This is a genomic window from Chitinophaga sp. 30R24 (assembly GCF_049056765.1).
Taxonomy (GTDB): domain Bacteria; phylum Bacteroidota; class Bacteroidia; order Chitinophagales; family Chitinophagaceae; genus Chitinophaga.
Genome location: NZ_JBJGXX010000008.1, coordinates 1 through 57,671, shown reverse-complemented (window position 1 = coordinate 57,671; position 57,671 = coordinate 1). Strand labels below are relative to the sequence as shown.

Genomic DNA, 57,671 nt, shown 5'->3' with positions numbered 1-57,671 from the left:
GGGTAATGTTGCAGGCTGATAAAGCAGATCGTACCGATCCTTCTTCACTGAACGGGATAGAGGTGAAAAACAGTCTGGGAGAAATGATCCCGATCAGCACCCTTATCACCTTGAAACCAGTGCTGGGTCCGGAAACCTTAACAAGGTATAATCTGTATAATTCTATTCAGATGAATGCCAACCCTAATAAAGGCTATAGTACCGGAGACGCGATTAAAGCCGTGGAAGAAGTAGCGGCTCAAACACTGCCCATGGGCTATTCTTACGAGTTCTCAGGGGTTACCAGGGAAGAAATCATATCAGGTGGACAGTCTCTTTTTGTCTTCCTGTTGTCTTTACTGTTCGTATACTTCCTGTTGTCTGCACAGTATAACAGCTATATATTGCCGTTGGCAGTGCTCTTATCTATACCTACAGGAGTAATCGGGGTATTTGCTGCAATTGGCATTGCCGGTATAGAAAACAACATTTATGTACAGGTGGCCCTGATCATGCTGATCGGATTGTTGGCCAAGAATGCCATCCTGATTGTTGAATTTGCTGTGCAGCGAAGGCATGCCGGGCAAACGTTGTTATCATCAGCGCTGGAAGCTGCCCGCTCACGTTTACGTCCTATTATCATGACGTCTATCGCCTTTGTAGCGGGTATTATACCGATGATGCGGGCTACTGGTCCGTCTGCGGCAGGTAACCACTCTATCAGTATAGGCGCTGCCGGTGGTATGATCACTGGTGTACTGTTGGGCGTATTCATAATACCGGTATTGTACGTTGTATTCCAGTACCTGCATGAAAGGGTTTCTCCTAAAAAAGTAGAGGAAGCTCCTCATCATGAACTGGCAGCCGAACACATTTAAATTGAATAAAATGAACTATCATAAAATTAATATACTGGCTTTACTGTTGCTGTTGGTGGTGGCGTGTGCAGTACCAAAGCCAGCCACCGATACCACCTCTGCTGTACCCGCCACTTTCCGTGGTGATACTACTCCGGTAGACATGCAGCAGGAAAGCATAGCCGACCTTCCCTGGAAATCGTTTTTAACTAATCCAGAACTGGCGGCGCTGATAGATACCGCTTTAATAAAGAATAATGATCTGCAGATAGCCATTAAAGGCATTGAAGCGGCAGATGAATTATACAAAAAGGCTAAACAAGGTTATTTGCCTACGGTAGGATTTGGGGTAACAGCCAGTAACAGCCTTCCTTCAAAGAATAGCCTTAATGGCTTAACAGCAGATCAGTTCCTGCACACCAAAAGCCTGAATGATTATAATGCTTCCCTGGGTATTTCCTGGGAAGCAGATATCTGGGGAAAGGTGAAAAACAGGAAAGGGGAAGCCCTGGCTCAATACCTCAAAACACTGGAAGCCCGCAAGGGTATCCAGACTATACTGGTAGCAGCTATCGCCAATGGGTATTATAACCTGCTGATGTTAGACCAGCAACTATTGATTGCTAAAAAGAACCTGGCCCTCAACGATAGCACCCTGGAAATGGTGAGGTTGCAATATGCTTCTGCCCAGGTAACTTCTTTGGCAGTAGAGCAGCAGGAAGCGCAGCGGTTGGCTACTGCCCAATTGATCCCTAAACTGGAACAAGACGTTAGCGTGCAGGAAAATGCATTGAGCGTACTGATGGGCATACCGCCACAAGCGATTGGCAGATCAGGTAAACTGAACCATCTGGAATTGCCGGCTACGGTGGCAGCAGGCCTGCCAGCTGCTATGATGAGTCGCCGGCCGGATGTAAAAAGCAATGAGCTGGAATTACAGGCTGCCAGCGCCAGAATTGGCATTGCGCGGGCTAATATGTATCCTTCCCTCACTATTTCTGCCCAGGGAGGCATCGACGCTTTAAAGGCCAGTAATTGGTTTAATATACCTGCTTCCTTGTTTGGAATTGTAGCAGGTAGCCTAATGCAACCCATTGTACAGAAACGGGAGCTCAAAACCCAGTATAATGTGGCCGTTATACAAAGGGAGCAAGCAGTGCTTCGCTTCCGTCAGTCGATATTAACCGCTTCCCAGGAAGTGGCAGATGCCCTCGTGAAAATTGATAAACTGGATAAGCAGCAGGCAATTGCTGTTGTTCGTGTAGATAAATTGCAACAGGCAGCAACGAATGCTAATCTGCTGTTTGCTGCGGGTAAAGCCAACTATTTAGAGGTGATCACTGCACAGAGCAGGGAGTTATCAGGAGAATTGGAACTGGCAACAGTAAGAAGGGAACAGTTAAGCGCTGCCATAGACCTGTACCGGTCTTTAGGTGGAGGTTGGAAATAAGTGATCAGGCACTATGAACAATGAAAAGGGGGCGTTCGGCGTTGGCTGGACGTCCCTCTTTTTTAATTATAACCATGGAAATAGCTTTTGGGTTATTTATTTTTCCGGAGAGGTAATCGCGCCAAACAAGGTATTTTTTTTGCGTGTTAATGAAAGAAGGAATATGATCCCACAAAAAAATGTAGGTATGAAAGCGATGCTCCTGTTAACCGACTTTTCCGATGCCGCTTTCCGGGCGGCGGAATATGGTAGTAACCTGGCTGGATTTTTACACGTTGATAAGTTGATATTGTATCATACATACCGTACAATTGCGGAAGGTATAGAGTTTCCTGTGCCTTCACCTAAGGTAAGCGGGCAATTATATCTCGAAAATATGCAAGCTTTAGCGGCGATGCAAGACCAGTTGAGAATGGTGGTAGCGGGGGATATAAGTTATGAGCTATTGGCAGAAGATGCTTTTTTGCCGAAACGGATTAATCAGTTATGTAAAGAACAGGGGGTAGAAATTATTGTGATGGGCGTATCCGGAAAATCGAACAAGGACGGCTTGTTTATGGGAGCTAATACATCGCGGCTGCTGAAAGCGAGCAAATACCCGGTATTAATTGTGCCTAAAGATACGTATGTGAGCGGTAGTGTGAAGAGCGTTGTTTTTTCTACAGATTTCCAGGAACTGCCATCAGCAGCGGCAAACCAGCTTTGCCGTTTTCTGGACGCCGTGGAAGCAAGTGTGCATGTGGTGAATGTATCACCTGAAATTGCAGAGCAATATCTTACTAAAAATAAGGTGCATCTGGAATGGCTACGTCAATTACTTGAAAAATATCATCCAGACTTTCATTATATTGTTGGTAATGATGTAGTGAAAGGTATTTTAGATTTTTCCAGGGAACATCACGTATCGATGATGATAACAGTGCCGCGCCAACACGCTTTTTTATCTGCCATCTTTCATAAAAGTATCTCCAAAGAACTGGCATATAATACGCAACTGCCGTTATTGTCGCTACCTGCTAGATAGTGGAGTCTTTCTTTTTGGCCCGGCTTAAAAATTCGGGCGTTACACCAATAAATGCTGCAATTTGTTTCTGGGGTAGTACCTGTAAAGCTTCGGGATACCGGTCAATAAACTTTTTATAGCGCTCCAGCGCCGTAAGTACCACATTATCCAGCAGCCGGTCCTGCAGATTGATAAATGCTTTTTCTGCCAGTATACGGAAGAAACGTTCGAAGGTAACACCTATATGATATAGGGCTTCCCTGTCCTCTTTACTGATCACGATAACGTTTGAATCAATGATGGCCTGGATATAAAAATTTCCGGGTTCATTACTATAAAAGGGACGAAGGTCGCCAGCCCACCAACCTTTGGTAGAAAATCCCATGATATGCTCTATACCGCTTTTGTCTACCATATAGGTGCGTAGGCAGCCTTTATTTACGAAAAAAGTATTGGCATTGTGTACGCCTTCGTGTAACAAAAACTGTCCTTTTTTAACCGTTTTTAGCTGTGCAACGGCATGCAGTTTTTCGGTTTCTTCTTCCGTTAATGTTACAAACTTCCCGATAGCCTCTTCCAGTAAGGAAAAATCATCTCCCATATTATAACTTATTGAACAAATGTAATGGTTCCAGCTTTCTTAACCTAGGTTAAGACAATTTCATAACCCAGGTTATTGGCCACCCTGGTAGATCTGTTGACCTTTGTTTCACAAAATTAATCACTGATCAATTTAAAATAAAAGTTATGAAAGAAACTACTTTATTAACTCCGGACAATCACGTTTTATTATTGATAGATCATCAGTACCTGCAATTGCTGACCATCCGTTCGCATGAAGCCGCTACTGTTATTAATAACACGGTAGCGCTTGCGAAATCCGCTAAAATTTTCCATGTACCTGTGCTATTAACTACTGCTTTTGCAGAAAGACAGGAATTAGTAAAAGAGATCAGGGACATATATCCTGAACAAACGCCGATAGATAGAACAACGCTCAATTCCTGGGAAGATGAACGGGTAGTGGAATGGGTGAAAGGCACGGGTAAAAAAAAGCTGGTAATTGCCGGACTTTGGACAGAAGTTTGTTTACAAATGCCAGTGCTCTCTGCGCTGGCAGATGGCTATGAAGTGTACTTCGTTACAGACGCTTCCGGAGGAGCTACCTTAGAAGCGCATCAGATGGCAGTTCAACGTATGATACAAGCTGGCGGTATCCCTATTACTACCTGGTCTTATGTTAGTGAATTGCAACGCGACTGGAGCCGGGAAGAAACTGCGGGAGCAGTAACCAAGTTATTTGAAGAACATGGCGGAGGATTTGGCCAGGGACTTCGCTGGGAATGGCAGTTGCTCAACCTGAAAGAAGGTACCCGCTAAAAGTCAACGATAGATATAGTGGCTGTATCATCCAATAAACAGATATAGCTGTCTTTTAAAAAATAATAAATTAATTCATCATGTTATATCATTCCAATAATATATCCCTGTCAGATCAGGGGAAATTCAGAATATATTTTCATTTGCCAGGTTTTTCCATTCCAGGTCATACCGATCATGGATACGGCCCTTTGGCTACGGTGGCAGAGTCTTTTATGGACCCTGATACCTGGGTTAAACTACATCAGCATAAAAACGAAGAAATCATTTCATGGGTGCCGGAAGGTGTGATGCGGCATAACGATAAAACAGTAGGAGAGCTGATCACCGATAAAGATCATCTGATGATTATGAATGCAGGTAGTGGCTTCTGGCATGAAGAGAGAACACTGGCTACTGATCCGCCGTTACGTATGTTGCAGATTTTTGTGCGTCCTTACGCCCTGGATCTCAGTCCCGGTATACAGCACAAGCCATTGGCCCCTGGTAGGAACAATGAATGGAGAAATATTTTTGGACCTGTAGGTTCAGACTTTTATGTAAGGAACGATATACAAATGCACGATATCCGGTTAGATAAAGGAACTACCACACAGTTTCCTGCCAAACCAGGTTATGATACATTCTTTCTTGTATATACCGGTGCTATTAAGGTGAAAGATCAATTGTTCCGCATGCGTGGAAATGGTCTTATCGTGGATGAAACTGGAGTTCTACTGGAAGCGGTAGAAGATACGCTGTTAGTGGCTTTTTCCATTAACCCTAAAGCAGTGATCACGAAAGAAGGAACAATAGGACGTTAATCAAGAATACTTATTTGCATATGGACACAATCAGCATAAATGGTCCTTTGCTGGCGCCGGTAAAAGATGGCGCTCCTAAAGGACTGGTGATATTATTACATGGGTTTGGCGGTAATGGGGAACATATGATAGCCTTAGGGAAAAACTTACAGTCGTATTTTCCCGATCTGGTATTTGCTGCGCCTAATGGCCCTATTACTTTACAACCTTCTTCCCACGCATGGATCAGGCTTTCTATACCAATTACAGATCAGATGCTGCAAGACGGGGCTGTACAGGTAATGCCATCGTTGTTGGAATATATTCAACAACTGCAGCAAAAATTTCAGTTATCCAATAACCAGGTAGTATTATTGGGCTTCAGCCAGGGTGCTATCATGGCGCTCCAGGTGGGTGTATACAGTACTGCCGCTCCGGCTGGGGTGGTGGCGTTGGCCGGTTTTTTACCTGCGCTGGCTTTCAAAGAGAAAGTGATCTCAACACCGCCTGTATTTTTAATCAGTGGAGAAGAAGATACCAAGGTAACGCCACAAATGGTAACACAAACTGCTGTGGGATTACAGCAGGCAGGACTGGCCCCGCAACAGCACCTGGTGCCTGCCATGGGACATGCCATAGATCAACAAGCCTTTGCATTAGTGGTCAATATTTTGAAAAAGATACTGTATCAACTAGTATAGCCCTCGGAATCATTAATTTCTCTATTATAAGGATGTGATTGTTATAGGCATGGTTTACTGATGGGGCTGGCTACCAGAGCTGCAAACTGTTTGAATCAAGCAATTATCAGATTGAATAAGACAGCTAATGGCTCATTAAATCATTGTAACTTTGCGTATTCTTTTATAATAGAGAAATGATGGATAACAAGATACATACGGTAGAAGATTTTTACCGGGATAAATTAAATTGGATGCCAGACAATCTTAAAAGCGATCTGGGGCATTTTAATGTATTCCGGTTGAGTGATTTCATTCAGCATGGCGCTCAATGTACTTCCTATAGCCGTAAAGAATATTTTAAGATCAGCCTGGTATCTGGCCGTAATAAATATGAGTATGCAGATAAAACGATTATGATCGAAGATAATGCGCTCATGTTTTCTAATCCTAATATCCCTTATAACTGGGAAAGGTTAGACGACCAGCAGTCTGGTTATTTCTGCATATTCACAGAGGAATTTTTTCAGCATTTCGGCGCTAAAAAGTTGCACGAATACCCGGTGTTTAGGCCAGGTGGACAGCCTATCTATTTTTTATCAGCAGAACAGCAGAAAAAGGCGACAGACATCTTTCTGCGTATGTTCCAGGAAATAGAATCTGACTACGTGTATAAATACGATGTGTTGAGAACACTGGTATTTGAGCTTACACATGAAGCCATGAGGATGGAACCGGCCACTACTATTTATACGGCCAACAATGCGCATACGCGCATTTCATCTTTGTTTATGGAATTGCTGGAACGCCAGTTCCCGGTTACCTCTCCAATGCAGCGGATGAAGATCCGCATGCCGGTAGATTTTGCCACTCAGCTGGCTGTGCACGTGAATTCGCTTAACAGGGCGTTGAAGGAAACAACAGGTAAAACCACTTCACAATTGATTGCGCAGCGTATATTGCAGGAAGCAAGATCGCTGTTGAAACACACAGATTGGAGCATTTCCGAAATCTCCTGGAGCCTGGGATTTGAAGAGCTGCCACAGTTCATTCATTTCTTTAAAAGGAACGAACAGGTTACACCCGGCACTTTCCGGAGGTAGTGTTTGAATAAAGCAATAAATGGTTTGTTTTACATAACAACCATGGTTGCTTTCCTGATTATCTTTGCATCTCACGCAGAAAAAGGCAACTGCATACTTCTTTCAGCACGGAATTTTACAACAGATGAATTTTGATATAACCGTTGGCGTTAGTACGCCAGCGGATCGGGAGAACTTTTTTTATTAGTCAGTCGCCTTTTCTGCTTTTTCAACTTTTACATACACAGAGATAAAGCTGGTGCGTGCACCGGCCAGGCTTTGCCTTGCCTGTATCCTGCCACGGAATAAATATCTATACAAACAATTCAATTTTTATGCGCAACACGTTTTTTAAACAGCAACACTTATTACTGCTATTGGCAGGCTTTATAACCTTATTGGCTGCCTGCAGTACCGCTGCAACGGATAAGAAAACACCAGTGCCTGCAGCCGCTATACCAGGCATCCCGGTAGATGCCATTGTGCTTAAAGCACAGCACCTCACCGATCAGATGGAAATTTCCGGTACCCTGGCAGCCGTACAGGAAGTGAATATTATGAGTGAGTTAAGCCGTAAAGTAACGGCGGTATACGCCGTGGAAGGTAAACAGGTAAGCGCCGGTTCCTTACTCTTTACTTTAGACGACGCCGACCTGCAGGCACAGCTGGATCAATATCGGCAACAGGAAAAGCTGGCGAAGATCAACGAAGAACGCCTCCGGGACCTGATACAAAACCAGGCGGCCATTCAGCAAGACTACGACCAGGCGCTTACTACTTTAAGGGTATTGCAGGCCCAGATCAGGCAGTTGCAGGTAAATATCGCTAAAACACGCATTGTAGCGCCTTTCGGTGGAAGAATAGGTCTCGTGAATATACATCCCGGCGCACTGGTAACTCCCGGACAAACCCTCACTACCTTGGAAGATAAAAGCAGGGTAAAAATAGACTTCTATATCCCGGAAAAATATTCCAGCAGCTTCCGCTCCGGCGCACCGATCAGTTTTCATGTAGAATCTAACAACAAAACTTATGAAGGCGTCATCATCGCGGAAGAATCCAAACTGAACAATGATACCCGCACCTTACTGCTGAGGGCTATCAGCAATAACGCCGGTGGCGAACTGCTGCCTGGACAAAGTGCGCGGATATCTTTGCACCTCAATGAAGTGAATGATGCGCTGATGGCTCCAAGCCAGGTGCTGATCCCTTCTTCTGAAGGATACAGCGTTTTTGTGGCCAGGAATGGCAAGGCAGAAGTGGTACCTGTAAAAACAGGGGAACGCAATGCCAATACCATACATATCACCGATGGACTGCAAGCAGGGGATACCCTGATTGTTAGCAACCTGCTTCGTTTGTCGGCAGGTACAGCCCTGCATTTTACCGCTATTAATTAATAATCATGGCATCTATATCTAACGTAAGTATTTCACGCCCGGTATTGGCCGGCGTTATGTCGGTACTGCTGCTGATACTGGGTATCACGGGATATTTCTTTCTCGGTACCAGGGAGTATCCGGTAGTGGATTCACCGATTGTTACCATTACTACTGTATATCCTGGCGCGAGCTCAGATGTGATTGCTTCGCAGGTGACTAAACCACTGGAAGAGGCGATTGCGGAGGCTAACGGTATACGTACAATTAAATCTGTTTCGAGAGAACAGGTGAGTACCATTTCAGTAGAATTTAACCTGAATACAGACCTGGAAGCTGCGGCCAACGATGTGCGCGACAAAGTGTCTAAATCCAGAATGCAATTGCCTACCGACATCGAACCCCCTATCGTGGAAAAAGCTGGTCCGGCAGAAGCACTGGTGTTCCTGGTGGTGCAAAGCAAAACCAAGAGCCTGGAAGATATTACGGATTTCGTTAACACTAATATTAAAGAAAGATTACAGTCTATCCCCGGCGTGCGCATGGTGAACATTTACGTAGGCCGTAAACGCTCAATGCGGTTGCGTATGGACCCGGTAAAGATGAGCGCCTACGGACTTACCCCCGCAGACGTGCAGCAGGCTTTGGTAAAAGAGAATGTGGAGCTGCCTAGTGGAAGGATTGAAGGCCAGCAAACGGAAGTGTCGCTGCGCACAAAGGGAAGACTGGTAACAGAAGATGATTTCAATAACATGATCATCAGTCAGAAGAATGGTGCGGTGGTGCGTTTTAAAGATATTGGGGCAGCTGTAATGTCGTCCCGGAACGAACGTACTTCTATGATCATTTATAAAGGCGACCGTGCTGATTATAGTGTAGCCGCTAACGTTAGCCCGCAAAGAGGTGCTAACTCCCTGGCTATTGTAGATGAATTTAACAAGCGCTTTGAAGAGATTAAAAGAACAGCGCCTAAAGAATATGAAATAACCTTGGGAAAAGACTTTACCGTACCGGTACGTAATTCCCTCTCTGAAGTAGAAGAGGCCCTGATACTGGCTTTTGCCCTGGTGTCTCTCATTATTTTTATTTTCCTCCGCGACTGGAGAAGTACGCTGATCCCGCTGGTAGCGATCCCGGTGTCTATTATTTCCGCTTTCTTCATCATGTATGTGGCGGGTTATTCCATCAACGTACTTACGCTCCTCGGATTGGTATTAGCCATTGGGCTGGTGGTAGATGATGCGATTGTTGTATTGGAGAATATATATACTAAGGTGGAAGAGGGCATGTCGCCAAAAGAGGCTGCTATCAAAGGCTCCAATGAGATCGTATTTGCGGTAATATCCACTACCATTACCCTGGCTACTGTGTTCCTGCCTATCTTATTCCTGGGTGGAGTAACCGGTAAATTGTTCAGGGAATTTGCTGTAGTGGTATCTGGTGCGGTAATGGTATCCGCCTTTGTGGCGCTCACCTTATCGCCTATGATGAGTGCTTACCTGCTGAAACCACATAGTGGGCATAATTGGTTGTACCGTAAAACAGAGCCGCTGTTTGTGGCCTTTAATAATGCTTATGAACGCTCCCTAAGGGCTTTCCTGAAAGTTCGCTGGATGTCGTTTGTGTTATTGCTGCTGTCTTTTAGTATCTCTTTCTGGTTGTTGTCTAAACTGCCATCAGAGTTGGCTCCCCTGGAAGACAGATCCAGTATAGGCGTGGCTGTTATTGCGCCGGAGGGTACTTCCTTTGAAAGTATGGAAGCTACGATGAAAGAAATTGGTCAATATATTAAAGATTCTGTACCGGATCATATGGGTGATGTAACCTATGCCGTTACCGCCGGCGCCGTAGGAGATCTGGAACAACCGGTCAACACCGGTTTCCACTGGATCTTCCTGAAAAATCCGGCCAACCGTAAGAGCGGGTTATCACAGGCACAGATATACGATAAACTGGTGGCCGCCTCCGGCAGGTTCCGGAATGTACTGTTCATTCCTATACAGTTCCCTACTATCAGTACGGGAGAGAATACACAACCTGTACAGTATGTCATCCAGGCCCCGGGACTGCAGGAGCTTACTAAAGTGATGCCGCAGTTAATGGCCGAAGTATATAAAAGCAAAAAACTGGTCTTCTCTGATCCTGACTTCAAGGTTAACCGCCCGGAAGTAGGTATCAGCATAGACCGCGACCGTGCTGCCCAATTGGGAATTTCTGCGGAAGAGATAGGCCGCACGCTTCAACTGGCCCTCAGTGGCCGGCGGTATGGGTACTTTATTTACAACGACCGTCAATATGAGGTGATTGGTCAACTCAACAGAAAAGACCGTTCAGCGCCAACCGATCTGCGCGCTCTTAACATCCGCACTCCTGCAGGAGAGATGGTTTCCCTGGACAATCTGGTACAATTGACAGACGCTATTAGTCCTTCCGCAATTTACCGTTACGACCAGGCCTATAGCGCTACCATATCCGCTACCCCTGCACCGGGCGTTAGTTTGGGAGAGGCTATCGAAGAAATGAACCACATTACGGCGAAAGTATTGCCTAAGGATTTCAGAACCAATCTGGCCGGCCAAAGCCGCGATTACGCAGAAGGTAGTTCCAGCTTAACTTACGCATTCCTGTTTGCGATTCTCCTCATATACCTGGTATTGGCAGCGCAATTCGAAAGCCTGAGGGACCCGTTCATCATTTTGCTCACTGTGCCAATGGCCCTGGCAGGCGCTTTACTGAGCCTATGGTTCACCGGCAGCACATTGAACGTCTTTAGTGAAATAGGTATCATCATGCTCATCGGCCTGATCACAAAAAATGGTATCCTCATTGTAGAATTTGCCAACCATGCGAAAAAAGACGGTCTGAGCTCCTTGGATGCTGCCCGTGTTAGTGCCGTGTCTAGGTTCAGACCTATTCTGATGACCACCCTGGCCATGATACTTGGTACCCTGCCTATCGCCCTTTCATTAGGAGCTTCTTCCGGTAGCCGGAAATCGCTTGGTATTGTGGTAGTAGGAGGGCTGGTATTCGCAGGGGTGCTTACCCTGTATGTGATCCCGGCGGTATACGCTTATTTCTCTTCGAAACGCAAAGCAGGTACAGCCCCTGTGAAAGTTATCGATTAAAACATTTTTTAGTAACAAGATCATGAAACAGTATAAATATTTCAGCAAACGCCTGCTTACCGGATTAATGATACTGGTAACGTTAAGTGCAGGCAACAGGGTAGCGGCGCAGGATGCCGCTACCCTGACCCTGGAGAAAGCGCTGGAAAAAGCGCTTAAAAATAACAACAGTTTACAGGTAGATGCCCTGGGTGTCGCCAAAGCACAAGCGCAAACAGCGCTCTCTAAAAGTGCCTTATTACCGGATATCCGTTTAAATTCCGGCATTTATCATTACTTCCAGCAACCGCTCTTCTTTGGCTTTGGAGACGCTGCCGCCGCTTCCAACAAGGTAGATTATGGCCGGTTTGGTGGAAAGGATCAGGCAGATGCTACCCTGCAGGTGAGCATGCCCATTTATAATCCGGTGGCCCGCACGGCTACTGCCCAGAGCAAACTGGAAGAAGGCCGCAGCCGCTGGCAGTATAAAATGAAATCGGCAGATGTGGCCGCTGCTGTACGCCAGGTATACTTACGTATACTGGTGCTGGAAAAAAGAGGCCAGTTACAGATAGAAACCATGGACAGGAATAAACGCGCCCTGATGGATGCTAAATATTTGTACGCACAAGGAAAGGTGCTATTGGTAGACACACTGCGCGCTTACACTACCTGGAAGAACCTGGAACCAGAGCTGCTGCGTATCAATAATGCTATTATGGTGAGTAAAGAACAGCTGAACATCCTGATGGGAGATGACGCCGCTGGTTCAATAACGTTGTCGGATACACTCCATTCGCCCGCTACTGCGCCTGATGCCGCTGAAAATAACCTTTACGAGCTGGCGATACAGCAAAGGCCCGAAATACGTTTGCTGACTTTAGAAAAGGAAATGAGCGCCAAAGAGGTAGAAAGCGCTCGGAATGCAAAATTGCCGGTAATCAGCGGATTCGGGCAATATCAGTTGCAAACGCAAACTAACGGATTCCGGTACAATAGTGCCTATTTCCCATCTACCGTGATGGCAGGGGTAAAGATGAGCATCCCAATTTATGCCGGTGGTGGGCACAATGCTGCTATCAAAAAGGCACAAATAGCCCAGCAACAGGCAGGCCTGCGTTTAGTGGACGCTACCAATCAATTGCACCAGCAGGTGAAGCAGATTATTGCTAATTTGCAGGAAACTTCCCATCGGATACAGATCCGTCAAACAGTGACCAGCACGGCGGAAAGCAGCTATAATATTACAAAGTACCGCTATCAGCGGGGAGCGGCTACCCGTTTGGAATTAGCCGATGCAGAACTGGCCCTTACCGTTGCCCGTGCAGATTACCTGGAAGCAATATTCGATTACGAAACCGCGAAGATTGACATGGACAGGCTCTTAGGCATCACTCAATAATCACTAAAGAAAATTTTTATGCAAATTTCAGATATCAATGGCACTGTTACCCTCCATAATGGGGTAGAGATGCCCTACTTCGGACTGGGCGTTTATAAAACAAATAATGGCAAAGAAGTAGTGGATGCGGTTACTTACGCCCTGGATGCCGGTTACCGGCATATAGATACTGCTGCTGCCTATTTTAATGAAGAGGGGGTAGGCACAGCGATCCGTCATCATCACGTTAGCCGGAAAGACCTCTTTATTACTTCCAAAGTATGGAACAGTGATCAAGGTTATGATACTACTATCGCTTCCTTTAATGAGTCATTAAAAAGGCTGGGCACTGATTACCTGGATCTCTTCCTCCAGCACTGGCCTGTAAAGGGTAAATACAAAGCAACTTGGCGCGCCATGGAAACCCTGTACAAAGCAGGAAGGGTACGGGCTATTGGAGTTTCCAACTTCCTGCAATTCCAGTTGGAAGACCTCATGAGCAGCGCTGAAATTATGCCAATGGTAGACCAGGTAGAATTTCATCCATTCCTTACCCAGCCGGATTTGCAGGAGTTCACCCGCCAGCATCATGTACAGTTTGAATCATGGTTTCCGTTAATGCATGGAGAAGCCATGAAGATACAACTGTTCCAAGAGCTGGCAGGTGTATATAATGTTACTATTCCGCAATTGTTAATCCGGTGGAACTTACAGAAAGGCGTAGTAGTAATTCCTAAAAGTATTCATAAAGACAGGATTATTTCCAATGCAGAGGTGTTTGATTTTAGTATCAGGGAAGAGGATATGCGCCTGCTTGATTCCCTGAACCGTAATTACCGCTTAGGCCCCGACCCCGATAATTTTAATTTCTAATAGATATCATAGCACTTTGCAATAAGGGTTACCTCCTTGTTGTAAAGTGCTATATTCGCTTACCCCAAGAGGTTTGGTTTTCCCGGCACGCTTTCAGATAACCCCTAAATACCCTAATTTAGCTGGATGAGTAACGATCTGTTATTATTAAAAGAAGCGATTCTCCGCTTTGCTCCTTTAACAGAAAATGAATGGCTAGATTTCTCTGTTGGGTTGGAATTGCGCCGTTGCCGTAAAGGAGATTTTCTGATAAGGGAAGGGGAGGTGGAGCATTATATTTATTTTCTGAATACCGGCGCCACCCGTGGATATTTTATTAAAGATGGAAAGGAATTTACAGTAGATTTTTTATTTGCGGGTGATTTTGTAACAGCGTATTATTCGCTGATAACAAGGCTGCCTGGCAACGTTTTTATTGAACTGCTGGAAGATGCACAGGTGGTGGCTATCCCTTTTAAATTCCTGAATGGTTTTTATGATAAATACCACCATATCGAAAGGGTAGGACGATTGATCGCTGAATACCAATACGTGAGAAGAATCCAAAAAGAAATGGACCTGTTATCGCGTACCGCGGAAGAAAGGTATGTTATGCTGATGCAACGGAATCCTGAACTGGTTCGCCAGATTTCTGTAAGGCACCTGTCTTCTTTCCTGGGTATACAACCCGAAAGTTTAAGCCGTATCCGGAAACTTTATCAGCGAAACTAACATAGGTCATTTTATAACTCCTGGGTATTATTGAATTTTGTATTGCTAAAGTATAATATAAAATATAATGAAACCTTTATTCCTCCTATTAGGCGTGTTTGCACTGTCTGCTACGGTTGCGGTGATTACTGCCGGCGATTGGTATCTTTCATTTTGCGGTAATCTGGCTATGTGCGCTATGTTGTGTTTTACTGCGCTGGGGCATGTGTTGTTTACTAAAGGTATGGTCTTAATGATTCCTCCGTTTATTCCAGGCAGGGTAGCCTTGGTATACATAACGGGGGTATTGGAAGTATTGCTGGGTGTGGCTTTGTTGTTGCCTGACACCCGGCTGATGGCAGGTTATGCGCTTATTGCTTTTTTTGTGGCAATATTGCCGGCTAACATATACGCCGCTACGAAATCTATCGACCTGGAAAAGGGTACCTATAATGGCCCGGGGTTGTCTTATTTATGGTTTAGAGTGCCACTCCAGCTATTTTTTATTGGCTGGGTATACTTTTTTGCTATAAAATGAAGGCGCCGGCCGACTGGCCCAAAATACAGATGTGTAGATTTTAATTATATTCGTCGTTTTCTTCGTCCTCCGCGCCGATAGCTTTTTCGGTATCGTCCAGTTCACTACCAGGCACGTCTAAACTGTCTACTTCTTTAGGCGGGTCATCGTTGGTGGTATCTACTTTTGCTCCACGCATCCGTAGCTCTTCTGTGTAAGTAGGATCGGTAGTGGATGCCTCTTCCAGCAATTCTTTTTCTTCATTGGATATGTCTGCATCGTCTTCTGTAATATCTTCGGGCATGTCTTCCTGAGGTACTTCCTTGGGCAGCTTGGGTTGACGGTCTTTTTTCGGGCGCTTTGCCGATTCTTTTGTCATAACTTTTTTGTTTTAAAAGCAAGCTGTAATTATCGTGCCATGCTATAAGCCTCCTATAGGTTGGTTATGCGGCCCGGTATTGAGGAACTGCTGCTACATCCCGGCATTGGGCGGGGAAGCCAGACAACAGTATATTGGATGAAGTGCTAAATATATTTATTTGAAAAGCAGGAGTGCCTCATCCAGAAAAGACGCCTGTTTTTCATTGATCAGGACTTTAGCGTCTTGGTAGGTAAACCAGCCTGCTTTATCTATTTCAGGGAAAGTTTTCATTTGTCCAGAATATGGCGGCCATTCCGTTTCAAAGGTATTGCTAACGATGGTGGTGGGATCCAGGGTTCCTTGTGCTGCCCAGCAATGTACCTGTTTGCCACCTTTTTGTATGATGGGGGATAGTGGCAGGAATGGTCCTTGTGGCACATGGCCGGTTTCTTCTTCAAATTCCCGGAGTGCGGCCGCCAGCGGCTCTTCCGAAGGCAGTAATTCTCCTTTAGGTACTGTCCACCAGCCAGCATTTTTATTCTTAAAGAAAGGCCCGCCCGGATGCGCCAGTAAAAAGGTAATTTCCGGGCCGGCCATATCTACCAATAATATACCTGCACTGATCTTCATAATCGGCGGAGATGATACTCCGTAATATGATTAACGGTTTTCCTGTATGGTTGTTTTACCGTTCCGCAGTTTGTTTTGTTGTAAGTAGTTGATCAATGCTACAGGATGATCGGTTTGCAAGCCCTGTACGCCTTTATCCAGGGCAGTATTCCAATCGGTTGGGCCTTCAGTAGGGTGTTGTACGTCTAGCCAGATAGCAACGCCTTGTTTCCTGGCTACTGCCAGCATGGCGCTGTCGGTGATGTTGTCCATTACAGCGATCTGCACGTTATCAAGAAAATAAGCCAACCGTTCTGGTGTAGTGATCTGTTCCGGCAGGCTGCACATGAGCGGTACTTCTGGCGCTATGGTTCTCCATGGTTTATATTGCTCTTTTTCATTAAGATATACAACTACTTGTTTTTCCATTCCGGCTGCTTTGATCTGCTGCCAGGTTGCTGCTACGTCTGCATCCTTAAAGTCCAGGTAAATATTTAGCTTTCCTTTGCAGGCATTGAGTACTTCAGCAAAGGTAGGTACCTGATAGGCACTGCCGTTTGCTCCCGTTAGTTTCAATTGCCGGAGTTCAGCCAGGGTCATATCTGCTACTTGTCCTTCGCCATTGGTAGTACGGGAAACGGAGGCATCGTGCATCAGCACCAATTGGCTGTCTTTGGTAGTACGGAGATCCAGTTCTGCATAATCTGCCCCGCAACGGATCGCTTCTTCTATGGCGGCTACCGTATTTTCAGGTACTTGTGTATGATTGCCCCGGTGCGCAATGATCACTAGCTTATTTTGGGTAACAGGTAAAGTAGCTATAGGTTGTTGAGCCATCGCTATAGTGGTTAGTAAAAGAACGGCAGGGAAAAGTAGTATTTTTTTCATGTGTTGGTTGGTAATAATTGTTTGGAAGATGGATTTACCATTGATGAATAAAAGTAAAAATACCTGTTGGATAATTTATACTGCCTGGCCGGTGTTACAGATAACATTTACTTAATATAGCCGTTGCTGGTAGTAGGGTAAAAGAGTTGCAATTCCAGATATTAATTTGTAGTTTAGCGCTATAAAGAACCTATGTAATGTTAGTTAACCATTCCCTATTGCTTACCCTCAATAACAATGATAAATTTGTAGCTTATGAAAGTTAAAAAGCAGAAAAAAGGTCCATTTACAATACTGGTAAATGAGACAGACAACATTTTATTGACTGTTACGATTGGTAATGCGCAGATTGGTGGGAATATAGTGTTGTTGGAAGATACACAGTTGTTTAAAGGAGAAGTGAAAAATGGTAATTTGGGTATAGGTGGAGACCTGGTAGGGAAAAAGCTTACGGTAACTACCAACGTGCTGGATGTAAACCCGGATAGTAACAAAGTAAGCATCACTCATTTTTTCTATAACGGTCAGCCTCCGGTATTTAGTTACCCTGCTGTTGGAGAAGAGATGGAAGTAGACAACGATGGAGATATATATTCTTTAACTGCTACCTATGTATTCAACAAAAAATAAGTAATGAAAAAAGTTCTTGCAGTGTTCTTTGTGCTGATGCTTTTTCGTTTGGCCACAATGGCCCAGGTGAATGAGATCAGCATAAAGGATTTAAGTGTGCCTACTTCACCGGGATTGGTGCTGTTAGACAAGGCCCCTGCTTCTATTGAAAAACCTACCAGTCCCAAAACATTTGGTATCAGTGTATTGCGGTTACTACAGGAGAATGAAGGCGCTATGGAGTTCACTCCCTATTGGTTTTGGAATCATCCCGGTCTCACCTTTAGCGACTATATTAAAAACATATCTCCGGTTCTTCAAACATTGAATCTTTCTGTGGCTGCTGCTCAGCGCGACACTAGCACCTATCTGTCGGTGGGTTTCAGAACGCAGGTGCTCCGTCGTTACGATGCTGCCCAGCTGGCAAAGATAGATCAGAAAGTGAAGGAGATTACAGCAGCATTATCTGATGATCCCGATAGCCTGGACTTAACCAAACTGGAGAAGTTGAAAGGCGATTTATCCGCTATCCGTGCGGCGCCCCTCATTAATATTGAAGTGGCAGGTGCTATTGCGGGTTATTCGCCGGATAATAAATTTTCGCATCTTGGTAACAACCGTTATGGAGCCTGGGCTAATTTTAATTATCATCCAAAAGATGGATCGCCTTTTAATGCGCTGGGTGTGGTGAGGTTTACCCGGGCTATAGCGCCTGCCGGTAAGGCCTCCGGGCAAGATTCTTCGTTTATAGATTATGGTGTAGCGGCAGCTTATAACAATAATAAGTTCGATTTGCAATTAGAGTATGTAAGAAGAAATGACGTATTGAACCACGGTACTTACAACCGGTTGGCCTTTGTAGGGAATTACCTGTTCACGGATAATCTGGTGATAGTAGCATCCTTTGGAAAAGACTTTGCCGCAGAGAATAACATTATTGCATTGTTCGGGATTAAATTCGGCATCTCTAATGAAAAGCTAAAAGTTATAAAAGAGGGGATGTAGCTGTGAAAGATACATCCCCGTTGTTATCATAAGCAAGGTTTTCTCTTTATTTTCCTCCTCCTCTGGAAGGCCTGGTATTCCCGGATGGTCTTCCTCCGCCATTGCCATGTGGCCTTCCGCCTCCGGATGGTAGCCGCTGTTGTGTGGGCCTGTTGAAGTTTTGATCTCTGATAACACCCCTATCACGTTGCTGCTGCATCCTGTTCATATTTTGCTGTTGCCGTGGAGGAGTAGGCGTCCAGTTATTATGCTGCCGTTGCTGCCAAGACCCCTGGTTTCGTCTGTAAATATTGCCATCGCCATCAGAATAAATATTATTCTGTTGTCCTCGCGATGGCCTGGCGGCTGGTCTGGTTTGTTGTCCTGGTGACGGCTGGTTATTATCTCCATTGTTCGGCGGATTATTAACAGCAGGAGGGTTCCCTCTGTCAGGGCGGTTATCTCCGCGGTTAGGAGGATAAGGCCGGTTATTATTTCCTCTGTCAGGGCGGTTATCTCCGCGGTTAGGAGGATAAGGCCGGTTATTATTTCCTCTGTCAGGGCGGTTATCTCCGCGGTTAGGAGGATAAGGCCGGTTATTATCCCCTCTGTTAGGGCGGTTATCTCCGCGATTAGGAGGATAAGGGCTATTATTGTTACCCCTGTTAGGGCGGTTCATACCCGGAGGCAACCGGTTAGGACGGTTCTGTGTCTGGATATTTTGCCGGTCGCGGTACAGGTTATTGGGGTTCCTGATTGGGCGAATATTTCCTGTGGGGCGGTTGATGTTAATATTAGGCCGAGGCCTGCCTGGCCTGCCATAATGAGGTCTGGGGCGGCCATAATAGCCGCCATTGAAGCCCCATGGACGGTAAGGAGGTCGGTATAACGGTGGGCCAAACCAGCCGCCGTAATAACCTCCTGTGAAAAAAGAAAAGTTCATCCAGCCGAAATTGAAACTCCAGCCAAAGCCCAGGTTCCATCCCGACCATGGATTATAGGTAACACCAAAGCCCCAGGTAAGTGGCCTTGGAAAGAAATAACGCCCATACCAGGGGCGGTAGTGCCAGCCCGTGCCCCATACGACGGTAGGTCCGTAAATAAAGCAGTTGGTATATCCGGGTGTATAGCCGGTATAGATATAATCTGGCGTTACATCGTAAATGTACACGTACTTAGTATTATAGGCATCGGAAGTAGGTGGTATCCTTTCAACGTCAGCGGGCCGTTCTGTGCTGATCTGCCAAGGTCCGGTAGGGCTATTGCTAACATACCAGACGCCATTGTCTACCGCGTAAAAGAGATTACCTGATTTGAGCACCGTAAGGTTACTGTTTTGGGCTGCAGCCAGCTCGGTGTTTTCAATGTTGGTAAATTGTGGCGCGCCATCATAGGTAACATTGGTAGTAGCTCCATTCCTGGCTACTTTGGCGGTTTGCGGAATCTCCGCATCAGCTACGGCTTCTTCGGCAGCAGGAGTGCCTGCTACGTTGGCTAGCACCCCATCTTTTTCAGAACCATCGGGTATTTTTGCGAAATCCGGAGGAAGCTGGTCGCTGGGCACAAATGTCCAGGGGCCTTGTAATGAGGCTGCACTATACCACCTGCCGGCCAATAGTATATATGTTTTTTGGGTATTAATATCCTTAAAAATATCTTCCAGGGAATTATCCGCGTATAGCAAAGAAGTGCCCTGCAGGTTTTTATAGGTAGCCGGACCATCGGTCTGGATCAGCTCTGCCGGCTGTGTTCTCACTATTATCTGTAGTGGCACTGGGTTATTGAGTTGTTGCTCCTGGTCTGAGTCTTGTTTTTCTTTTTCTTTCATCTCCTGATCAATCGCCCGGATAGGCGCCGGCAGGTTCTTTACAGTGTTGTAACCCGCAGTGATGCTCCGCGAGGCATACCAGAACGTGCCTCCATAGAGGTAATATAGGTTATCCGTCGGGTTTTTTACGATTAGATTGGGCGTATTTACAACCCGGTCCATATTAAGATCGTTATCCTTTTCTACCCGTGGGCTACCGTCTATTACTACCAACATGGAAGGTTGGGTTTGGTAAATGATTTCCGGAGGGGTATTATTCAGGTTATCGTCGTGTATTTGTTGTTCTGCTTTGATAGAAGTGAGTAATTGATCAAGCGACATTACCAAGTTCCACTTGGGAACTTCTGTTTCCAGTAACTGGGATACCTGTGTGAGACGGGTGTTATCGGTAATGTCGGGGATTTTGATGCGGGTTACGTCAAGTGTTTCCAGTGTTGCAGTGCGTGTAGTTTTATCTGTGTTAAGGAGGGCATCTGCCCACACCACGCCGAAGATGGGCTCACTTTTGGCTGTTTGCCTTATAGATACTGCCGCCCTCAACGACAACTTATTACCCGCGAGATTTTCGGACTGAGGTTGGTAGATGGTTACTTTACCTCCGCCAGAAAGCGGGATTTCCTTGGGCCAGGTGGTTTCTTGCGCCTGAGCTGTAGCGAACATACAGCAACAGAGTAGAAGTCGGAAAAAGTGCTGTAACATGATGATCAGATTGGTGATGCCGGGCTAACGGCTAAATTCCTGATGCTAATTTGTTTGTGTAGGGTGGTCATCAGTCGGCTGGCTGCTAACTGCGCCCCGTTAGTTAATTAAAACGTTTAGGTAAGGCAATTGTTTAGAGATGTGGGCTGGTACAGGTTTCCTGTTCTCCGTAGTGTGAAATGACCAGGTTAGGTATGCTCCTAAAGAAAGCGACTCCCTGTTACAGGAGCCGCTGGTCTCAACATTGGATCGGCTAAACTATCTTGCGTATTGCTGTTTGTTGCTTATTTAGCGTTTGAACCACCATCAATGATATCGCATTATTGAATCAGAGAGCAGCACAGTTTCACTAATTGCTGTGACGGACTCGTTTATACATATAAAGATACCACTTTAGTGTTGGGTTGCCAGAAGGTATAGCAGATGTTTAACGTTTTGATAAGATATATAGATTTTGGGCTATTATTGGATAAAACAGGATATCCGTTAACGTTAGTATGTTAGGATGCTGCCTGGGCAAAACTGGTAGGCATGCTGGTTTTACCCAGGAAATAGTTTGAGCGAAAAGGGATCAATTACCGTATAACGGTTACCATTATACGGTAATTGCCTTTAATGGGCCTGTTACAGCCAGGCTACCATGAAACAAGCGGAAGTATTTAAATTTCATCTTCTGCATATAGCTGCTGAAATGATTTCTGCCTGCCTTAAATACCTTCCGGTGCGCCCACCACACCACGGCCGCTGTCAGGAAATAGAACACCGTATACATGCCCACGGCAATGATCCGCATCGCCCGGCTTTTTTCCTGTAGCAGCACCTGTAGCCGCTCCGACTGAAACCGGATATGCCAGGCTTCATCAATGAGAATGTCGGTACAGATCTGTTGCAATAACGGGCAATTAGTGGCCTCTTTTAGTGATTGGTAGAATAACTGGGCAGTGCTTTCCACCACAAGCACCGTGATGGTCCACATTTCCATGCTAGTATTAAAATATCTTGTTTTCCGGAACAAGATATCTCCCCAGTTTTTCGTGATCCTTTTTTCCCCGATGATGTCCAGGTATCGTCCCAGGTTGTTGCCATGCTTCTGCTCTTCTTTGATAAACAAGCGGATGGCGGGCACATAGTCTGGGGCTTTCTGCCGGGCAGCATACATTGTTGCCACCCGGATAAGATGGATGCCGTCGGAGGTTTCTGCCAGCTGCCAGGCTTGCAGGGAATTTAATATCGTATTTTTTTCCGCTGTTGTCAGTACTGGCGCTGTTAACCAGTTGATTCTTTCTATACCCGCATTTTGGGTGAAATGGGTTAACCATTTTTTACTGCTACACATAATAAGGGATTTATTGGGTTAAAAATCTTTACTGTGGCTTTTTTTGCTGCATGTTAAATGATTCGAAAAGTACTTTGTATTGCAAAGTAAATGTAAATTTTTTTATGAGAGAAATAATTTATTTAAATATTAACCTTTTCTTTACAGAACGATTTACGGGGAAACTGCTATGCCAAAACATATTATTATGCCAACAGTAGGGGTTTTATACCCGGGATTCGTCCTGTAATAAAAGACATCGGATAACAGACAGACATTGGATAAGTATCATTCACCTATGACAACAACACATTTAAGCCAAGCTATTTTTTATTTGTTCGGGACCATTATTATTTTAAGTTGCCTGGAATCGTACTTTAGCTATAAACACGACAAAAAACATTATGATACAAAAGATACGCTGACCACCATCTACCTGATGAGCGTAAATTTTTTAGTGAATGTGGTCATGAAATCAGGTACCTTCTTATTGTTGGATTATTGTTATCAGCATTACCGCCTGTTGGAAATTTCCAATATTTACCTGTACTGGACGGTGCTGGTGTTATTACAAGATTTTCTGTATTGGTTGCTTCATACTACAGGGCATTATATACGGGTGTTCTGGGCGGTACATGTAACACACCATTCTTCAGAACAATTTAATCTTACTACTGGTTTCCGCTCCAGTGTATTTGAGCCCATGTACCGCTTATTCTTTTTTGTACCGCTCAGCCTACTGGGATTCAGCGCCATTGATATCTTGTTTGCCTACTACGTTACCCAAATCTATGGTAACCTGGTGCATACGCAAACCATTGGTAAGCTGCATCCTATTATCGAATATATCTTTGTAACGCCTTCCCATCACCGGGTGCATCATGCCAGTAATCACCGGTACCTCGATAAGAACATGGGCATGCTCCTGATCCTCTGGGACCGCATGTTTGGCACTTTTCAGGAAGAATTGCCGGAAGATGAGATACGTTACGGCCTTACCAAAGAATTAGAAAACCGGGGTCCCGTGAACATTATCTTCCATGAGTTTTTTGCTTTAGCAGCGGACATGAAAAGGGCAGATACTTTGACGGATAAGTTGAAATACCTTTTCTGTCCGCCAGGATGGAGTCATGAAGGTAATTCACAAACTACCAAAGATTTACAGCGTCAATTGGAGGAAGAAGAGCAGAAAACCGCCTATCTGGAAGCCTGATAAAGGCGTGTCCGGCTAGGGAGTCCGTAAAGCCAAAAACGAATTTACCGGCTGTGAAGTGTGGCTTGCCGGCTTCACTTCGCAGCCGGCAGCGTTTCTTTAGGTGGTAGTTTCATCGCTTTTACGATCCATGGCAAAGAAATACCTTGCCCGATCAAGGTAAATAATACTACCACTACCGAGAGAAAGATAATATCATTCCGTTCAGGAAACGGGCTTTTGTCTGCTAAAATAAGCGGTAAGCCTAAGGCCATGGCCAGGGATACTATGCCGCGCATACCAGACCAGCCGATGATCAGGCTGTTCTTGAAATCCAGCAGGGCGTTTTCTGTTACCCGCCCGTCGCCTTTTTTGAAGGCTTTTTCCAGATTCAGCTGTTGCAGGAAAATACGGCCCATACGTAATACCAGCGCTACTACAGTGATCAAGAAACCATACCCGATATACGGCCATATGAGATGGCTGCTAATGCTTTTGATGATGTAAGGAAACTCTAGTCCGATGAGGATAAAAATGAGCCCATTCAGTAGAAAAATAATAATATCCCAGATGGCTTTGGACTGCTGTTTTAGTTTTTCAGGAAATACTTTGCCGCTAAACCTGGCGATCAGCACACCGAGGATTACCACGGCGATTACGCCTGATACGTGCAATGTTTCTGCCAGCAAGTAGGTTACGAAAGGCATTAACAGCATAAAGCTGATGGTCACCAACTCGTTTTTATGCACGCGTTTCAGGATCACCCCCAGTAATTTACTCATCACAAGTCCCGTTAGCGCCCCGCCAACCATCAATACGATAAATTCTAAAGAGGCTCTCCATAACACGAAGGTGGCCCCGGTAACCGCTGCTATAGCGAAATGGAAAGTAACCAGTGCTGAAGCGTCGTTGATCAGGCTTTCACCTTCCAAGATGGTGGTGGTTTTGTGTGAAAGGCCTAGCCCTTTGGTGATACTCATTGCTGCTACCGCATCGGTGGCCGATAAGATAGCTCCCAATACAAAAGCAAGAGACCAGGTCATACCAGGAATAACATACCGTGCTACCACCGCTATGCCGGCTGCTGTCAGGAATACCAGACCTATGGCTAAGGTGCCAATAGTGTTGAAGTTATTCCGGAACTCGGTGGGGGATATATTAAAAGCGGCATCGTATAGTAAAGGAGGCAGGAACAGCAAGAACACCACTTCGGGATTCAGGCCAATATCGGGCAAGGTAGGAACAAAGCCAATGGCAATGCCTGCCGTAATCAGCAACACAGGGTAAGGTAGCCTGATCCTATCTGCTAGGGCAGACAGCACGATCATAATAGCTAATATAAAAATGACAATGCTGTAATTTTCCATAGTGCTGGTTCATTATTTGATCACAAATATATAGACAGCAACAGAAAAAAATGCTGCCGGCACTTTATTTTTAGGGAACTATAGTATATCGCTTCATCATGATGAAGATGACTGCATTTGATCCGTAGACCGTTGTTCCGCTTCCCTCCATTTCATAAACATCATTTGCCGGGCAAATTCCCAGTATAGTTGATCCTCCAGCATTTGCGGGAGCAATTGCTTCCTTGCGGTTTCCTGTTGCGGGTTTTGTTTTAACTGTTCATACTTGTCCAATTTTTCTTTCAGTTCGTTTTCCAGCGATTTTAATACAAGCGGGAAATCCTCCAATGAGGTCTGGAGTATCATTTTCCCTTTAGATGTTTCCCGGAGCGCTTTTATCCGCTCTGGCGTTAATCCAGGTAAGGAGGCGGCAGGTTTGTTGACAGGTATGGGTTTATATGGCATGTACAACACTTTTTAAGAGTGAGCCAGCGGGGCTTATTATTATTAGAGTATTGTTTTTCTTCCTGGTTACAAAAAAACCGGAAAAGTTTGTAACTTTTTCCTAAACATTATCCCAATACCTATTACTTTTTACTATGAATGAAATTATCCTTAGCGAAAACAACACCGACAATGAACTTATCCACAAAGTGCTGGCGGGCGATACCCGGCAGTATGAGCAATTGATGCGCCGGTATAATGCCAGCTTGTTCCGCATTGGCATGGCCATGCTGAACAACGATGCAGATGTAGAGGATGCGATGCAAACCACTTACATCAATGCTTATAAGCACCTCGGCAGCTTCCGGCAAGAATCGGCTTTTGGCACCTGGCTTAAGCGGATCATGATCAACGAATGCAGCCTGCAATTGAAGCACCGGAGTAAGGTCAGGGCTGGGGATATTGCCTTAACAGATGAACCGGATACCGAATTGAAAGCATCTCCTGAGGCAAAAGTGATCGATAAGGAATTAGGAGCGGTCTTGGAACAGGCTTTATTGCAGGTACCCGAGAAGTACCGCGTGGTATTTGTGATGCGGGAAATGGAGCAATTAAGTAATGCTGAAACGGCTGCGGTCTTGAATATTTCTCCGGTAAACGTAAAGGTGCGGTTGCTCCGGGCCAAAATAGTGCTAAGGGGTAAAATTGCCGCTTATTATAATAATGACCTGGTATTCCCATTCCACCTGATCCGTTGCGACCGCGTGGTGAACAAGGTATTGCTGGCGCTGGATATACAATGAGCCATTACTTAAATTATATTGTGATAGAAGGATTGGCGGGAAACGGTGAGAGGTAGGGCCGACTTAACGGGAAACCCTATACGAAGCGTTGGATAGGGTCCAGATGTTGGCGGTGTAGCGGAGTTCAGTGCCTACGCCCAAGGAAAATATGTTATTATAATAAAGGGGCCTTGCGTAGTAACACCGCGGGGCTCTTTTGTTATAGATCGGTATTTTTCTTCGCCACTGTAGTGGCTTTATATTTTAAGTCTGTTAACGCTAACCCTAAAATTTCCTGAGGCGATACATTGAACAAATTTGCCAGGATGATGATCTCTTCCACTTTAAATAATGAGGGTTGATAAATTTTTCGGTGCAAGGTAGCATAATGAAAACCTGCATCTGCTTTTACTACGGTAACGGGAATAATCTGGAAAGCAGCTTGCAAACTGGTTAGGTTACCGGTTTGTATCAGCTGTTTTACAGCTTCATATCTAACGTCTTTTTTAGATTTTGACATAATTATTTTTATAGTATGAATGTAATTATTGTATCATTATTCTAATGTTTAAAATTATATAATAGTATAATTTATATGAGAAAACGATTTATTCTATAATAAAACTGACTTAGTAGTAGCTATATTTGCATCGTTATTTATTTTTCAAAACCATAAAAATCCTATTCCATTGTGCCTATGTTTTTACCTTATGTGCTGAGGCGAGCTTTGCATCATATAACAATCGTTGTTTATAAAAAAACATTCGGATGAGTGAAGCCAAAGACGATAGGCAGTTAGAAGATCAGCAGGATGATCAGCTGCACCAGGAACAAACAGATAGTAAGTTCCACAACTTATTGTACGCACATACTATCTTTAGTAAAACTTCAGTAGAGTTCAGACGAAAGGTTTGTGAAGAGTGTAGTTGGAGCACGCCTACTTTTTACAGGAAGTTAAAAGCGTTGTACGAAGAGAAGCCGGGTGGAACGCTCAGCAATGCGGAAGTGGAAATGATTCAAGGGATAGCGCGGCAGGTAATAGAGAACCTGCGGCGGGTATTGGATCGAGTTAAAAGTAACTATTAATCTAAGACAGGACAGGAGTGGGGAACATATAAAATATGCCTGCCACCTGTGTGGTAGCAGGCGTATTTATTAAAAGATTGAGTGGGATCAGACAGGATGCAGTGCTTTTTCGCCGATGACAGCGGTACTGAAACATTCTTCACCGGCATGTGCCGGTGGGCAATATTCCCCGGACGGAAACCAGCTTTTAATATTGGGTCTATTGTATTGCTTTCAGCAGCATGGCAGTAGTAGCTACCAATTGTTCCTCCACTTCTTCGTCTTAGATCAAGTTCTGCATAGCAGCGGCATTGCGTTTCCGCTATTGCTCAACTGGTTTTCCGATAATTATAGATGGCCCAACTGTTTAGTACTACAGCAAATAGCACCAGGTATCCGAACTCGTTCTTTACGTCCGAAAAACTGCTGCCTTTTATTACTACCATCCGCATTACCCGGATAAAGTGGGTAACCGGTGTAAAATCGGCAATGCCCTTTGCCCAGGGAGGCATACTTTCTACGGCGGTGAACAGGCCACTCATCAACATAAAAATCATCATAAAAAAGAAGGCAACAAACATCGCCTGTAACTGGTTGTCGGTATAGGTAGATACTAACAGTCCAAATCCTAATAATGCAATCAGGTATACGGCGGCAAACAGGTATAAGGTGCCAAAGCTGCCTACCGGCCAAATGCCATATATTACGCGGGCTACAGTAAGTCCCAGCGTAAATACGATCATCCCCACTACCCAGAAAGGAATTAATTTACCTAATATAAATTCCCACTTTCTGATGGGCGTAACGTTGATTTGTTCTATTGTACCGACTTCTTTTTCTCTTACAATATTAAGGGCCGACATAAAGCCGCCGATCAGTGTTAGCAGTAGCACCATAACTGCCGGCACGGTATATAGCTTGTATTCTGCCAGGGGGTTGAACCAGTTAGACCAGGTGAGGGTTACCATATTGTTTTTAGTGCCAGTAGTTTGATTCACCGGCAGCCCGCTTGTATAGTCGCTAATCACCGATTGAAGGTAACTACCGCCAATTGCGGCTTTGGTACCATTGATGGCATCTACAGACACGCCTACTTTCTGGGAGCCTTCCCGGATCAGGTTCCGTTCAAACCCAGGTGGCACCTCCAGTACCAGGTCGGCCTGGCCTTTCTCTATATAAGATAAAGCACGGCGGTAAGAAGCTTCCGTCCCCACAATCCGGAAATAACCGGAAGCCGCAATTTTGTTGATCATCTGACGGGAATAAGAACTATGGTCGTTATCTACTACCGCCAGGTTCACATTCTTTACATCAAAGTTCATCGCCAGCGGTAAGATGATCAGTTGAACAGTAGGGACAACGAACATCATGGCAAGAATGATCTTGTCCCGGAATATCTGTTTAAATTCTTTTTGCAGGATATATTTCAGCACTTTCATGATAACCGGGTTTTAAAGTTTTTCAGGGCAACCCCCAGCAATATGATCGTCATCCCCAGTAATACCAGCGTTTCTTTCCAGACATAGCTAAAGCCAAGCCCTTTCAACATCACGGCTTTAATGATAAGGAAATACCAACGGGAAGGTATCAGGTTGGATATGAATTGGAATGGCAGGGGCATATTTTCCAGCGGAAATATAAATCCCGTAAAAATGATCGTAGGGATCATCATGCCCATCATAGAGAGCAGCAAGGCGGTTTGCTGAGAGTTGGTTACATTGGAGATCATCAGTCCGAGTGACAGGCAGGTAATAATAAACAGTGTGCTTTCCAGGAAAAGCAGTAGGATATTGCCACGGATCTCAACGTCCAGTACATACACAGAGAGGATCAGGATGAGGATAAAGTCGGCTATCGACAAGATTAGGTAAGGCACAGCCTTAGCAATGAGTACCATCAGGGGCTTAAACGGGGATACCAACAAGATTTCCATGGTACCCAGTTCTTTTTCCCGTACTACCGATACAGAAGTAAGGGCGGTACACACAATCATTAGGATAAGGGTGATCACACCGGGAATGAAGTTGAGGGAGCCGTTGTCTTCTTCATTATACAGCATTCGTGCTTCTGGCACAATGGTATAAGGAAATGGCTGACCGGCGTTTATTTCCTGTTGCCAGGCCGTTACAATGGCGGTGAGGTAGTTCACTACTGTTTTGGCCGTATTGGGGTCGGAGCCATCTGTGAGTATTTGTAATTGGGCTTTGCCACCATGTTGCAGGTCGTCCCCAAAATGTGCCGGGAACACCAGTGCGCAGCGGATGGTACCTTTCTTGAAAGCTTTCTCCAGATCGTTATAATCTACGGAGCTGTCATCTACTATAAAATAGGAAGAGGACTTTATTTTATTGATCAGTTGTTGTGAGCTTACATCCCGGGAGTTATCAATTACTTTCAGGGTAATGTTTTTTACTTCGCTGGTGAGGGCAAAGCCAAACAGGATGATCTGTACTATTGGTAAACCAAACATGATCAATAACGTGCGCCTGTCGCGGAACACGTGATAAAACTCTTTCTTGATAAATGCGAGGAATTGTTTCATACAATTATTTTAATCGCCAGACCTTTTGGCACTGCGGGCCAGCCGGTAAAATACTTCATCCATGGTATCGCCCCCAAACTGCGCTTTTAAATTAGCGGGAGAGTCGAGAGCTTCTACTTTGCCGTCTACCATAATAGTGACGCGGTTACAGTATTCCGCTTCGTCCATGTAGTGGGTGGTAACGAAAATAGTGATGCCGGAAGCGGCAGCTTCATAGATCATATCCCAGAACTGCCGCCGTGTAACTGGATCTACGCCGCCGGTAGGTTCATCGAGGAACACGATTTTGGGTTGGTGGAAGATGGCTACTGAAAAAGCAAGTTTTTGCTTCCAGCCCAGCGGTAATGCGCCTACCATTTTTTTTGCTTCCGCGGTAAGGCCCAGGGTTTGAAGTAAGTTATCGCTACGTTGGCGGATGGTAGCTTCCGGTACGCCATATACGCCGCCAAAGAAACGGATGTTTTCCTGTACAGTAAGATTTTCATACAAGGAAAATTTCTGGCTCATATAGCCGATGTTCCGTTTAATGGCTTCCTGTTGGTGGTATACATTAAATCCTGCTACGCTGGCTTCCCCGGAAGTAGGATAAGATAGCCCGCAGAGTATACGCATGGCCGTAGTTTTGCCAGCCCCGTTGGCGCCGAGGAAACCAAATATCTCTCCTTTTTTTACATCAAAGGAGATTTTATTGACGGCATAGAAATCTCCGAATCGCTTAGTGAGATCTTTACATACAATCACTTTCTCGTCCATAATTACATTATTTAATCCTGGGTCATTAACCGGATAAAACTGTCTTCAATACCGGGTTGTATCTGTTTAATGATGACGTTCCGGTGTCCCTTTTTTTCCAGATCTGTTTTTAAATCGGTAACAGCGCCGGCGTTTGGCTGTAATGTAACATGAATGTATTCGCCAAAGGTATAGCTGGTAGCTACTGCTTTCATATTGTGCAGTTCATTCAGCAAGTTGTAAATATTATCAGCTTTGATGGCATAAAGTGCTACAGGATACTGGGAAATGATATTGGCTGGGGTGTCTATCGACATGACCCGGCCCCCCTGTATCAGGGCAATTCTTTCACATAGCACAGCCTCGTCCATGTAAGGAGTAGATACTACTATGGTAATGCCCTGTTGTTTAAGTTGTTGCAACATTTCCCAAAACTCTTTTCTGGACACTACGTCTACGCCGGTAGTAGGCTCGTCGAGGAATAATACTTCCGGTTTATGGATCAACGCACAACAAAGCGCCAGCTTCTGTTTCATGCCGCCGGAGAGTTTGCCTGCACGCCGGTTGTTGAAAGGCTCGATCTGCTCATAGATGTCCTTGATCATGTGGTAATTGCGTGCTATGGAGCTATCGAAGAGGGTGGCAAAGAAGTCCAGGTTTTCTTTTACGGTAAGATCCTGGTAGAGGGAGAACCTGCCAGGCATATAGCCTATTCTTTTGCGGATCTCTTTATAGTCTTTCACACAGTCGTAACCGTTAACAGCGGCATTGCCTTTATCTGGCAGCAATAGGGTAGTGAGTATCCGAAACAGGGTAGTTTTGCCTGCGCCATCGGGGCCAATCAACCCAAACAGCTCTCCGGGAGCTACCTGCAAGGAAATGTCGTTTGCGGCCAGCACTTTACCATTTTCGTAGGTCTTGGTAATATGGTTGAGCGTAACAGCGTTCATGATTTAGGATTGATCAGCATTTCACCATACATGCCTATCTTCAGGTAGGTATCGTTCTTTACCCTTACTTTGATCGCATATACAAGATTGGCGCGTTCATTTTTAGTTTGGATGGTTTTAGGGGTGAATTCTGATTTATCTGAGATCCAGGTAATTTCTCCCGGATAGGACTTGTATTTTTTTTCACCCTGGTCTATACGAACTTGCACCTGTTGGCCCAATTTGATCTCCGGCAAGGTGGCGCCGGTTACATAGGCCTTCAGGTAGAGGGTATCTGTATTGGCAATTTTGTATAAAGGCTTACCGATAGCAGCCATTTCACCTTTAAGCGCATACCTTGACAGTACTACACCGCTGATAGGATTAATAACCTGGCCTTTATGCACTTGTTCTGCATATTGTGCCAGCGATTTTTCCAGGGAGGCACGATCGCTGAGTATGGTGCGGTTTTGGGTGGCAGTGTTGGAGTTATTCAGGGCAATTTCCTGGCGGGTAGCGCTCAGTTGCCGTTCCATCTGTTCTATTAATGCATTAATATCGTCTAGTTGCTTCTGGGTAGCGGCATCGCTTTTTACCAGGTTTTCAGTTCGCTTACGTTCCCGGTATTGTTGCTGAAGCTGTGCTTCCTGTACCAACAGTTGCCGCTGTACCAGTTCTGTTTGCGGTACCGGGTCGTGGGTTTTTTCTTTCAGGGCGTTAATAGATGCTTGTACTTGTTCCTGTTGCAGGGTAGGGATGGTAACATCTATTTGTCCAACCACTTGCCCGGCGCTGAGCTTATCGCCTTCCTGTACAGAAAAGCTGAGTATTTCTCCATTTTGTTCTGCAGAAACGATTACCTCGTCTGCTTCAAAATTTCCGGAGGCGTCATAGTCTAGTTTTCCCTTTCCACAGCTGCTTGCCAGTATTAACAGAGACAGACCATATATCAGGTTATATTTCATATGCAATAATTATAATCAGTTACCAGAAGTGTTTTTGTAGTTGTATTGTGCCTGTAATAATTGAATGCGATGGAGTATGCGCGATTGTTTGGCCAGATTTTCCGCATTCAGTTTGGAGATAAATTCGTGTACGGTGATCACGCCGTTGTCTAGTTGGGCCTGGGCCGATTTTTTAACAGAGGTACGCAATGCGATGGCATCATCGTCCTGGTTGATCAGCTCCGCAAATTTGCTGACGTCCTGGTTTTGTTGTTCCAGTGAAAGATAAGTGTTAAACAGGAATGTTTCCTTGCTAACATCGAGGTTTTGCCGGTTGATATTGAGCAGTTGCCGGTTGTTTTTAAGGGAGTAGAGACTACCAAGCGACCAGTTCAGTCTAACGCCGCCTACCCACCAGGGGCCAAACTTATTATCTACGATATTCAAGGTGGGGCGGCCATAGGCGCCCTGCAGAAAAGCGTTTAGCCGGGGCAGATAGTTGGATCGAAGTTGTTTTTCTTCTACGTCTACAGCCTTTTTCTGGACATCATACCAGGTGAGTTCCGGACGGTGAATACCTTGCTGTGGTAGCACCGGGGCCGGCCAGGTCAATACTACGCTATCATCTATCGGTTGATTGATGAATAGGGAGAGCATTTTCATATAAGCCTTACGGTTAGCAATAAATTCTGTAGCATTCATATCGGAGCTTACGATCTCGGCTTTCAGTTCATCTACGTTGCTATGGTAAGCAACGCCGTTGGCCAGGGCAGCCTGTGTTTTTTCGGTAGTGCTTTGCAGGTCTGCTTTTTTTATATCGTTCTGTTTTAACTGTGCTTCCATCAGCAAAATGGAGAAGTACAGTTGGGTGACCCTGTCTCGGATCGCATAGAGGTTTACTTCCAGCTGCTGTTGTTGTATGGCTTCGTTGGCCTTGCTGCTTTCTTTTTGTAGCCTGGTAAAACCTCCATCATAGATCTGCTGGGTGATCTCGGCCTGTATCTTGTACTGGTCTTTGCTAAGCTGCGGAAGCATGAGACCTGGCAAGGGAGGGATCACATCGGCGAAACTGATGGTTTGTGATTGATAGCTGGCTTGTCCGCTTACGGTGAGTTGAGGTAGGTATAATTTGCCTGCATTTTCTATCGAATACCTGCTGCTGAGCGCAATCAGGTCGTGTTGTTTTATCAACGGGTAGTTTTGCCGGGCCATTGTGTAACATTCCTCTAAAGTAAGGCTACGGGGCTGGGCTGGCAGCTGTCCGCTTAAAACACTGAATATTAAAAAGCAGCACATCTTTTTATATATGTTCATAGTGCAGTATTCAGGTTGGATATTTGTTTTGAAAAGTTGTTCAATTTTAGGATTTTTTTATTTCATCATGCCTTTCAGCCAAATAGGGATCAGCTGTTTTCGTTCCTCCATCAGCCGTTTGAAGGCTGTAGCTTTAACCACCTTGTTCCGTTCCAACAATGGGCGCGCTAGGAAAGGCATTACCACAAAACCAATTAAATTCATTAAAATATGCAGCGGATCGATCTTTAGTTTGCCGGCTGCCTGCAAGGCATATAGTTGCTTAAAGAAGTGCGACTGGAAAATACCGTTCTTGCGGTTACCTTTTAATAGTTCGTTGCTACCCGCAAAAATTTCATTGACCATAAACAAGGGGAAGTCGGGGTTTTTCAATAGTATCCCAATATATTGGTCTGCCACTTGTTCCAATTGCTGCTGTAAGGTTAGTTGCTCGTTGTTGAGTACGGAGATTACAGCTGTGATCAGCTGATCTATCGTTTCTACCATTACCAATTGAAAGAGTTTCTCTTTGCTGCGGAAATAATAATTTACGAGCGAGAGGTTAATGCCTGCTTCCGCGGCAATGTCCCTTACCTTCGCCGCTTCGTATCCTTTCCGGGTAAATACCAGCCTGGCAGCAGCTTTGATCCGCTCTTCCGTTGAAGTGTCGATTTTTGTTTTCTTTTCATCCACCGGTATCATCTGGAAAATTTATACACCAAAGATATAAAATTGAACAACTTTTCAAAAATGTTGTTTAATTCTTTCTCATAAGACAAGCGAATTCAAAATTATCCAAACTTATCAAGTGATTATTATTTTAATGACGTAGCATATTGTGCGATTAAAAGCAGGGTTATATCTTTTTCTTACCTAATGTACTAATCATTTAATCCCTTTCCGTTGAGAATTTGCTGTATACATTTTTCAACCCTAGACTCCCGGGTTTTAGATTGCTTGGGTGCAGAAAAGTAAAGAACGTATGCTCTTTGCCGTCCGGGCGTTAAAGCAGTAAAAGCAGTTTTTAAGGCAGGGAGCTCATCTAATTTATTTTGAAATTCTTCAGGAAATATGAGTGCTGTACTCTTTATAAAATTCACTTTCAAGCCGGCTTTTTCCACTTCGATGGCTTCATAGATATAGGCTTTCAAGATAGGTTCCAGCTCAACTATTTCCCGAACATTGGTGAACCGGATCTGGCGCCCCGACTGTGTATTCTTCGTTTGTTGGATTAGAATACCATTGGGATCATTTAACAAGGCGCCTTTGAAAAACAAAAGCGCACAGTATTCTTTAAACACATGTATTAAAACGATATTACTTTTCTGAAACGTGTAACAAGGAACGCCCCACTTCAATTCTTCGGTCAGCTGACAGTCGAGAACAATCGTTCTCAACTTTTTCAATTCTTCCTCCCACTTTTGGGTTTTACTTACATATATATCAACCTTAGGATTCATTTTACTCCTTTGTTATAGTATGTTATTTTAATTTATTTGCGATGTCCTGTAATCGGTTATGTGCCATATTCATGCCTTTAGCCATACCTATTTGCAGCATTTGGTCTCTGTGTGTTACTGATCTATATACTATATGAATATTGAGTTTGCTGGTATCGTCAGTAAGTTTTTCAAACTCTAAGAACTCAAGCTGGATGCCAAAAGGCGTATTCTCCATTTCAAATGTCCGTGTGATTTTCTGGTTCGGGCTAAACTCATGGATTACTCCATTGAACCCGTATTTGTTTCCTTTAGCATCGGTTGTTTCAAATTGCCAGCTGCCGTGCTTTTTATTTTCAAGTTTCAGCACTTTCGTTCCCATCCATTGTTCAACGATGTCGGGCTCTACATACGCTTTAAAAAGTAATTCCAATGGCAAATCAAATTCCCTTGTAATCATTAATTCCTGTTTGCCGTCTTCGGCATTAATTTTTGTTTTTTGTTCCATGTGATGCTATTTATTTGATTTGTACTTTTTCATTATGGTTTCCAATTTATTAAACCTATCATCCCATATTTTACGGAATGGTTCAATAAAGTCTGCTATTTCTTTTATCTTTTCAGGATTTAAGTGATAATAAATTTCCCTGCCGTTTTGCTCTTGTGCTAATAATTCGCACTCGGTGAGTATTTGCAAGTGTTTTGAAACCGTTGGTCTCGCTGTGTTAAAGTTTGCGGCTATGGCTCCGGCAGTCATGGATTGCGAAGCCACCAACAGCAGTATAGCCCTTCTTGTTGGGTCTGCTATGGCTTGAAATACATCTCGTCTTAAATTCATCGCGTAGCTATTTGACTACAAATATATGTGTAGTTATTTAGCTACGCATATATTTCGGAAATTTTTTTTTGGTTAGAAGGTTTTTGGACCGGCTGTTTAGACTTTTTGCCAACTTGTTTATACTCGCCATATTTCCCTGATTTATTTCGTTTATACCTACTAAAAGCGGGAGATAAGGGAGATTGCTTCAGGTATTTGCCTTGAACAACCTCGCATTCCTATATGTTATAACAACAATTATCAACAGGTTACATTTTCTGCAGAGCGTAAAGCGTGTCTGCATGAATTTAACCACTTACTATCTATCTCCTCATCAACTTTAAATAATTTAATTAATATGAAAATTAGCATAATAGGAGCAGGTAGCATCGGAGGTACCCTTGCCCGTAAGCTTACAAAGCTTGGGCACGAGGTGTATATTGCAAATTCCAGAGGCCCTGAAACGCTTACCGGATTAGCGCAGGAAACCGGCGCCACTCCAATTGCAGTAGATAAAGCGGTGAATGGTGTTGATCTGGTTATTGTAACAATTCCAGAAAAAGCCGTACCAAGCCTTAGTCGTGTTTTTGCTAAGGCGCCGGATGATTTGATCATCATTGATACATGCAATTACTACCCGCATTGGCGCGATGGTTATATAGCTGGTATAGAAGAAAGTGGTATGACAGAAAGTGAATGGGTGCAGCATGAATTAGGACGGCCAATTATTAAGGCTTTTAATAATATTGTTTATACAAGTCTTGGTAAACAGGGAAAAGTGGCCGGAACGCCGGGTAGAATTGCCCTGCCTGTTGCCGGAGATAATGCCGACCATAAAAAAATTGTGATGCAGCTAATTGATGAACTTGGATTTGATCCGGTAGATGGAGGCGCTTTAAAGGATTCATGGCGGCAACAACCGGGTACTCCTGTTTATATTACAAACCTTGATGTTGCGGGTCTGAAACGTGCTTTGTTAGAGGCTGATCCAACAAAAATAGCTTCTAACAGGGCATCTATCTAACCTGTATCAGCTGGCTCCAGTTGTGATGTTCTTGAACTATTACAGGCTTTAGCCTTGCATGAGCCATTTAAGATCCATTTGTTTGTATATTTATAGTAAATCCCTTACGATGAAATTGCCTGTCATTCACGGTTATATCGACCGGCGTATATTGATTAACTTTAGTGTAGCGCCAGAAGTAGTGAAGCCCTTGTTACCGCTAGTATTCAGCCCTAAGTGTTATAATGGCAAAGCTATTGTTGGCATATGCCTCATTCGCCTGAAGTACATCAAACCTAAAGGTTGGCCCAACTTTATAGGTATCTCTTCCGAAAATGGCGCGCATCGTATGGCGGTAGAATGGGAAGAAGGCGGTATTATCCGGGAAGGCGTATATATTCCCCGTAGGGATACTTCTTCAAAACTAAATACCCTGGCTGGTGGTAAATTGTTTCCTGGTGAGCATCACCTGGCAAAATTTAATGTAGTGGAAAAAGAAGATCATTATCATATTGATTTTACCAGCGATGATCAAACACATATTGCCATTGATGCCAGTTTGAGCGATGAATTTCCTGAGGCCTCTGTATTTGGTACCCTGGAACAGGCAGCCCACTTCTTCGAGAAGGGGGCGGTGGGTTATTCTCCTAACCGCCGGGATATGTTGGATGGCCTGCGTTTGCATACTTATACATGGGATGTACGTCCTTTACAGGTGCATCGGGTGAGTTCCAGCTTTTTTGAAAATGCTTTTTTATTTCCTGCTGGTACTGTACAATTCGATAATGCGTTATTGATGACCCACATTGAGCATGAGTGGCATACCTTGCCTGGAAAGAGTGGAGGAAAATGATAATAAATAAATAATAATTAATTAAAAGACCTTGTTGTTAAAGGGTTTCACGTGGTTAACCTGCTTGTCTTGCAGTAGCGCTGCTTTCATATAGAGTGTTTTTTATCTTGTTTTGCTGAACAATGTAAAAAAACATTCAAATACTCTATTGATGGATTCACGCAGAGAATTTTTAAAGAAGTCATTTTTATTGTCAGGGGCTGCAGGGTTATCTACTATGATGCCAGCTTCCATACAAAAAGCACTAGCTATTGACCCAGCGCCTGGAAGCACTTTCCTGGATGCAGAACATATTGTTATCCTTATGCAGGAAAACCGTTCCTTCGACCATTGCTTTGGTACTTTACAGGGTGTGCGCGGATTTAACGATCCAAGGGCAGTATGGTTGCCAGATGAAAAAAGGGTATGGTTTCAAACCAACGAGCAGGGGGATACCTATGCGCCTTTCCGGCTCAATATTAAAGATACCAAAGCTACCTGGATGGGCGATTTACCGCATTCCAGGCCCAGCCAGGTAGATGCCTATAACAATGGCCGCTACGATAAATGGTTGATTGCAAAAAAATCTGGTAAGAAAGAGTATGCAGAAATGCCACTTACGCTGGGCTATTACAACCGGGAAGATTTGCCTTTCAACTATGCTATGGCAGACGCTTTCACCATCTGCGACCAGAACTATTGTTCTGCCATGACCAGCACTACACCTAACCGTTCTTTCTTTTGGACAGGTAAGATTACGCATGAAGTAGACGGGCTACCTAAAGCGCATATCCGGAATGATGATTACAGCTACGCTAAATTGCCCTGGAAAACTTTTCCAGAATTATTGGAAGAGAATAATATTGCCTGGAAATTTTATCAGAATGAACTGAGTTGTGGGGGCGGATTTAAAGGAGAGGAAAGGGCTTGGTTGGCTAATTTTGGTTGTAATTTACTGGAATTCTTTGCGGCTTACCATGTAAAGTTCTCTGAACGTTACGTTAAAGCATTGATGAAGCAAGTGGAAACATTGCCCGATGAAATTAATAAGTTACAGGAAGCCAGTCCTTCCTCCGACAGCGCAGCAGATAAGATCCGTGCAGATATTGCTAAAAAACAGGCCGTACTGGATAATGCTACCAGTGAATTGCTGAAATGGAATAAAGAGAGCTATGACAAACTGACTGCGCAACAGCAATCGCTTTATCACCGGGCTTTTGTGGTAAACAGCAATGATCCGGGGTATAGGAGCATTACTACGGTAAAATATAACGACGGTAAAACGGAAAGAGAAATCACCGTACCGGCGGGAGATGTGTTGTACCAGTTCCGGGAAGATGTAAAGAATGGGCAACTGCCGGCTGTTTCCTGGCTGGCTGGCCCGCAAAACTTCTCTGATCACCCCAGCGCTCCATGGTATGGCGCCTGGTATATATCTGAAATACTGGATATCCTTACTGCTAATCCGGAAGTATGGAAGAAAACGATTTTCATTGTTACTTACGATGAAAATGATGGTTATTTCGACCACGTAGTGCCTTTCTCTATTAGTGATAACAAAAAGCCTGGTACAGGTAAGGTATCTGCTGGTATAGATACCGAAGTGGAACACGTAAGATTGGCTAATGAGCTGGCACAGGGTATAAACCCTAAGCAAGCCAGAGAAGCTCCGATAGGATTAGGGTTCCGGGTGCCGATGCTGATCGCCTCTCCATGGAGCAGAGGTGGAAAAGTATGTTCTCAGGTATTTGAGCATACATCAACCTTGCAGTTCCTGGAAACTTTTTTCAATAAGAAGTTGAATAAAAAATTGTACCTGGAAAATATCAGTCAGTGGAGACGTACTATCAGCGGTGATCTTACTGCTGCATTTAGTCCTTTTAATACTACCACGCCAGATAAACAAATCTATCTGGATCAACATAAAATGGTAGAAAAGATCAACAATGCCCGTTTCAAAGATGCACCCGATGGTTTCCGCAAGGTTACTGTGGCGGATATATCTACCTTTAATACCCGTAATAATGGTAAATTATTGTTACAGGAAAAAGGTACCCGTCCTTCCTGTGCTTTGCCTTATGAGCTGCTGGCAGATGGCAAATGGGAACAAGACCAACAACTGATCACGCTGAGCATGGAAGCAGGTAAACAGTTCTTTGGTGACCGTGCTGTAGGTGCGCCATTTACTGTATATACGAATCTGGCATATAAAAATGAAGAAACTGGTGCTAAGGAAGAAGGCCGTACCTGGTCTTTTGCCGTTAAGGCGGGCGATGCGCTCACTTATCAATGGCCTGCCAGCGCTTTCGATGGCGGCCGTTATCATCTGCATTTGCATGGGCCTAATGGTTTTTACCGGGAATTTAAAGGCGCTGCCAGGCATCCACAGCTCGATGTGCAGTTAGGTTATGAACAGGGTGGTAAAATAAAAGTGAAGCCAACCGGCAACGTTGTACTGCATATTACTAACAACAGTAGTGAAATCCGTGATTTTAGCGTTATAGACAATGGTTATAACGGTAAGCAGGTACAACGTAAAATAGCTGCTGGCGAGTCACTGGACTTGATGCTGCCTTTACAGAAAAGTGGCGGCTGGTACGACTTTACAGTAATCGTAAACGGTTTTGATACTTTTGCCCAGCGTTATGCAGGAAGGGTAGAAGCTGGTGTGGAAAGCATTACTGATCCGCAAATGGCAGGATGATAATCATTAATTATTAATAGAAAGAGGGTGTATCAAACGAAAGGCTGATACACCCTCTTTGTCTTTCTCCTGGCCGGCGTTTAAAGCTCCCAGCGCATCCGGTCTGCCTCAATATATAAGCATAATAAAGAATCTATATATAATCAGTGTGTTTTTGATAGAAAAGCATTGTCTCACGTTGGGCAGGTGTAGATATGCAGTACTTCGTTGTGCCTGCCTACAAAGTCTGTGCATATTTTTTTTAGTCTTATTCAGGTAATCGTTACTTTTATAAGCAAGTAACCATGATAAATATCCCAAGGTTGTCATTATAATAAGGTATGTATGGCGTTTCGTTACCCTGATAATCGCTCAATCATATGCGCAAATCTCTTTTACTGTTTATTGCAGCGCTGGGACTGGTGTTTTTATTGTTAGTGATATTGTTCGTTTCCGGTTATAAGGTACATCACCAGAGCGCCCAGAAATTATTGAAAGCCACAGACACCTTGATGATAGAAGATCCTTCTATTCACCTGATGGACTCCGCGCTCTTTACGCTCAACGATGCCGAAAGCAACTTTCGTCTGTATACGGTGTTGTATGAACGAAAATATCTGCAATTGTTCTCTGCTGATCTGGGGAACGTTTTATCAATGGTAGATACAATCAGTTATTCGCTCAATGGCTCGCTCAATAACCGGCAGTTTGGTGACCTCATTCGGGAGAAGGAGCGTATGTCTGCCCGGATCGGTGAGCTGAAGAAATCGACCGATTCCATGTTGGCCCATTCCATCAAGAATGAGATGATAGACAAATTGCTCCGGGAAATTCCCGCCTACCAGGTAAAACAGATCAAAAAGGAGAAAGTGGTAATGGACACCATTAGCCATACACAGGAGCCAAATAAGGGTAAAAAGGGTCTTTTTAAAAGGCTGGGCAATGCCTTTGCTAACAAACAAGATACCGTAAAGGCACAGATGAGCGTTATCGTGCATACCAAAGGCGGACGGGTGATAAACAAGGAACAATATGATGCCATGCAGTTACGGAAAGTAGTGATGGACATTAATAGTTATTACCGGAGTGTCTTGAAGCAGCAACTGACCAACCGTTTGAAGCTAAATGAAGAAGAATCCACGCTGGCAGGTACCAATATTACGATGATGGAAGAGCTGAAGCTGTTGTTGATTTCCCTCCGGGAGCATGCTGCTTCTGAGGGCCGGCTCAAAAAGCAGGCTGCCCACCACATTGTAAAGGGAAGTGCCCTTAAAATGAAAAGCATCGTGCTGGTGGGCCTGGTAGTTTTGTTGATCTGCCTTGGCGTAATTGGCGCTGCAGCCTGGGCAATGCGTAATAATAACCGTATGCTGAAAGCGGGTAAACTGGCGGCGGAAGAGCAAACCCGGGTACGTACCGACTTCATGAACAATATGAGCCATGAAATGCGTACACCGCTTAATTCGGTAGCCGGGTTTGCAGAGCAGCTGTCATATACGCCTTTAAACCAGGAGCAACAACGGATGGTGGCTTCTATTGAAGCGGCTACGGAGCTACTTATACAAGTAGTGAACGATGTGCTGGATTTTTCTAAACTGGAACATGATTACATTTCTTTATCCCCCGAGCCTTTCCTGCTATATCGGGCATTTACAGAAGTGGTAAACCTGATGCGCGTACAGGCTGATAAAAAAGGGTTGGCTTTTCTGGTAAATTTCGACGGCGATCAGCAAGCTATAGTTAATGGAGATCTTTTCCGGCTCAAACAGATCCTGATCAATCTGATCAGCAATGCAATAAAATATACAGATCAGGGTAGTGTGATGGTAACGGCTGTATTGGAATCTGATAACGATGCTGCCTGGCTGTTCAGTTTTACGGTAGCAGATACAGGTCAGGGGATTACGGAAGAGGCTCAGCAGCATTTATTTGAGCGCTTTTTTCAGGCAGGGGAGTCGCGCAGCAGCATGAAAGGCACTGGCCTGGGGCTAGCTATCACCAAACGTTTGCTCGCTTTGCAGGGAGGCAATATTACAGTGAGTAGCCAGCCTGGTAAGGGAGCTAGTTTTAGCTGTCATATTCCTTATGAAAAAGTATCTGAGCCACTGCCGCCAGTTACTACCAGCCACCAGGAAACAACAATGGTTACCGGGGCGCATATGGAAGGCCGGTATGTGCTTATTGCCGATGATCAGGAAATGAACCTGTTACTGTTGAAGCTGATCCTTACCCGCTGGAAGTGTCGTTTTGATATGGCTACTGATGGAGAAAGCGCCTGGCAATTGTTGATCCGCAACAATTACGACCTGGTATTGCTGGACATGCATATGCCCGGCATGAGTGGGGTAGAAGTAGTAGAGCGTATACGTAAAATGAAAGATCCGGAGAAAGCAGGGGTAGTAGCCCTGGCGCTTACTGCCAATATTACTGCCGATGATGAGGCCGCTTTTAGGAGGGCAGGCTTCAACGGCTGGTTGCTAAAACCTTTCCGGGAAAAAGATATTTACCAGGTGATCATCCAACACCTGCAGCCGGCAGTATAATCGTATGCCCGTTATGGTTATATCCTGCATTAGCATCATTGCCATCCACCACCCAGTGCGCGGTATAAATAAACAATAGCCTGCAGCCGTTGAAGGTGATCGTTTACGCTACCCAGTTGGGCACCCAGCAGGCTTTGTTGGGCGTTTAATACTTCGGTATAATTGGCAAAACCATAACGTACCAGTTCCTGGGTGTATTCTACTGATTTTTGGAGATTTTGTAATTGCAACCTGCGCGAGTTGGCTTTTTCCAATGCTGTTTGATAAGAAAACAGTGCATTGGATACTTCCTGTCCGGCGTTGAGTACGGCCGTCCGAAAGCCCAGTGCAGCCTGTTCCTGTTGCTCTTTCGCTATTTTCAACCTGGCTTGGTTGATGCCCTGATTAAACAGGGGTTGCAAGAGGCTGGCAGTGAGGTTACCTAACCAGGAGCCGGGACCGGTGAATGAGCTGTAGCTGGTGTATCCGCCGGAGGCAGCAATGGTTAAAGAAGGATAGAACCAGGTGCGGGCTACATTGGTTAATTCGAAATAATAACGGAGGTTGTATTCTGCGGCCTGCACATCTGGACGGTTAGCCAGCAACTGTACAGGTACCCCTGTTTTTAACAGCATAATCGGTTGTTGCGCATCAAGGGTGCTCCGGTTAATAGTACCAGGTACCTTTCCGAGCAATAGGTTGAGCTGGTTTTCTGTTTCGCGGATGGACTGTTTAAAATCTGGAATAGTTACTTCCGCAGCATATTTACTTGCCTCACTTTGTACTACGGCTGCTCCGGTTACTACATCCGCCTTTTTTAGTTCTTTCATCACGTTTACGGTGGCCTGCCAGTTTATTACGGTTTGTTCGGTAATTTTCAACTGTTGGTCTAGCGCCATCAGGTGGTAATAGCTATTGGCAATATCGGCGACCAGCCCTGTTTGTACTGCCTGTGCGTTGGCGGTAGCTTCCAGGAAAGAGGCCAGGTTGGCTCGCCGGTTGCTGCGGAGTTTCCCCCAAATATCTGCTTCCCAGGTAGCTGTTAGTTCCACGTTATATTGCTGAGGCGTTACCAATCTGCCAACCCCTTGCTGGTTGGAGGCGCTATTGAGGGCGGCGCCGGCATCGCCGTTAACAGCAGGATACAGTGCCAATCTGCTTTGCGTGTAGCTGGCAGCTGCCTGCCGCATACGGGACCAGGCTACCCGTAAGTCCAGGTTGTTTTGGATGCCGGTGTCGATTAGTTGTTGCAGCAGGGTATCGGTAAAGATATCTTTCCAGTGCAGTACGGCAATGGTATTGGTATCAGTAGTATTAACGTCGCGGTACAGGTTTGTATCGGTGATGCCGGGCGACTGGTACCGTTTGGTAATATGACAGGCTGCCAGTATTCCTACTAGGGAAATAATGAGCAGTATATATATTCTTGCACGCAGTTTCATGGTTCAATATTTTTATTCCTTGCCCGCAGGCAGGCGATAGGTTTTAATGTTTGGGTGCCGTTGGTGCAGGCAACGGATGATCAGTGTTTTCTTCCCTGGTGATAGGTGTCTGCTTTATTTTTTCCTGGATGGTTTGAAAAATCATAAACAGGGTAGGGGTGATGAAGATACCGAATACCGTGCCTACCAACATGCCGCCTACAGCGCCGGTGCCGATAGACCGGTTACCATTGGCACCGGCGCCGGAAGCCAGCATTAACGGTACCAATCCGAGGATAAAGGCGAAAGAAGTCATCAGGATAGGCCGCAACCTTGCCCGCGCTCCGCTGATGGCCGATTCGGCGATGCTCATGCCTGTGCGTCTGCGCTCTGCCGCATATTCTACGATCAGGATCGCATTTTTTGCCAGTAACCCGATCAGCATGATCAGCGTAATCTGTACATAAATGTTGTTGCTGATACCAAATAACAGTGCAAAAAGGAAGGCGCCAAAAATACCGATGGGGATGGCCAGTAGCACAGCCAGGGGCAGCACATAACTTTCGTATTGGGCACTCAGCAACAAGTATACGAAGATGAGGCAAAGCAGGAAGATGTAGATACGTTGTCCGCCACCTGTGAGCTCTTCGCGGGTGATACCGGAAAACTCGTAGCCAAACCCGGCAGGCAATGTAGCGGCTGCCGTTTGCGCAATCGCTTCAATGGCTTGGCCCGAACTATAGGAGGCATTGGGTGTACCATTAACGCTGATGGAGTTGAACAGGTTAAAACGGGTGATGGCCTGCGGGCCATACACCTGCGATAAGGTTACAAATTCGGTGATCGGTACCATCACGCCGTCGCCTGTACGTACAAAAACAGAGTTGAGGCTTTCTTCCGTCATCCTGAATTCAGGGGATGCCTGCACCATTACCCGGTACTGTTGCCCGAACTGATTGAAGTTGGAAGCATAGATACCACCAAAATACCCTTGCATGGCATTAGTGATATCTGTTACCTGCAGGCCGGCATCTTTCACTTTCGGTACATTTACATCCATTTGGTATTGAGGGAAGTTGGGGTTGAAAGAAGTGGTAGCAAACTGTATTTCCGGGCGTTGCCCCAGTTCTCCAAGGAAATCTTTGCTAATCTTATAGAATCGGGCAATTTCACCGCCCGTTTTATCTTGTAGTTGGAAGGCAAACCCATTAGAGGCGCCGAAGCCCTGGATGGTAGCGGGGGCAAAGAACTTGATCTCTGCTTCCGTCATATCTGCTGTTTTTTTATTCAGCTCTTTGATGATCTGTTGGATGTTCCTTTTCCGCTGGTTCCAGGGGATTAAGCGCATGACCACCATGGCGTAGTTGCTGCCCGTTCCGGATAATTGTCCGCGGCCGGTTACGGCCAGTACGTTGTTAATTTCCGGGATGGTAGTGGCCAGTTTCTCTATTTTCCTTGTTACAATGTCTGTGCGTTGTAGGGAAGCGTCTGGCGGCAGGCTGATATTACAGTTGATAGTACCAAGGTCTTCTTCCGGCACAAAGGCGGTAGGCGTTATTTCTGAGATCAGGAACAGGCCGCCGGAAAATAGCACCAGTATTACTAATGGTATCCACTTGTGTTTACTGAAATAGGTGAGTGTAACAGTATAACGTTGGGTGAGCCTTTCAAAAGCCACATTGAAGGCCGTATAAAAGCGCTGGAGGAAGTTCGTTTTCGTATGGCTGTTTCCGTGTGGCCTCAGAAAAATGGCGCACAGCGCAGGGCTGAGCGTTAGTGCATTGATGGCAGATAATACGATGGAGATGGCGAGCGTAAGCCCAAACTGTTTGTAGAAAATGCCTGAAGATCCGCCGATGAAGCTCACGGGAATGAATACTGCAGACATTACCAGGGTTATGGAAATAATGGCGCCGGAAATTTCATCCAACGCATCAATACTGGCTTTGCGCGCCGACGTATAGCCGGTGTCTAGCCGTGCATGCACGGCTTCTACAATTACAATGGCGTCGTCTACTACGATCCCGATGGCCAGGATCAGGGCAAACAGGGTAAGGAGGTTGATCGTAAACCCAAAGAGGTCAAGGAAAAAGAAAGTACCTACAATGGCTACGGGAACGGATATAGCGGGTATGAGGGTAGACCGGAAATCCTGTAGGAAAATAAATACTACCACAAATACCAATATGAATGCTTCAAATAAGGTATGTAATACTTTTTCGATTGATGCCGTGAGGAAGTCGTCCACATTTTGCAGCACTACGTATTTGATGCCGGGAGGAAAGGTTTTGGAAGCTGCTTCCATTACTTTTAAGGTTTCGTGGATGACATCGCGGGCATTGGATCCTGCCACCTGGGCTACGCTTACAGAAACGGCAGGATAGCCATTGGTGCGGGTGCTATTGAAGTAGCTAAGGGCGCCCAGCTCAATACGGGCTACATCTTTTAGTCGCAACAGACGGCTGCGCAGGTTAGAGCGCAATACGATGTTGCCAAACTGGCTGGTATCGGTAAGGGTGCCAGGATACCTGATCACATATTGAAATGCCTGGCCGCCGCTTTCACCGAACTGCCCGGGGGCTGCTTGTATGTTTTGTTCTGCCAGTGCTGCGGTAATGTCTGCCGGCACCAGCCCGTAAGACGCCATGGCCTGTGTATTCAGCCAGATACGCATGGAATAGTCCATGCTGCCGGACGCAGAGGCGTCTCCTACACCCTGTATACGTTTAATCACCGGCGTGATATTGATATCTACGTAGTTTTGCAGGAATGTTTGATCAAAACCTGGATTGGTGCTGTATACAGAAAAGATGAGGAGGTTACTGGTTTGTTTTTTCTGCACAGTAACGCCAGAACGGGTTACTTCCTGTGGCAACAACGGCGTGGCACGGGATACGGCATTCTGCACGTTTACTGCTGCCATGTTAGGATCACTTCCTATCTTAAAGCTCACGGTAATATTGGCAGAGCCGTCATTGCCGGCAGTAGAGGTAATATAATCCATATTTTCTACCCCATTGATCTGTTGCTCTAATGGAACAATGACGCTTTTTAGTACTACATCGGCGTTGGCGCCGCTATAGGTGGCCTGCACCTGTATAGTTGGCGGGGCAATATCGGGGTATTGGGAAATAGGCAGGGAGGTAAGGCCTAATATACCCAGGGTAACGATAATGATAGATACTACTGTTGATAATACCGGCCGCTCTATAAATCTTTTTAACATGATAATGTTTTAATGGATCAGGTGGTTATAAACTGTTGTACACGCTGTCTGCATTTACCATACGGGGATTGATGAGCTGATCTTCTTTTAGGTTGCTGATTCCGTCTACTATTATTTTATCACCTGTTTTAATCCCTTGTTGCACAACGAACGATTGTCCTGCTGCGCTGGCATTGGAGCCTATGTCTACGGATTTTACTTTATTGTTGGCGTCTACTACGTACACAAAGAGTTTACCCTGTATTTGATAGGTGGCTTTCTGAGGTACCAGCAGAGCGTTGTCCAGTGTGCGGGGAATCCGCACCAGGGCGCTGCTGCCGCTGCGTACCAGTCCGTCTGGATTATCGAAGGTAGCCCTCATATTAAGGGCGCCTGTTTGAGGATTAATGAGGCCACTGGCGGTTTCTACCCGGCCCTTTTTAGGCAATATTACGCCATTGGCCAGTACCAGGGTAACTGGTGGTAAGGTGGTTAGCTTTTCCTGCATAGTGGCACCCTTGGAAGATAGGAAGAAATCCAGCCCTTGTTTTTCGTTGATAGAAAAATAGGCGTAAATCTGTGAGATATTGGAAACAGTGGTGAGCGGATTGGCGGTGGTACTGCCTATCAGACTGCCTATTTTATAAGGAAGTACACCCACCACTCCGTTAGCAGGACTGTATATAGTAGTATAGCTTAAGTTGGTTTGGGCGTTGATGAGCGCTGCCTGGGCCTGAGCAAGGGCCGCTTGTTTGGACTGCAAAGTATATACGGCGGCTTCGAGTTCATAGGCGCTCACGATGTCTTTGTCTACCAGCGGCTTTACTTTATTTACCTGCATTTGTGCCGCATTTACATCGGCAACGGCTATCTTGATATTGGCTTTGGCAGTGTTCACATTCTGTTCATACTGTGGGGCATTGATGCGGAACAATAATTGCCCCTTCTTTACTGTTGCGCCCTCGTCGGTATAAATGGCTTCTACGTAACCATCAATCTTAGGCCTGATCTCAATATTCTGTAAGCCCTGTATAGTTGCAGGATAATCGGAATAGATAACAGCATGTTGTGTTTTTATAACAATAACAGGGTAAGGTTTGATGGTTTGTTGTTGTTTGCTGTCCTTCTTATTTTTACAGGCGGCCAGCACAAAAATAAGGATTAGCGCGATGGTATATCTACTCATAGCATTTACGGTTCTTTTTATTTTGTTAGCGATCCAGGAAGCCCCGTGGAAGTTACCGGATAAACAGACATGGGTCAGGCTATATGAAAAACTATCAATTCGATGTTATTGTTCAAATACGGTTGATAATTATTCTTTAACTGGTTTCCCGCTTCTTAGACTAACGGAAACGGGGGAAGTTTACAGAACATATCCCCCGAAAGTGTTAAATAGCGTTAACCCCGCTGGCGGTGAAAAAAAACAAGTGAAAACGCTAAGATTTTTCAAGTACCTTGCTTTATTCAATCAAATCAACTATTAGAAATATGAGAACAGGGATCTTTTTGGCAGGTTTATTACTGCCAGCTATGAGCTTTGCGCAGCAGGCGTTTACAATAAAAGGGAATATTCAGCATCTGGAACCAGGCGCTAAAGTGTACCTGGACCGCAGGGAAAATGGAGAAGCTTTCCTGGATTCTGCTGTAGTCAAAAATGGCTCGTTTGAACTTAAAGGTACAGTAAAGTCGCCGCTGATGGTAATGCTGATGGTAGACCATAAAGGTACCGGTTTTATGATACAGGGGCCAGACGTAGACCGTTGCTTGTTTTACCTGGAAAAAGGAACTCTCACGTTCACAGGAAAAGATAATATCAGCGATGCTGTGATTACAGGCGGTCCTATTAATAAGGAACATGATAGGTTTAAGCAATATATCTCTGCTTATGATTCTCTCATGGTGGGTATTAATAACGATTTTGGTGCTGCTACAGAGGAACAACGGAACGATACAGCTTTTATAGGTAAATTGAATGTACGTTTCCATGCCGCAGTAGATAAAAGAAAAGCCTTGGAAAAGCAGTTTATCCAGGAAAATCCCAATTCTTTTTTCAGCATTGTAGCCCTGAAGGAACTGGCAGTGATGAACGATATGAACTTGGCCGAAGTTGGTCCTCTGTTCAGCGGTTTGTCTGATGCTTTAAAGAAAAGCCCTGCCGGAGTGGAGTTTAACCAAACGATGGAAGTAGAAAGAGCGCTGGGTATAGGTGCTACAGCGCCAGACTTTACCCAAAACGATATTCACGACCAGCCGGTAAAGCTGTCTGATTTCCGTGGTAAATACGTGTTGCTGGACTTCTGGGCTTCCTGGTGTGCTCCTTGCCGCGCCGAAAACCCTAACGTAGTTGCTGCCTACAAGAAGTTTAAAGATAAAAACTTTATTGTATTGAGCGTATCCCTGGACCAGGCAGGCAAGAAAGCGGCTTGGCTGGGCGCTATCGAAAAAGACGGTCTGCAGGATTTTGTACATGTATCTGATCTTAAATATTGGGATAATGCAGTGGCTCGTAAATATGGCGTGCGGGGTGTGCCTACCAACTACCTGATTGCACCAGATGGTAAGATCGTGGCAAAGAATCTCCGTGGTGATCAGCTCGATCAGCAACTGACTACATTGATGGGGAATAAGTAATAACACCATGAAACCCTTTATAAACGGCCGTCTTCCTCTTGCAGGAAAACGGCTTGTTGTTTTTAGCGCGTTCCTGTTGGGTTGCTTACGCTCAATGAATAAATCTTCAAGCTGGCCAATAATATGAAACTCGATGAAAAGCCTATAACTTCTATACGCTTATCAAAGTTTTTTTCTTCATAGATGGAAGCATTTCTCTCTATTGTCCCGATATATGATTCAAACTTCACTTTCCCCCTCTTTGTATACACGAAGACGGGGAAAGTGGAGAAAAATTATCCTTTTTGTGGCTCGTCGTAGTTGATCATCCACTGTATGCCGAATTTATCTTCAAACATACCAAACAGCGCACCCCAGGGAGCTTTGCCCAATGGCATGCTGATGTTGCCGCCTGCTGAAAGGCCGTCAAATATACGATGGGTTTCCTCTTCACTATCGCCGTTGATAGCCACCGAAAAGTTATTGCCATTTGTGCCAGGTCCCATTTGTGCCGACCGGTCGCTACCCATCAGTACTGTTGGCCCAATGGGTAATGCCACATACATGATTCGGTTTTTTTCTTCCTCGCTTACAGGGCGTGGCATATCCGTAAAGCGGGAGATGCTCAGAAATTCCGTTCCGAAAACGGATTTGTAAAAATTAAAGGCCTCTTCACAGGTGCCGTTAAAAGTTAAATAAGGATTTACTGCTGCCATTATATTTCAGTTTTTAGGTGTAGTATTTTTGCGCCGGCCAGGATAAAGTGCTGGTGGCTATATGTAACAATCATTATTATTCCCACTTGAACGACCTCACGGAAAGCATGGCCACAATAATTGCCCATATTACGAGTCCTCCCAACTGTACCGGTATCTGCCAGATATGCAAGCCTTCAAAAGCAATTTTGCGAAGCCCATCCACAAAGAAGGTGAGGGGCAGCAGGTCGCAGAAAATGCGGAGCCAAACCGGATAATTATCTACCGGAAAAAACAACCCACACAACAATATCTGAGGAACGGTAAGGGTATTGGCTACGGGGGCTATGGAGCTTTCATTGCGGATCAGGCCACTGATGATGAAACCAATCCCCATGAAAATGATTAATCCGAAAACGGATAGCAGCAGCATTTCTATAAACGTGAGCAAGCCATTTACCAGTGTGAAGTGGAAGGCATAATAGCCTAGCGCGGTAATCACAATAAAGCAGATAATCTGAAACAGCAAGCGGCTGAACATTTCTCCAAGTAATAAGAAAGAAGGCTTGATCGGTGTTACGTATATGCGTTTCAGTACCAGTGTATGCCGGAGGTCAAATAATAGAAAGGCTGAGCCAAATACGCCCGCCATTAACAGGGAAAAGCCCAGTTGTCCTGGCAGGATGAAATCTATTTTCCGGTATATTCTGCCTGGTACAGTGATGGCATGAATGCTGGCAGGCACTGGCTGGCCAGGTAGTATTTTGCGGTTTAACTGGCTGGCGGCCTCCTGGAGTGCAGCCTGTATAAGCGGTATTTTGTCTGCTACGGCACTACTGCCCAACAGGTCGGTGGTATAATGAGGTATGCCATTTACCAGCTCCTGTGGGTGCAGGTATAAGATACCCGCTATCCGGCCTTTTTTCAGGTCGGCAATCATGGCCGCAGAATCTTTACCATGAGAAAGGTTAAATATGCTGATCGATTTAATGGCGGTATACATGGGGCTGCTGCTGTCGCTGCGGGGCGACAATACGATCTTTACCTTAACGGCGTCGTTGTCTACCATGGCGCCAAACACTGTTACAAAGATGATGGGAAACAGGAGCGCAAACACCACCGAAGTAGGGCTGCGCAGGGTAGCGATAAGACTGGCCCTTGATAATACCAGTGCGGCTTTAAACTGACTATACTTTTTTGACATATGCTGCTTTGATCACTGAACAATTACCAGGTAAAAGGAATAATAGCTTTTCTGTTAACCGGATATTCGGGAAATTGTTGCCGGTACCACTTGTGATTTGCTAATGCCCTAGGTACCAGATTGGCGCAGGTCCAGATAAAGAAAGCCAGCCCAGGCAGGCTCCAAGTAAGCAAGGCGTATCCTCCCCATTCTATTATTTCGCCGGTTAGGTTGGGAGAGGAAATGTACCTGAACAACCCCGTTTGAGGAATTTTATAACCGGTTTCACTATGCTTGCGCAACTGTATCAGCTGGTAGTCTGAGCGCCAGTTGATGTACATGCCGGCGGCAAATAAAAGCAAGCCACCCATGAAGGCCGGTGAATAGTACCAATTGCCGGGATACTGCGCAAATGAGGCAAACCAGATACCTAACAGGGAGCCATTTACGGTGTTGAACAACATGGCAGAGAGCATGATTACCAACGGCATTTTTTTTCCGCGCGTACGTATCATAAATGGATATATGAAGCTGCGGTGTACGTAGTGGAGCAGGAATAAAAAGATCATGATGCCGGCGGGCGAATACCAGTTGAAACGGCGGATGGGTATCCATATAAAAAAGGTTACCAGCACGGTGGCTTCCATCAGCAACCAGCCAATACGGTTAGGGATCATTGGTCCCCAGTGTTCGCTGCTATAGCGGCCATAGGGAGCTTGCCGCCGGAGCAGGTAGATACCGGTAATAATGCCTAATGCCGACCAGCAGCAGATAAAAATGAGGTAGTGATGGAATGGTAAATAGTCGATCATTGGATAGCCTGTTTGGTAATGGTTAGCGGATAACGCCGGTTGTTTTAAACCATTCAATGGTGTCTTCCAGCGTAGTGGTGAAAGAGCGGGGCCTGAACTGCAATGCTGCTTCCGCTTTTGAATGATCTATTTTTTTATTGCTGTAAATAAGATTGTATACCGATTGCCGTGTATAATAGGGCGGCCCGCTTGTAATGGCGGCGATCATCCGCACAAAGGGCAGCAGGCAGAACACCAGCCATAAAGGTAGCACCGGCAGCGAAATAGGGCGTCCTTTTAAGTGGCCAATGGTGGTTGCCAGGGTATGGAGGGAGGCCCATTGGCCACTTAATAGGTAAGCTTCCCCGGGAGTACCGTTGGTAAGGGCGCTCACGATAGCTGCTGCAACGTCCCGTACGTCTACAAAATCAACGCCGCCGGGAAATAAGGCTGGTATCTTCCTGTTATAGAAGTTGATGACTGCCTTGCCTAGCAGGGATGGTTGCCTGTCAAAAGGCCCTATTACTGCTGTAGGAGCTAGCACAATCACTGCCATATCGTTACTATTATATTCCAGGGCAATAGCCTGGGATACTGCTTTGGAGTAGTCGTAGCCGTACCATTGTGTTTGTATCGGACCTCTGTGTTCATCCAGCGGCTCGTTGTAAGGCGCCTGATTGTAAGCGGTAACGGAGCTGAGATGGATAAACCGCCGTACGCCTGCCTGAGCGGCGGCAGATGCCAGTAAACGGGTGCCGGTTGTATTTACCTGGAAAAGCGTTTCATCCGGCTGGTCTGCTATTGAAATCACAGCCGCCAAGTGTATTACTGCATTGGCGCCAGCTACCAGTTGCTGCAAGCTGCTTTCGTTGGTCAGCTCTCCGGGTACAAAAGTAACGCCTGCCGGCACAATAGCGGGCGGCGTTTTTCTGGTCAGTAGTCGTAAGTTATGTCCATCAGACAACAACAAAGGAAGCAGCACACTGCCTATATAACCCGATGCACCTGTAATGGCTATCGTCATCTCAAATATGAATTAACAGGTAAAAGATAACGTAATTTGGTAGCATTGGCTGTTGTTTTTTATATATTTGTTAGACATGGGACTGTACTGAGTGCCTATAGCCAAATACTTAAATGGAAATAAAAGTTTATAAGCCGCATCCTGCACTACAGGATTTAGTGAATTGTATCAGTATCTACGAGGTAGATTTTACCAAAGATGACGCACCTTCAAATATCTACAGGTTTGTGCCGGCCTATCAGCGTTACATTATTTTTTATCTGGAAGATCCGATCAAGGTGTTAAAGCCAGGTAATGAAAACTTCATCATTAAACCAGTTTGCGTTACCATTGGCCCGCAGGAGCAGGCGGTTACCCTCGATTTGGGAAGCCGGCATCTGGCTGTTTGTATTGCCTTTCAGCCGAGTGGTATGCATCGCCTGTTGAGAATTCCGATGTTGGAAATATATGAGCAGGACTTTGATACCCGGCTGATATTAGGGAATGAGATAGAAGAAATCACCGAGCGCCTGAAGGGAGCTGATGACTGGGATCATATGGTTAGTATTGTGGAATTTTATCTCCTGAAAAAAATATCTACGCTGAAGCCTTTGTTGCCAGTAGATAAGGCCATGGCTGCTTTGGTAAGTACTTCGGGCAATATTACAATGGAAGAAATGGCTTCACTCGCTTGTTTAAGCCTCCGCCAATTTGAAAGGAAATGCACCGAACGCCTGGGGATGCCGCCTAAGCAATATGCCCGCCTGATCCGGTTTTGTAAGGCATATCAGTTAAAAGAACAGTTTCCCCAGAAAACCTGGACCGAAATCGCTTATCAGAGTGGATATTATGACCAGATGCACTTTATCCGCGACTTTAAAAAATTTGCCGGGATTACGCCTTCATTTCTACACGAAGAAGAGCTAAAGAATACCATCCGTTTACATAAAGTTATGGAATAAATAAAAATATGTCGTTTTTGTACTATGAGCAAGCTGCTAATCACGATAACTTTGCGCTTGTAATCAGTACTTAATTTTTCATTTATATACCTGATAAAGACCGCCATTCTAAATCGGGTAAATTGGTTCATTCAGGAGGGTAACCCCAAATTATCCTATTATTTATCAATAGCCACTGTAGAGGGTATCTCAAAAGTAATTTTGAGTGCCCTTTTTTCATTAAGCCGGCCTGATACCTGCAGGTATCAGGTTCCATAGGGGAAGTTGAACATCATATTTAACATTGCAGTAATAAATAAAATATATATTTACGCCGTGTAAGTACTGAGCGTTATCCCTTATGTTGGTTAATCTGTATGAAGAAGTAGTATCCCCGTGTCAGTGAAATGTTTCAGTTATAACGTTTAAGGATATATTGTTTGCCGAAGGCCATTATTATCAATGGTGCTGATAACCTTATGTGTGTGTTTGTATGTAGCATTATTTAACCCTATATAATAAATATCCCAACCGGTAATGAGCGTAGCTAAAATTTTAAAGAACGTTTTAATAGGTTGTTTGTTGTTTGCCCAGAGCGCTAAAGCGCAACAGGATTTTTTACGGCATTTCAATCAGGATTTAACCCCTTCCCCAATGGTGAGTGCATTGGGCACTTATGGGGGTATTGATGTAAAAAAGAACACCGGCGGCATTGGTAAGTCTATCAGTTTGTTGGATGTTAAACAAGGCAATCTGGTATATAGCCCTGCGATTAACTATTTTTCTACTGGTATCCGGGTAGATGATTGGGGGAGCAGGATAGGAACGGGCTGGATAGATAATATAACGGCAGTGATTACACGAACGGTAAAAGGTGCGGCAGATGAAAGGGCGCAAGGCAGGGTAGACGATGGCAGAAATGAATTCGGAGCACCTGATGATCCCGCCTATACCGCCACTGCGAGGGATAAAATTATCAGGATGTCTGCCCACAACACTTCATTAGATGGGCAGTATGATGAATTTTCGTATAATCTTTTTGGCCTTATAGGCAATTTTATTATCAAAAACAATAAGGCAGTATTACTTTCCCCACAAGATAATATCAAAATAGAGATCGTTACTACTTCCCCTACTTATCAATTTATCCTTACCAGGCCTAATGGAGAAAAATATTTCTTTAACGCCTATATTGAAACCACAAAATTCAATAGTGAAAACGCCTGTGATATTGATAACCAGAACAACCTGGGTTATATTGCAACGGCCTGGTTTGTGGATAAAATAGTATCCTCTACTGGTAGCACGCTGAATTTCTCTTATAACAATGCGGAGTATTCCTATATATATGATTTCACAGAATACTATGTTTATTCTTCCAAATATCTGCAATATAGGAACTGTAGCGACGAGACTGATAATATTGGTTATAAAGTGGCTTGTACCAGGAAAAAAGATACCAGAACCTGGATATTAAGCAGTGTTACGGGTGATCATTTTAATATCAACTTCGGCTATAACAGCCGGAATGATATTTACAATGAACAATTGTTACAAAGTATTACGCTGAATAGTAATGGCAGTCTTTTAAAACAAGTGGTATTCAATTATGATGAAGTAGTTGCCCAAAGTAATATTGAACCCGTATTAAAGAGCACCCTCAGCAGCGATCCCTGGGAGCATAACGCACTTAAGACAAGATATTTCCTGAAAAACCTGCAGGTTGCAGATCAACAGGGAAAGGTGGAACAAAATTACCAGTTTGGTTATATCTACCCGGATTCGTTGCCGCATCATTTTTCTTTTTCCCAGGATATGTTGGGATGTTATAATGGACAGGCAAATGTAGGCATGGTGCCACCTGAAGCCAGGGATGGTATTACATTAAACACCATACCGGTTATTCCGCCTGGTAACCGTAATCCTTCCCCGGTAGGAAAAGCTGGTTTACTAAATAAAATCGTGTATCCTACAGGGGGGCAAGACACCATCCTCTTTGAACAAAACACATTCAGAACAATGGTGGCCCATGAGAACAGGAAGACCATCTCTGATTGGATGACCTGCGAAGAATGGCCTTCCTATTCCGGCGGTTTTTTTGATATAGGCGGTATGCCTTATAGGGCGCCAGTGGAATTGAAGCTGGAATGCTATTATGATACAGACGATCCCCAGCACTACCCAATAGAAAATTATCAGGCAAATGTTGAGTTGTGGAGCACTGATGGTAGAATGACTTTTCCTAACGGCCGGACGCAGATCCAGATGCGGTTGGGAGATACCTTCTATTCTACCAATAATCAAGGAGGTATAATCAATCAGCTGGTGTTTGAACCTGAAAAAGATTATTGGCTGCAGGTGGAGATTTATGGTAAGGGGACCACCGTGCGGGCCTCCCTGAATTATCTGGCCTCTATTACTAACGATATAGTAGATGCTGTTTATGTAGGACACCGTGTGAAGCAGGTGATCAGCCGTTCTACAACAGGACAGGATCTGGTGAGAAGTTATAACTATAATAGCTTTAACAAAAGTGGCAATACCCTTGAATTTACAGACGCTAGTTCATTGAGAGTAGCAGCAGCTGGGAGTTTCCGTATGGGTGGTATTACTGAGTGTATACTACTAACGCAACTGGGGGTTGTAAACGGAGAAACTTATCCGGTTTACAGGTTTTTGTCACAGCCCAATTATAGCCGGAATGTTTTTGCAGGGCTGCCTTATGCTTACAGTCACGTTACTGAATTTTTAGATAACAGCGAGTCCACTTTTGTGGCAAGTGAGTTTAATGTGGTTGGAAATGG

Annotated in this window: 51 protein-coding genes (1 of these 51 running past the window's edge); 25 read left to right on the top strand and 26 right to left on the bottom strand. The window is 44.9% G+C overall.

Annotated features, from left to right (window positions below):
• From ACDQ55_RS16170 to ACDQ55_RS16160, 3 genes are all read left to right on the top strand, one after another.
• A protein-coding gene (locus ACDQ55_RS16170) for an efflux RND transporter permease subunit (protein ID WP_420982491.1) crosses the window boundary here: on the top strand, nt 1–857 show its 3' end. It extends 2,329 nt beyond the left edge of the window; the window shows 857 of its 3,186 coding nt (coding positions 2,330–3,186); its start codon lies beyond the left edge, outside the window; it ends in the stop codon at nt 855–857.
• A 10-nt stretch (nt 858–867) separates the two neighbouring features.
• Nucleotides 868–2,286 carry an efflux transporter outer membrane subunit gene (locus tag ACDQ55_RS16165; RefSeq protein WP_420982490.1) on the top strand — a complete coding sequence of 473 codons (1,419 nt, stop codon included), beginning with the start codon at nt 868–870 and terminating at the stop codon, nt 2,284–2,286.
• A gap of 187 nt (nt 2,287–2,473) precedes the next feature.
• Complete coding sequence (locus ACDQ55_RS16160; RefSeq protein WP_420982489.1) at nt 2,474–3,310, top strand: universal stress protein; 837 nt, start codon at nt 2,474–2,476, stop codon at nt 3,308–3,310.
• Here the strand turns inward: ACDQ55_RS16160 and ACDQ55_RS16155 are convergent.
• Nucleotides 3,303–3,890, bottom strand: a complete 588-nt coding sequence (locus ACDQ55_RS16155; RefSeq protein WP_420982488.1) for a Crp/Fnr family transcriptional regulator — start codon at nt 3,888–3,890, stop codon at nt 3,303–3,305. The genes ACDQ55_RS16160 and ACDQ55_RS16155 overlap by 8 nt on opposite strands.
• 146 nt (nt 3,891–4,036) lie before the next feature.
• Between ACDQ55_RS16155 and ACDQ55_RS16150 the strand changes: the two genes are divergently transcribed.
• The 10 genes from ACDQ55_RS16150 to ACDQ55_RS16105 all read left to right on the top strand — a co-directional run bounded on the left by ACDQ55_RS16150 (nt 4,037) and on the right by ACDQ55_RS16105 (nt 15,178).
• Nucleotides 4,037–4,669, top strand: coding sequence for a hydrolase (locus ACDQ55_RS16150; RefSeq protein WP_420982487.1), 633 nt, complete (start codon nt 4,037–4,039; stop codon nt 4,667–4,669).
• Nucleotides 4,670–4,749: 80 nt separating this feature from the next.
• On the top strand, nt 4,750–5,472 hold the full coding sequence (locus tag ACDQ55_RS16145) for a pirin family protein (RefSeq protein ID WP_420982486.1): 723 nt from the start codon (nt 4,750–4,752) through the stop codon (nt 5,470–5,472).
• Between the two features lie 20 nt (nt 5,473–5,492).
• Nucleotides 5,493–6,152, top strand: a complete 660-nt coding sequence (locus ACDQ55_RS16140; RefSeq protein WP_420982485.1) for an alpha/beta hydrolase — start codon at nt 5,493–5,495, stop codon at nt 6,150–6,152.
• 176 nt (nt 6,153–6,328) lie between these two features.
• The gene (locus ACDQ55_RS16135; protein ID WP_420982484.1) at nt 6,329–7,234 is read left to right on the top strand and encodes a helix-turn-helix domain-containing protein; all 906 of its coding nucleotides are present in this window, start codon (nt 6,329–6,331) and stop codon (nt 7,232–7,234) included.
• Nucleotides 7,235–7,548: 314 nt separating this feature from the next.
• Nucleotides 7,549–8,613, top strand: coding sequence for an efflux RND transporter periplasmic adaptor subunit (locus ACDQ55_RS16130; RefSeq protein ID WP_420982483.1), 1,065 nt, complete (start codon nt 7,549–7,551; stop codon nt 8,611–8,613).
• Between the two features lie 5 nt (nt 8,614–8,618).
• Nucleotides 8,619–11,717 (top strand): efflux RND transporter permease subunit, encoded by a 3,099-nt coding sequence (locus ACDQ55_RS16125; RefSeq protein ID WP_420982482.1) that lies wholly within the window; start codon nt 8,619–8,621, stop codon nt 11,715–11,717.
• Nucleotides 11,718–11,739: 22 nt separating this feature from the next.
• A complete protein-coding gene (locus ACDQ55_RS16120; protein WP_420982481.1) occupies nt 11,740–13,098 on the top strand; it encodes a TolC family protein in 1,359 nt (452 codons plus the stop codon).
• Between the two features lie 18 nt (nt 13,099–13,116).
• Nucleotides 13,117–13,950, top strand: a complete 834-nt coding sequence (locus ACDQ55_RS16115; protein WP_420982480.1) for an aldo/keto reductase — start codon at nt 13,117–13,119, stop codon at nt 13,948–13,950.
• Between the two features lie 126 nt (nt 13,951–14,076).
• A complete protein-coding gene (locus tag ACDQ55_RS16110) occupies nt 14,077–14,661 on the top strand; it encodes a Crp/Fnr family transcriptional regulator (protein WP_420982479.1) in 585 nt (194 codons plus the stop codon).
• A 67-nt stretch (nt 14,662–14,728) separates the two neighbouring features.
• A complete protein-coding gene (locus ACDQ55_RS16105) occupies nt 14,729–15,178 on the top strand; it encodes a hypothetical protein (RefSeq protein ID WP_420982478.1) in 450 nt (149 codons plus the stop codon).
• A 40-nt stretch (nt 15,179–15,218) separates the two neighbouring features.
• Here ACDQ55_RS16105 and ACDQ55_RS16100 read toward each other — a convergent pair whose 3' ends face one another.
• The 3 genes from ACDQ55_RS16100 to ACDQ55_RS16090 form a co-directional block, all read right to left on the bottom strand.
• Nucleotides 15,219–15,536: a hypothetical protein gene (locus ACDQ55_RS16100; protein WP_420982477.1), complete on the bottom strand. Its 318-nt coding sequence runs from the start codon at nt 15,534–15,536 to the stop codon at nt 15,219–15,221.
• A gap of 156 nt (nt 15,537–15,692) precedes the next feature.
• Nucleotides 15,693–16,148 (bottom strand): NUDIX domain-containing protein, encoded by a 456-nt coding sequence (locus ACDQ55_RS16095; protein WP_420982476.1) that lies wholly within the window; start codon nt 16,146–16,148, stop codon nt 15,693–15,695.
• Between the two features lie 30 nt (nt 16,149–16,178).
• Complete coding sequence (locus ACDQ55_RS16090; RefSeq protein WP_420982475.1) at nt 16,179–17,015, bottom strand: glycerophosphodiester phosphodiesterase family protein; 837 nt, start codon at nt 17,013–17,015, stop codon at nt 16,179–16,181.
• 255 nt (nt 17,016–17,270) lie between these two features.
• Here ACDQ55_RS16090 and ACDQ55_RS16085 point away from each other — a divergent pair, with 255 nt between their 5' ends.
• The gene (locus tag ACDQ55_RS16085) at nt 17,271–17,645 is read left to right on the top strand and encodes a hypothetical protein (RefSeq protein ID WP_420982474.1); all 375 of its coding nucleotides are present in this window, start codon (nt 17,271–17,273) and stop codon (nt 17,643–17,645) included.
• A 3-nt stretch (nt 17,646–17,648) separates the two neighbouring features.
• Nucleotides 17,649–18,629 carry a hypothetical protein gene (locus ACDQ55_RS16080; protein ID WP_420982473.1) on the top strand — a complete coding sequence of 327 codons (981 nt, stop codon included), beginning with the start codon at nt 17,649–17,651 and terminating at the stop codon, nt 18,627–18,629.
• A gap of 46 nt (nt 18,630–18,675) precedes the next feature.
• On the opposite strand, the gene ACDQ55_RS16075 is transcribed toward ACDQ55_RS16080, so the two are convergent.
• Both ACDQ55_RS16075 and ACDQ55_RS16070 read right to left on the bottom strand, forming a co-directional pair.
• The gene (locus ACDQ55_RS16075; RefSeq protein WP_420982472.1) at nt 18,676–21,096 is read right to left on the bottom strand and encodes a hypothetical protein; all 2,421 of its coding nucleotides are present in this window, start codon (nt 21,094–21,096) and stop codon (nt 18,676–18,678) included.
• A 634-nt stretch (nt 21,097–21,730) separates the two neighbouring features.
• On the bottom strand, nt 21,731–22,471 hold the full coding sequence (locus ACDQ55_RS16070; protein ID WP_420982471.1) for a ferritin-like domain-containing protein: 741 nt from the start codon (nt 22,469–22,471) through the stop codon (nt 21,731–21,733).
• Nucleotides 22,472–22,748: 277 nt separating this feature from the next.
• Between ACDQ55_RS16070 and ACDQ55_RS16065 the strand changes: the two genes are divergently transcribed.
• Nucleotides 22,749–23,663: a sterol desaturase family protein gene (locus tag ACDQ55_RS16065; protein WP_420982470.1), complete on the top strand. Its 915-nt coding sequence runs from the start codon at nt 22,749–22,751 to the stop codon at nt 23,661–23,663.
• Between the two features lie 74 nt (nt 23,664–23,737).
• On the opposite strand, the gene ACDQ55_RS16060 is transcribed toward ACDQ55_RS16065, so the two are convergent.
• Nucleotides 23,738–25,009, bottom strand: coding sequence for a Na+/H+ antiporter (locus tag ACDQ55_RS16060; RefSeq protein WP_420982469.1), 1,272 nt, complete (start codon nt 25,007–25,009; stop codon nt 23,738–23,740).
• 96 nt (nt 25,010–25,105) lie between these two features.
• The gene (locus tag ACDQ55_RS16055; protein ID WP_420982468.1) at nt 25,106–25,453 is read right to left on the bottom strand and encodes a hypothetical protein; all 348 of its coding nucleotides are present in this window, start codon (nt 25,451–25,453) and stop codon (nt 25,106–25,108) included.
• Nucleotides 25,454–25,587: 134 nt separating this feature from the next.
• Here ACDQ55_RS16055 and ACDQ55_RS16050 point away from each other — a divergent pair, with 134 nt between their 5' ends.
• Entirely contained in the window at nt 25,588–26,235 is a 648-nt protein-coding gene (locus ACDQ55_RS16050) for a sigma-70 family RNA polymerase sigma factor (RefSeq protein WP_420982467.1), read from the top strand.
• A 199-nt stretch (nt 26,236–26,434) separates the two neighbouring features.
• On the opposite strand, the gene ACDQ55_RS16045 is transcribed toward ACDQ55_RS16050, so the two are convergent.
• Complete coding sequence (locus tag ACDQ55_RS16045) at nt 26,435–26,734, bottom strand: hypothetical protein (protein WP_420982466.1); 300 nt, start codon at nt 26,732–26,734, stop codon at nt 26,435–26,437.
• Nucleotides 26,735–26,982: 248 nt separating this feature from the next.
• Here ACDQ55_RS16045 and ACDQ55_RS16040 point away from each other — a divergent pair, with 248 nt between their 5' ends.
• Nucleotides 26,983–27,300 carry a hypothetical protein gene (locus tag ACDQ55_RS16040; protein ID WP_420982465.1) on the top strand — a complete coding sequence of 106 codons (318 nt, stop codon included), beginning with the start codon at nt 26,983–26,985 and terminating at the stop codon, nt 27,298–27,300.
• A gap of 308 nt (nt 27,301–27,608) precedes the next feature.
• On the opposite strand, the gene ACDQ55_RS16035 is transcribed toward ACDQ55_RS16040, so the two are convergent.
• The 10 genes from ACDQ55_RS16035 to ACDQ55_RS15990 all read right to left on the bottom strand — a co-directional run bounded on the left by ACDQ55_RS16035 (nt 27,609) and on the right by ACDQ55_RS15990 (nt 35,996).
• Nucleotides 27,609–28,718, bottom strand: coding sequence for an ABC transporter permease (locus ACDQ55_RS16035; RefSeq protein ID WP_420982464.1), 1,110 nt, complete (start codon nt 28,716–28,718; stop codon nt 27,609–27,611).
• Nucleotides 28,715–29,821: an ABC transporter permease gene (locus ACDQ55_RS16030; protein WP_420982463.1), complete on the bottom strand. Its 1,107-nt coding sequence runs from the start codon at nt 29,819–29,821 to the stop codon at nt 28,715–28,717. Before ACDQ55_RS16030 ends, ACDQ55_RS16035 begins: the two co-directional genes overlap by 4 nt.
• Before the next feature lie 9 nt (nt 29,822–29,830).
• Nucleotides 29,831–30,574 carry an ABC transporter ATP-binding protein gene (locus ACDQ55_RS16025; RefSeq protein ID WP_420982462.1) on the bottom strand — a complete coding sequence of 248 codons (744 nt, stop codon included), beginning with the start codon at nt 30,572–30,574 and terminating at the stop codon, nt 29,831–29,833.
• A gap of 11 nt (nt 30,575–30,585) precedes the next feature.
• On the bottom strand, nt 30,586–31,503 hold the full coding sequence (locus ACDQ55_RS16020; protein WP_420982461.1) for an ABC transporter ATP-binding protein: 918 nt from the start codon (nt 31,501–31,503) through the stop codon (nt 30,586–30,588).
• Entirely contained in the window at nt 31,500–32,447 is a 948-nt protein-coding gene (locus tag ACDQ55_RS16015; RefSeq protein WP_420982460.1) for an HlyD family secretion protein, read from the bottom strand. Before ACDQ55_RS16015 ends, ACDQ55_RS16020 begins: the two co-directional genes overlap by 4 nt.
• A 15-nt stretch (nt 32,448–32,462) precedes the next feature.
• Nucleotides 32,463–33,740, bottom strand: coding sequence for a TolC family protein (locus ACDQ55_RS16010; RefSeq protein ID WP_420982459.1), 1,278 nt, complete (start codon nt 33,738–33,740; stop codon nt 32,463–32,465).
• Between the two features lie 57 nt (nt 33,741–33,797).
• Nucleotides 33,798–34,421 carry a TetR/AcrR family transcriptional regulator gene (locus tag ACDQ55_RS16005; protein ID WP_420982458.1) on the bottom strand — a complete coding sequence of 208 codons (624 nt, stop codon included), beginning with the start codon at nt 34,419–34,421 and terminating at the stop codon, nt 33,798–33,800.
• A gap of 179 nt (nt 34,422–34,600) precedes the next feature.
• On the bottom strand, nt 34,601–35,179 hold the full coding sequence (locus ACDQ55_RS16000) for a YdeI/OmpD-associated family protein (RefSeq protein WP_420982457.1): 579 nt from the start codon (nt 35,177–35,179) through the stop codon (nt 34,601–34,603).
• 22 nt (nt 35,180–35,201) lie between these two features.
• A complete protein-coding gene (locus tag ACDQ55_RS15995; protein ID WP_420982456.1) occupies nt 35,202–35,666 on the bottom strand; it encodes an SRPBCC domain-containing protein in 465 nt (154 codons plus the stop codon).
• A 6-nt stretch (nt 35,667–35,672) separates the two neighbouring features.
• Complete coding sequence (locus tag ACDQ55_RS15990) at nt 35,673–35,996, bottom strand: ArsR/SmtB family transcription factor (RefSeq protein WP_420982455.1); 324 nt, start codon at nt 35,994–35,996, stop codon at nt 35,673–35,675.
• Between the two features lie 172 nt (nt 35,997–36,168).
• Between ACDQ55_RS15990 and ACDQ55_RS15985 the strand changes: the two genes are divergently transcribed.
• The 4 genes from ACDQ55_RS15985 to ACDQ55_RS15970 all read left to right on the top strand — a co-directional run bounded on the left by ACDQ55_RS15985 (nt 36,169) and on the right by ACDQ55_RS15970 (nt 43,036).
• Nucleotides 36,169–36,999, top strand: a complete 831-nt coding sequence (locus tag ACDQ55_RS15985) for an NADPH-dependent F420 reductase (RefSeq protein ID WP_420982577.1) — start codon at nt 36,169–36,171, stop codon at nt 36,997–36,999.
• A gap of 109 nt (nt 37,000–37,108) precedes the next feature.
• Complete coding sequence (locus tag ACDQ55_RS15980; RefSeq protein ID WP_420982454.1) at nt 37,109–37,831, top strand: DUF2071 domain-containing protein; 723 nt, start codon at nt 37,109–37,111, stop codon at nt 37,829–37,831.
• Nucleotides 37,832–37,982: 151 nt separating this feature from the next.
• Nucleotides 37,983–40,514 carry a phosphocholine-specific phospholipase C gene (locus ACDQ55_RS15975; protein WP_420982453.1) on the top strand — a complete coding sequence of 844 codons (2,532 nt, stop codon included), beginning with the start codon at nt 37,983–37,985 and terminating at the stop codon, nt 40,512–40,514.
• A gap of 359 nt (nt 40,515–40,873) precedes the next feature.
• Entirely contained in the window at nt 40,874–43,036 is a 2,163-nt protein-coding gene (locus tag ACDQ55_RS15970) for an ATP-binding protein (protein ID WP_420982452.1), read from the top strand.
• Between the two features lie 35 nt (nt 43,037–43,071).
• On the opposite strand, the gene ACDQ55_RS15965 is transcribed toward ACDQ55_RS15970, so the two are convergent.
• The 3 genes from ACDQ55_RS15965 to ACDQ55_RS15955 are packed head-to-tail and all read right to left on the bottom strand — an operon-like array spanning nt 43,072 to nt 48,827.
• On the bottom strand, nt 43,072–44,457 hold the full coding sequence (locus ACDQ55_RS15965) for an efflux transporter outer membrane subunit (protein ID WP_420982451.1): 1,386 nt from the start codon (nt 44,455–44,457) through the stop codon (nt 43,072–43,074).
• A gap of 43 nt (nt 44,458–44,500) precedes the next feature.
• A complete protein-coding gene (locus ACDQ55_RS15960; RefSeq protein ID WP_420982449.1) occupies nt 44,501–47,662 on the bottom strand; it encodes an efflux RND transporter permease subunit in 3,162 nt (1,053 codons plus the stop codon).
• A 25-nt stretch (nt 47,663–47,687) separates the two neighbouring features.
• The gene (locus tag ACDQ55_RS15955; RefSeq protein WP_420982447.1) at nt 47,688–48,827 is read right to left on the bottom strand and encodes an efflux RND transporter periplasmic adaptor subunit; all 1,140 of its coding nucleotides are present in this window, start codon (nt 48,825–48,827) and stop codon (nt 47,688–47,690) included.
• A 305-nt stretch (nt 48,828–49,132) separates the two neighbouring features.
• Here ACDQ55_RS15955 and ACDQ55_RS15950 point away from each other — a divergent pair, with 305 nt between their 5' ends.
• On the top strand, nt 49,133–50,275 hold the full coding sequence (locus ACDQ55_RS15950) for a redoxin domain-containing protein (protein ID WP_420982445.1): 1,143 nt from the start codon (nt 49,133–49,135) through the stop codon (nt 50,273–50,275).
• A 275-nt stretch (nt 50,276–50,550) separates the two neighbouring features.
• Here ACDQ55_RS15950 and ACDQ55_RS15945 read toward each other — a convergent pair whose 3' ends face one another.
• From ACDQ55_RS15945 to ACDQ55_RS15930, 4 genes are all read right to left on the bottom strand, one after another.
• Nucleotides 50,551–50,970, bottom strand: a complete 420-nt coding sequence (locus ACDQ55_RS15945) for a VOC family protein (RefSeq protein ID WP_420982444.1) — start codon at nt 50,968–50,970, stop codon at nt 50,551–50,553.
• A 76-nt stretch (nt 50,971–51,046) separates the two neighbouring features.
• Nucleotides 51,047–52,153: an ABC transporter permease gene (locus ACDQ55_RS15940; protein ID WP_420982442.1), complete on the bottom strand. Its 1,107-nt coding sequence runs from the start codon at nt 52,151–52,153 to the stop codon at nt 51,047–51,049.
• 23 nt (nt 52,154–52,176) lie between these two features.
• Nucleotides 52,177–52,944 carry a DUF1295 domain-containing protein gene (locus ACDQ55_RS15935; protein WP_420982441.1) on the bottom strand — a complete coding sequence of 256 codons (768 nt, stop codon included), beginning with the start codon at nt 52,942–52,944 and terminating at the stop codon, nt 52,177–52,179.
• A 22-nt stretch (nt 52,945–52,966) separates the two neighbouring features.
• A complete protein-coding gene (locus tag ACDQ55_RS15930; protein WP_420982440.1) occupies nt 52,967–53,947 on the bottom strand; it encodes an NAD-dependent epimerase/dehydratase family protein in 981 nt (326 codons plus the stop codon).
• 113 nt (nt 53,948–54,060) lie between these two features.
• Between ACDQ55_RS15930 and ACDQ55_RS15925 the strand changes: the two genes are divergently transcribed.
• Together ACDQ55_RS15925 and ACDQ55_RS15920 are read left to right on the top strand one after the other, a co-directional pair.
• The gene (locus ACDQ55_RS15925) at nt 54,061–54,888 is read left to right on the top strand and encodes a helix-turn-helix domain-containing protein (RefSeq protein ID WP_420982438.1); all 828 of its coding nucleotides are present in this window, start codon (nt 54,061–54,063) and stop codon (nt 54,886–54,888) included.
• 516 nt (nt 54,889–55,404) lie between these two features.
• Nucleotides 55,405–57,671 (top strand): hypothetical protein (locus ACDQ55_RS15920; protein WP_420982436.1); only part of this gene is annotated, 2,267 nt, incomplete at its 3' end.

Coding starts and splice junctions, on each gene's coding strand:
- ACDQ55_RS16070 (WP_420982471.1), bottom strand. CDS start 22,471: ATGTGTAGCAGTAAAAAATGGTTAACCCATTTCACCCAAAATGCGGGT.
- ACDQ55_RS15960 (WP_420982449.1), bottom strand. CDS start 47,662: ATGTTAAAAAGATTTATAGAGCGGCCGGTATTATCAACAGTAGTATCT.
- ACDQ55_RS16065 (WP_420982470.1), top strand. CDS start 22,749: ATGACAACAACACATTTAAGCCAAGCTATTTTTTATTTGTTCGGGACC.
- ACDQ55_RS16110 (WP_420982479.1), top strand. CDS start 14,077: ATGAGTAACGATCTGTTATTATTAAAAGAAGCGATTCTCCGCTTTGCT.
- ACDQ55_RS15930 (WP_420982440.1), bottom strand. CDS start 53,947: ATGACGATAGCCATTACAGGTGCATCGGGTTATATAGGCAGTGTGCTG.
- ACDQ55_RS16030 (WP_420982463.1), bottom strand. CDS start 29,821: ATGAAACAATTCCTCGCATTTATCAAGAAAGAGTTTTATCACGTGTTC.
- ACDQ55_RS16165 (WP_420982490.1), top strand. CDS start 868: ATGAACTATCATAAAATTAATATACTGGCTTTACTGTTGCTGTTGGTG.
- ACDQ55_RS16040 (WP_420982465.1), top strand. CDS start 26,983: ATGAGTGAAGCCAAAGACGATAGGCAGTTAGAAGATCAGCAGGATGAT.
- ACDQ55_RS16020 (WP_420982461.1), bottom strand. CDS start 31,503: ATGAACGCTGTTACGCTCAACCATATTACCAAGACCTACGAAAATGGT.
- ACDQ55_RS16120 (WP_420982481.1), top strand. CDS start 11,740: ATGAAACAGTATAAATATTTCAGCAAACGCCTGCTTACCGGATTAATG.
- ACDQ55_RS16135 (WP_420982484.1), top strand. CDS start 6,329: ATGATGGATAACAAGATACATACGGTAGAAGATTTTTACCGGGATAAA.
- ACDQ55_RS16105 (WP_420982478.1), top strand. CDS start 14,729: ATGAAACCTTTATTCCTCCTATTAGGCGTGTTTGCACTGTCTGCTACG.
- ACDQ55_RS16075 (WP_420982472.1), bottom strand. CDS start 21,096: ATGTTCGCTACAGCTCAGGCGCAAGAAACCACCTGGCCCAAGGAAATC.
- ACDQ55_RS15940 (WP_420982442.1), bottom strand. CDS start 52,153: ATGTCAAAAAAGTATAGTCAGTTTAAAGCCGCACTGGTATTATCAAGG.
- ACDQ55_RS16130 (WP_420982483.1), top strand. CDS start 7,549: ATGCGCAACACGTTTTTTAAACAGCAACACTTATTACTGCTATTGGCA.
- ACDQ55_RS16050 (WP_420982467.1), top strand. CDS start 25,588: ATGAATGAAATTATCCTTAGCGAAAACAACACCGACAATGAACTTATC.
- ACDQ55_RS16160 (WP_420982489.1), top strand. CDS start 2,474: ATGAAAGCGATGCTCCTGTTAACCGACTTTTCCGATGCCGCTTTCCGG.
- ACDQ55_RS15990 (WP_420982455.1), bottom strand. CDS start 35,996: ATGAATTTAAGACGAGATGTATTTCAAGCCATAGCAGACCCAACAAGA.
- ACDQ55_RS15955 (WP_420982447.1), bottom strand. CDS start 48,827: ATGAGTAGATATACCATCGCGCTAATCCTTATTTTTGTGCTGGCCGCC.
- ACDQ55_RS16145 (WP_420982486.1), top strand. CDS start 4,750: ATGTTATATCATTCCAATAATATATCCCTGTCAGATCAGGGGAAATTC.
- ACDQ55_RS16100 (WP_420982477.1), bottom strand. CDS start 15,536: ATGACAAAAGAATCGGCAAAGCGCCCGAAAAAAGACCGTCAACCCAAG.
- ACDQ55_RS15935 (WP_420982441.1), bottom strand. CDS start 52,944: ATGATCGACTATTTACCATTCCATCACTACCTCATTTTTATCTGCTGC.
- ACDQ55_RS16055 (WP_420982468.1), bottom strand. CDS start 25,453: ATGCCATATAAACCCATACCTGTCAACAAACCTGCCGCCTCCTTACCT.
- ACDQ55_RS16115 (WP_420982480.1), top strand. CDS start 13,117: ATGCAAATTTCAGATATCAATGGCACTGTTACCCTCCATAATGGGGTA.
- ACDQ55_RS15925 (WP_420982438.1), top strand. CDS start 54,061: ATGGAAATAAAAGTTTATAAGCCGCATCCTGCACTACAGGATTTAGTG.
- ACDQ55_RS16035 (WP_420982464.1), bottom strand. CDS start 28,718: ATGAAAGTGCTGAAATATATCCTGCAAAAAGAATTTAAACAGATATTC.
- ACDQ55_RS16125 (WP_420982482.1), top strand. CDS start 8,619: ATGGCATCTATATCTAACGTAAGTATTTCACGCCCGGTATTGGCCGGC.
- ACDQ55_RS16150 (WP_420982487.1), top strand. CDS start 4,037: ATGAAAGAAACTACTTTATTAACTCCGGACAATCACGTTTTATTATTG.
- ACDQ55_RS15995 (WP_420982456.1), bottom strand. CDS start 35,666: ATGGAACAAAAAACAAAAATTAATGCCGAAGACGGCAAACAGGAATTA.
- ACDQ55_RS16080 (WP_420982473.1), top strand. CDS start 17,649: ATGAAAAAAGTTCTTGCAGTGTTCTTTGTGCTGATGCTTTTTCGTTTG.
- ACDQ55_RS15950 (WP_420982445.1), top strand. CDS start 49,133: ATGAGAACAGGGATCTTTTTGGCAGGTTTATTACTGCCAGCTATGAGC.
- ACDQ55_RS15945 (WP_420982444.1), bottom strand. CDS start 50,970: ATGGCAGCAGTAAATCCTTATTTAACTTTTAACGGCACCTGTGAAGAG.
- ACDQ55_RS16140 (WP_420982485.1), top strand. CDS start 5,493: ATGGACACAATCAGCATAAATGGTCCTTTGCTGGCGCCGGTAAAAGAT.
- ACDQ55_RS15980 (WP_420982454.1), top strand. CDS start 37,109: ATGAAATTGCCTGTCATTCACGGTTATATCGACCGGCGTATATTGATT.
- ACDQ55_RS16015 (WP_420982460.1), bottom strand. CDS start 32,447: ATGAAATATAACCTGATATATGGTCTGTCTCTGTTAATACTGGCAAGC.
- ACDQ55_RS15965 (WP_420982451.1), bottom strand. CDS start 44,457: ATGAAACTGCGTGCAAGAATATATATACTGCTCATTATTTCCCTAGTA.
- ACDQ55_RS15975 (WP_420982453.1), top strand. CDS start 37,983: ATGGATTCACGCAGAGAATTTTTAAAGAAGTCATTTTTATTGTCAGGG.
- ACDQ55_RS15970 (WP_420982452.1), top strand. CDS start 40,874: ATGCGCAAATCTCTTTTACTGTTTATTGCAGCGCTGGGACTGGTGTTT.
- ACDQ55_RS16060 (WP_420982469.1), bottom strand. CDS start 25,009: ATGGAAAATTACAGCATTGTCATTTTTATATTAGCTATTATGATCGTG.
- ACDQ55_RS16095 (WP_420982476.1), bottom strand. CDS start 16,148: ATGAAGATCAGTGCAGGTATATTATTGGTAGATATGGCCGGCCCGGAA.
- ACDQ55_RS16155 (WP_420982488.1), bottom strand. CDS start 3,890: ATGGGAGATGATTTTTCCTTACTGGAAGAGGCTATCGGGAAGTTTGTA.
- ACDQ55_RS16090 (WP_420982475.1), bottom strand. CDS start 17,015: ATGAAAAAAATACTACTTTTCCCTGCCGTTCTTTTACTAACCACTATA.
- ACDQ55_RS16005 (WP_420982458.1), bottom strand. CDS start 34,421: ATGATACCGGTGGATGAAAAGAAAACAAAAATCGACACTTCAACGGAA.
- ACDQ55_RS16000 (WP_420982457.1), bottom strand. CDS start 35,179: ATGAATCCTAAGGTTGATATATATGTAAGTAAAACCCAAAAGTGGGAG.
- ACDQ55_RS16025 (WP_420982462.1), bottom strand. CDS start 30,574: ATGGACGAGAAAGTGATTGTATGTAAAGATCTCACTAAGCGATTCGGA.
- ACDQ55_RS16010 (WP_420982459.1), bottom strand. CDS start 33,740: ATGAACATATATAAAAAGATGTGCTGCTTTTTAATATTCAGTGTTTTA.
- ACDQ55_RS16045 (WP_420982466.1), bottom strand. CDS start 26,734: ATGTCAAAATCTAAAAAAGACGTTAGATATGAAGCTGTAAAACAGCTG.
- ACDQ55_RS16085 (WP_420982474.1), top strand. CDS start 17,271: ATGAAAGTTAAAAAGCAGAAAAAAGGTCCATTTACAATACTGGTAAAT.